Source organism: Pseudomonas sp. JL3, assembly GCF_031570575.1.
In the GTDB taxonomy this organism is placed as follows: Bacteria; Pseudomonadota; Gammaproteobacteria; order Pseudomonadales; family Pseudomonadaceae; genus Aquipseudomonas; species Aquipseudomonas cucumis.
In genome coordinates this window covers 403,701-460,905 of record NZ_JAKWJK010000001.1, presented here as the reverse complement: position 1 = coordinate 460,905, position 57,205 = coordinate 403,701, and the positions used below count along the sequence as shown (strand labels likewise).

At 60.2% G+C, this 57,205-nt stretch carries 52 protein-coding genes and 1 pseudogene (1 of these 53 running past the window's edge); 20 read left to right on the top strand and 33 right to left on the bottom strand.

All coding sequences use genetic code 11. The features are described from left to right. Positions 1–34: 34 nt before the first annotated feature. From MMG91_RS01885 to MMG91_RS01875, 3 genes are all read right to left on the bottom strand, one after another. Positions 35–1,150 (bottom strand): Gfo/Idh/MocA family oxidoreductase, encoded by a 1,116-nt coding sequence (locus tag MMG91_RS01885; protein ID WP_310658543.1) that lies wholly within the window; start codon positions 1,148–1,150, stop codon positions 35–37. 258 nt (positions 1,151–1,408) lie between these two features. After that, on the bottom strand, positions 1,409–2,176 hold the full coding sequence (locus MMG91_RS01880) for an SDR family oxidoreductase (protein ID WP_052964181.1): 768 nt from the start codon (positions 2,174–2,176) through the stop codon (positions 1,409–1,411). Positions 2,177–2,214: 38 nt separating this feature from the next. Then, positions 2,215–3,282, bottom strand: coding sequence for a phosphotransferase family protein (locus tag MMG91_RS01875; protein ID WP_305506426.1), 1,068 nt, complete (start codon positions 3,280–3,282; stop codon positions 2,215–2,217). A 191-nt stretch (positions 3,283–3,473) separates the two neighbouring features. On the opposite strand from MMG91_RS01875, the gene MMG91_RS01870 reads away from it, so the two are divergent. Beyond that, positions 3,474–3,869, top strand: coding sequence for a DUF4280 domain-containing protein (locus tag MMG91_RS01870; RefSeq protein ID WP_007899527.1), 396 nt, complete (start codon positions 3,474–3,476; stop codon positions 3,867–3,869). 16 nt (positions 3,870–3,885) lie between these two features. Here MMG91_RS01870 and MMG91_RS01865 read toward each other — a convergent pair whose 3' ends face one another. The 11 genes from MMG91_RS01865 to tssB all read right to left on the bottom strand — a co-directional run bounded on the left by MMG91_RS01865 (position 3,886) and on the right by tssB (position 16,225). Beyond that, complete coding sequence (locus tag MMG91_RS01865) at positions 3,886–4,428, bottom strand: toxin-antitoxin system YwqK family antitoxin (RefSeq protein ID WP_305412456.1); 543 nt, start codon at positions 4,426–4,428, stop codon at positions 3,886–3,888. Positions 4,429–4,440: 12 nt separating this feature from the next. Continuing rightward, positions 4,441–6,450 (bottom strand): type VI secretion system tip protein TssI/VgrG, encoded by a 2,010-nt coding sequence (gene tssI / locus MMG91_RS01860; RefSeq protein ID WP_310658542.1) that lies wholly within the window; start codon positions 6,448–6,450, stop codon positions 4,441–4,443. Positions 6,451–6,515: 65 nt separating this feature from the next. Beyond that, positions 6,516–7,184: a hypothetical protein gene (locus tag MMG91_RS01855; protein ID WP_305506432.1), complete on the bottom strand. Its 669-nt coding sequence runs from the start codon at positions 7,182–7,184 to the stop codon at positions 6,516–6,518. A 13-nt stretch (positions 7,185–7,197) separates the two neighbouring features. Continuing rightward, positions 7,198–7,746 carry a hypothetical protein gene (locus tag MMG91_RS01850; protein WP_305506434.1) on the bottom strand — a complete coding sequence of 183 codons (549 nt, stop codon included), beginning with the start codon at positions 7,744–7,746 and terminating at the stop codon, positions 7,198–7,200. A gap of 63 nt (positions 7,747–7,809) precedes the next feature. Further along, positions 7,810–10,353, bottom strand: coding sequence for a type VI secretion system ATPase TssH (gene tssH, locus MMG91_RS01845; protein WP_305506436.1), 2,544 nt, complete (start codon positions 10,351–10,353; stop codon positions 7,810–7,812). 2 nt (positions 10,354–10,355) lie between these two features. After that, positions 10,356–11,381 (bottom strand): type VI secretion system baseplate subunit TssG, encoded by a 1,026-nt coding sequence (gene tssG, locus MMG91_RS01840; protein WP_310658541.1) that lies wholly within the window; start codon positions 11,379–11,381, stop codon positions 10,356–10,358. After that, positions 11,345–13,138, bottom strand: a complete 1,794-nt coding sequence (tssF, locus tag MMG91_RS01835) for a type VI secretion system baseplate subunit TssF (RefSeq protein ID WP_310658540.1) — start codon at positions 13,136–13,138, stop codon at positions 11,345–11,347. The genes tssG and tssF overlap by 37 nt, the downstream gene beginning before the upstream one ends. Beyond that, positions 13,122–13,565, bottom strand: coding sequence for a type VI secretion system baseplate subunit TssE (gene tssE, locus MMG91_RS01830; protein WP_310658539.1), 444 nt, complete (start codon positions 13,563–13,565; stop codon positions 13,122–13,124). Before tssE ends, tssF begins: the two co-directional genes overlap by 17 nt. Positions 13,566–13,580: 15 nt before the next feature. Then, positions 13,581–14,084 (bottom strand): Hcp family type VI secretion system effector, encoded by a 504-nt coding sequence (locus MMG91_RS01825; protein ID WP_038984147.1) that lies wholly within the window; start codon positions 14,082–14,084, stop codon positions 13,581–13,583. Between the two features lie 76 nt (positions 14,085–14,160). Then, on the bottom strand, positions 14,161–15,648 hold the full coding sequence (gene tssC / locus MMG91_RS01820; RefSeq protein WP_305449444.1) for a type VI secretion system contractile sheath large subunit: 1,488 nt from the start codon (positions 15,646–15,648) through the stop codon (positions 14,161–14,163). Between the two features lie 28 nt (positions 15,649–15,676). Then, the gene (gene tssB / locus MMG91_RS01815; protein ID WP_310658538.1) at positions 15,677–16,225 is read right to left on the bottom strand and encodes a type VI secretion system contractile sheath small subunit; all 549 of its coding nucleotides are present in this window, start codon (positions 16,223–16,225) and stop codon (positions 15,677–15,679) included. Between the two features lie 228 nt (positions 16,226–16,453). On the opposite strand from tssB, the gene MMG91_RS01810 reads away from it, so the two are divergent. From MMG91_RS01810 to tssA, 5 genes are read left to right on the top strand one after another with little or no spacing between them, the layout of a single operon-like run. After that, complete coding sequence (locus MMG91_RS01810; RefSeq protein ID WP_305506445.1) at positions 16,454–16,903, top strand: type VI secretion protein; 450 nt, start codon at positions 16,454–16,456, stop codon at positions 16,901–16,903. 54 nt (positions 16,904–16,957) lie between these two features. Then, positions 16,958–18,289, top strand: coding sequence for a type VI secretion system baseplate subunit TssK (gene tssK, locus MMG91_RS01805; protein ID WP_310658537.1), 1,332 nt, complete (start codon positions 16,958–16,960; stop codon positions 18,287–18,289). A gap of 18 nt (positions 18,290–18,307) precedes the next feature. Next, on the top strand, positions 18,308–19,075 hold the full coding sequence (locus tag MMG91_RS01800; RefSeq protein WP_310658536.1) for a DotU/TssL family secretion system protein: 768 nt from the start codon (positions 18,308–18,310) through the stop codon (positions 19,073–19,075). After that, positions 19,072–22,893 carry a type VI secretion protein IcmF/TssM N-terminal domain-containing protein gene (locus MMG91_RS01795; protein ID WP_310658535.1) on the top strand — a complete coding sequence of 1,274 codons (3,822 nt, stop codon included), beginning with the start codon at positions 19,072–19,074 and terminating at the stop codon, positions 22,891–22,893. Before MMG91_RS01800 ends, MMG91_RS01795 begins: the two co-directional genes overlap by 4 nt. Continuing rightward, entirely contained in the window at positions 22,890–23,978 is a 1,089-nt protein-coding gene (gene tssA / locus MMG91_RS01790) for a type VI secretion system protein TssA (RefSeq protein WP_310658534.1), read from the top strand. Before MMG91_RS01795 ends, tssA begins: the two co-directional genes overlap by 4 nt. Here tssA and MMG91_RS01785 read toward each other — a convergent pair. Continuing rightward, complete coding sequence (locus MMG91_RS01785) at positions 23,975–24,946, bottom strand: 2-hydroxyacid dehydrogenase (protein ID WP_310658533.1); 972 nt, start codon at positions 24,944–24,946, stop codon at positions 23,975–23,977. The genes tssA and MMG91_RS01785 overlap by 4 nt on opposite strands. Positions 24,947–25,348: 402 nt before the next feature. On the opposite strand from MMG91_RS01785, the gene MMG91_RS01780 reads away from it, so the two are divergent. Both MMG91_RS01780 and MMG91_RS01775 read left to right on the top strand, forming a co-directional pair. After that, positions 25,349–26,629 carry a serine/threonine transporter gene (locus MMG91_RS01780; RefSeq protein WP_305449452.1) on the top strand — a complete coding sequence of 427 codons (1,281 nt, stop codon included), beginning with the start codon at positions 25,349–25,351 and terminating at the stop codon, positions 26,627–26,629. A 173-nt stretch (positions 26,630–26,802) separates the two neighbouring features. After that, positions 26,803–28,479 (top strand): SulP family inorganic anion transporter, encoded by a 1,677-nt coding sequence (locus tag MMG91_RS01775; protein ID WP_310658532.1) that lies wholly within the window; start codon positions 26,803–26,805, stop codon positions 28,477–28,479. A 51-nt stretch (positions 28,480–28,530) separates the two neighbouring features. Here MMG91_RS01775 and acnB read toward each other — a convergent pair whose 3' ends face one another. Further along, entirely contained in the window at positions 28,531–31,131 is a 2,601-nt protein-coding gene (acnB, locus tag MMG91_RS01770) for a bifunctional aconitate hydratase 2/2-methylisocitrate dehydratase (RefSeq protein ID WP_305449787.1), read from the bottom strand. A 407-nt stretch (positions 31,132–31,538) separates the two neighbouring features. Here acnB and MMG91_RS01765 point away from each other — a divergent pair, with 407 nt between their 5' ends. After that, positions 31,539–32,009, top strand: coding sequence for a DUF1289 domain-containing protein (locus tag MMG91_RS01765; protein ID WP_030130429.1), 471 nt, complete (start codon positions 31,539–31,541; stop codon positions 32,007–32,009). A 100-nt stretch (positions 32,010–32,109) separates the two neighbouring features. Here the strand turns inward: MMG91_RS01765 and MMG91_RS01760 are convergent, their stop codons facing one another. Further along, on the bottom strand, positions 32,110–32,973 hold the full coding sequence (locus MMG91_RS01760; protein ID WP_310658531.1) for a universal stress protein: 864 nt from the start codon (positions 32,971–32,973) through the stop codon (positions 32,110–32,112). 160 nt (positions 32,974–33,133) lie between these two features. On the opposite strand from MMG91_RS01760, the gene MMG91_RS01755 reads away from it, so the two are divergent. The 3 genes from MMG91_RS01755 (at position 33,134) to MMG91_RS01745 (ending at position 35,966) form a co-directional block, all read left to right on the top strand. Continuing rightward, entirely contained in the window at positions 33,134–33,742 is a 609-nt protein-coding gene (locus tag MMG91_RS01755; RefSeq protein ID WP_007906324.1) for a tRNA-(ms[2]io[6]A)-hydroxylase, read from the top strand. Between the two features lie 229 nt (positions 33,743–33,971). Then, entirely contained in the window at positions 33,972–34,679 is a 708-nt protein-coding gene (locus tag MMG91_RS01750; protein WP_310658719.1) for a winged helix-turn-helix domain-containing protein, read from the top strand. Continuing rightward, positions 34,680–35,966 carry an ATP-binding protein gene (locus tag MMG91_RS01745; RefSeq protein WP_310658530.1) on the top strand — a complete coding sequence of 429 codons (1,287 nt, stop codon included), beginning with the start codon at positions 34,680–34,682 and terminating at the stop codon, positions 35,964–35,966. A gap of 169 nt (positions 35,967–36,135) precedes the next feature. Here the strand turns inward: MMG91_RS01745 and MMG91_RS01740 are convergent, their stop codons facing one another. From MMG91_RS01740 to MMG91_RS01720, 5 genes are all read right to left on the bottom strand, one after another. Next, positions 36,136–36,924 (bottom strand): MipA/OmpV family protein, encoded by a 789-nt coding sequence (locus MMG91_RS01740; protein ID WP_310658529.1) that lies wholly within the window; start codon positions 36,922–36,924, stop codon positions 36,136–36,138. Between the two features lie 101 nt (positions 36,925–37,025). Further along, a complete protein-coding gene (locus MMG91_RS01735) occupies positions 37,026–37,514 on the bottom strand; it encodes a GFA family protein (RefSeq protein WP_305449458.1) in 489 nt (162 codons plus the stop codon). Positions 37,515–37,620: 106 nt separating this feature from the next. Then, complete coding sequence (locus MMG91_RS01730; RefSeq protein WP_305449459.1) at positions 37,621–38,238, bottom strand: DNA-3-methyladenine glycosylase; 618 nt, start codon at positions 38,236–38,238, stop codon at positions 37,621–37,623. A gap of 74 nt (positions 38,239–38,312) precedes the next feature. Then, positions 38,313–39,125, bottom strand: a complete 813-nt coding sequence (locus tag MMG91_RS01725; protein ID WP_310658528.1) for an isocitrate lyase/phosphoenolpyruvate mutase family protein — start codon at positions 39,123–39,125, stop codon at positions 38,313–38,315. Positions 39,126–39,170: 45 nt separating this feature from the next. Further along, on the bottom strand, positions 39,171–40,253 hold the full coding sequence (locus MMG91_RS01720) for a bifunctional transcriptional activator/DNA repair enzyme AdaA (protein ID WP_305449461.1): 1,083 nt from the start codon (positions 40,251–40,253) through the stop codon (positions 39,171–39,173). A 126-nt stretch (positions 40,254–40,379) separates the two neighbouring features. On the opposite strand from MMG91_RS01720, the gene MMG91_RS01715 reads away from it, so the two are divergent. Continuing rightward, positions 40,380–40,793 (top strand): VOC family protein, encoded by a 414-nt coding sequence (locus MMG91_RS01715; RefSeq protein ID WP_310658527.1) that lies wholly within the window; start codon positions 40,380–40,382, stop codon positions 40,791–40,793. 3 nt (positions 40,794–40,796) lie between these two features. Here the strand turns inward: MMG91_RS01715 and MMG91_RS01710 are convergent, their stop codons facing one another. From MMG91_RS01710 to MMG91_RS01690, 5 genes are all read right to left on the bottom strand, one after another. Continuing rightward, positions 40,797–41,417 carry a LysE family translocator gene (locus MMG91_RS01710; protein ID WP_305506469.1) on the bottom strand — a complete coding sequence of 207 codons (621 nt, stop codon included), beginning with the start codon at positions 41,415–41,417 and terminating at the stop codon, positions 40,797–40,799. Between the two features lie 188 nt (positions 41,418–41,605). After that, a complete protein-coding gene (locus MMG91_RS01705) occupies positions 41,606–42,631 on the bottom strand; it encodes a HAMP domain-containing sensor histidine kinase (RefSeq protein ID WP_310658526.1) in 1,026 nt (341 codons plus the stop codon). Then, positions 42,631–44,100, bottom strand: a complete 1,470-nt coding sequence (locus tag MMG91_RS01700; protein WP_305506473.1) for an ATPase domain-containing protein — start codon at positions 44,098–44,100, stop codon at positions 42,631–42,633. The genes MMG91_RS01705 and MMG91_RS01700 overlap by 1 nt, the downstream gene beginning before the upstream one ends. Then, a complete protein-coding gene (locus MMG91_RS01695; protein WP_305449466.1) occupies positions 44,097–44,570 on the bottom strand; it encodes a hypothetical protein in 474 nt (157 codons plus the stop codon). Before MMG91_RS01695 ends, MMG91_RS01700 begins: the two co-directional genes overlap by 4 nt. Positions 44,571–44,785: 215 nt before the next feature. Continuing rightward, positions 44,786–45,076, bottom strand: a complete 291-nt coding sequence (locus tag MMG91_RS01690) for a hypothetical protein (protein ID WP_310658525.1) — start codon at positions 45,074–45,076, stop codon at positions 44,786–44,788. 226 nt (positions 45,077–45,302) lie between these two features. Here MMG91_RS01690 and MMG91_RS01685 point away from each other — a divergent pair. Further along, positions 45,303–45,476 (top strand): annotated as a pseudogene (locus MMG91_RS01685) (aspartate racemase); the annotation flags it as partial. Positions 45,477–45,589: 113 nt separating this feature from the next. On the opposite strand, the gene MMG91_RS01680 reads toward MMG91_RS01685, so the two are convergent. Beyond that, positions 45,590–45,802 (bottom strand): DUF1059 domain-containing protein, encoded by a 213-nt coding sequence (locus MMG91_RS01680; protein ID WP_008074349.1) that lies wholly within the window; start codon positions 45,800–45,802, stop codon positions 45,590–45,592. A gap of 226 nt (positions 45,803–46,028) precedes the next feature. Here MMG91_RS01680 and MMG91_RS01675 point away from each other — a divergent pair, with 226 nt between their 5' ends. Both MMG91_RS01675 and MMG91_RS01670 read left to right on the top strand, forming a co-directional pair. Continuing rightward, entirely contained in the window at positions 46,029–46,616 is a 588-nt protein-coding gene (locus MMG91_RS01675) for a LysE family translocator (RefSeq protein ID WP_305506475.1), read from the top strand. A gap of 270 nt (positions 46,617–46,886) precedes the next feature. Beyond that, positions 46,887–48,605 (top strand): Ig-like domain-containing protein, encoded by a 1,719-nt coding sequence (locus tag MMG91_RS01670; protein WP_310658524.1) that lies wholly within the window; start codon positions 46,887–46,889, stop codon positions 48,603–48,605. Positions 48,606–48,634: 29 nt separating this feature from the next. Here MMG91_RS01670 and MMG91_RS01665 read toward each other — a convergent pair whose 3' ends face one another. After that, positions 48,635–49,468: an AraC family transcriptional regulator gene (locus tag MMG91_RS01665; protein ID WP_310658523.1), complete on the bottom strand. Its 834-nt coding sequence runs from the start codon at positions 49,466–49,468 to the stop codon at positions 48,635–48,637. Between the two features lie 34 nt (positions 49,469–49,502). Next, positions 49,503–50,006, bottom strand: coding sequence for a VOC family protein (locus tag MMG91_RS01660; RefSeq protein WP_305506479.1), 504 nt, complete (start codon positions 50,004–50,006; stop codon positions 49,503–49,505). Between the two features lie 338 nt (positions 50,007–50,344). Here MMG91_RS01660 and MMG91_RS01655 point away from each other — a divergent pair, with 338 nt between their 5' ends. The 4 genes from MMG91_RS01655 to MMG91_RS01640 all read left to right on the top strand — a co-directional run bounded on the left by MMG91_RS01655 (position 50,345) and on the right by MMG91_RS01640 (position 54,249). Next, positions 50,345–50,800 (top strand): (2Fe-2S)-binding protein, encoded by a 456-nt coding sequence (locus tag MMG91_RS01655; RefSeq protein WP_007906916.1) that lies wholly within the window; start codon positions 50,345–50,347, stop codon positions 50,798–50,800. Between the two features lie 24 nt (positions 50,801–50,824). Continuing rightward, the gene (locus MMG91_RS01650) at positions 50,825–52,993 is read left to right on the top strand and encodes a xanthine dehydrogenase family protein molybdopterin-binding subunit (protein WP_310658522.1); all 2,169 of its coding nucleotides are present in this window, start codon (positions 50,825–50,827) and stop codon (positions 52,991–52,993) included. 1 nt (position 52,994) lies between these two features. Next, a complete protein-coding gene (locus MMG91_RS01645) occupies positions 52,995–53,573 on the top strand; it encodes a hypothetical protein (RefSeq protein ID WP_305449472.1) in 579 nt (192 codons plus the stop codon). Positions 53,574–53,646: 73 nt separating this feature from the next. After that, a complete protein-coding gene (locus MMG91_RS01640) occupies positions 53,647–54,249 on the top strand; it encodes a GGDEF domain-containing protein (RefSeq protein WP_305449473.1) in 603 nt (200 codons plus the stop codon). A 106-nt stretch (positions 54,250–54,355) separates the two neighbouring features. On the opposite strand, the gene fabI is transcribed toward MMG91_RS01640, so the two are convergent. The 3 genes in view from fabI to MMG91_RS01625 are tightly spaced (at most 21 nt apart) and all read right to left on the bottom strand, a layout consistent with a single transcriptional unit that may run on beyond the window. Continuing rightward, a complete protein-coding gene (gene fabI / locus MMG91_RS01635; RefSeq protein WP_007906751.1) occupies positions 54,356–55,150 on the bottom strand; it encodes an enoyl-ACP reductase FabI in 795 nt (264 codons plus the stop codon). 21 nt (positions 55,151–55,171) lie between these two features. Next, entirely contained in the window at positions 55,172–56,782 is a 1,611-nt protein-coding gene (locus tag MMG91_RS01630) for an ABC transporter ATP-binding protein (protein ID WP_310658521.1), read from the bottom strand. 1 nt (position 56,783) lies between these two features. Next, positions 56,784–57,205, bottom strand: the end of a protein-coding gene (locus MMG91_RS01625; protein WP_008074378.1) for an ABC transporter permease. The gene runs 598 nt beyond the window's last position; the window shows 422 of its 1,020 coding nt (coding positions 599–1,020); its start codon lies beyond the right edge, outside the window; its stop codon occupies positions 56,784–56,786.

Below are 57,205 nucleotides of genomic sequence, written 5' to 3'. Positions count from 1 at the left end.
CTGTGCGACTGGCGGGTGTGGCCTGAGTGGCGGGTCAGACTTCTTCGATCCTGACCCACCGCGACTCTTGTGCCGCCAAACGAATCGCTGTCGCCAGGCGTTCGACTTCCCATGCCTGTTCGAAATCTGTCCCGTCCTGACCCAGGCTGGCCAGCGCCATCACCAACTCATGCACTTCAAGGGTCTTGAGTTCGTTGTAACCCAACTGATGCCCCGGCGCCGGGCTGAAGGCGGCGTAACCCGGTAAATCCGGCCCCGCCAGCAACCGTTGGAACCCGCCTTGCCCTTCGCGATAGAGCCGCAGCTCATTCAAGCGTTCCTGATCGAACGCCAGGGTGCCCCGAGTGCCGCTGATTTCAAAACTCAGGTGATTCTTGTAACCGTGTTTGAGCCAACTGCTGCTGAACGTCCCCCGTGCGCCATTGGCGAACCGAAGCAACGCGTGGACCTGATCGTCGACCGCGACCTCGCGTTGCTCCTGGCCACCTGACGTTACGGGGCGTTGTACATGCACGGTCTGGGTATCCGCACACACCGCCTCGACGTCGCCCAGCAGATGACGGGCCATGGCCAGCAAGTGACTGCCCAGGTCCGCCAAGGCACCGCCGGCGTAATCGGCGTCACAGCGCCAGGACCAGGTTGATACGGGGTCGGCCATGAAGTCTTCGCTGAATTCGCCCTGGAAACTGATGATCTGCCCCAACTCGCCGCTTTGGATCAAATCTCGAGCCAGGCCGATGATCGGGTTGTGTTGGTAGTTGTAACCAACCCGCGTTACCACGCCTGCGGCTTTAGCAGCCAGACGCATCGCGCTGGCCTGTTCGAGGTTCACCGCCAGCGGTTTTTCGCAGTACACCGGCTTGCCGGCGGCGAGGGCGGCCATGGCCATGGGGTAGTGCAGATGGTTAGGGGTGGTGATAGCGACCAGGTTGACCTTGGGGTCATTGATCAGTTGTTTCCAGTCGCTATGAGCGGTATCGAAACCCCAGGCGTCGGCGCAATGTCGGGCGCGTTGCGGGTCGGCGTCGGCGAGGGCGGCGAGTTTGAGGTTCAGCGGCAATTCAAAAACGGCGCTGACATTGCGAAAGGCCAAGGCATGGGCGCGGCCCATAAAACCTGTTCCGATGAGTCCGATACCGAGTTCGCGCATAGCCGGGGTCCTTTGGATTTTTATTTTCAGGAGGGCTATTAATGGAATAAATATTCCTTATTTGCAAATGGTGGAATTAAAATTCTTTCTCGTGATCGTTCCCACGCTCTGCGTGGGAATGCCTCAATGGACGCTCTGCGTCCGCTTTGGGACGCGGAGCGTCCCGGGCTGCATTCCCACGCGGAGCGTGGGAACGATCAATTAGGGCAAAAAAAGAAGGCAGCCCTAAGGCTGCCTTTGTTCATCCGGTAAATCGGATCAGGACAAGAACCCCCCATCCACATTCAACGAAACCCCAGTCGTGTAGCTCGACGCATCACTCGCCAGGTACAACACCGCACCGGCCATTTCACTCGGATCCGCCACACGCTTGAGCGGAATCTGCTGCAGCGCCGTTTGCAATATGGCGTCGTTTTTCACCAGAGCCGAAGCAAACTTGGTGTCGGTCAGACCCGGCAGCAAGGCGTTGCAACGGATGCCGAATTGCGCGCATTCCTTGGCGAAGACTTTGGTCATGTTGATCACCGCTGCCTTGGTCACCGAGTAGATGCCCTGGAAGATTCCTGGCGAAATACCATTGATCGAGGCGACGTTGATGATGCTGCCGCCGCCGTGCTCGCGCATCAGCTTGCCGGCTTCCACCGACATGAAGAAATAGCCGCGAATGTTCACGTCGACGGTTTTCTGGAAGGCGCTGAGGTCGGTATCCAGTACGTTGCAGAACTGCGGGTTGGTCGCCGCGTTGTTGACCAGGATGTCCAGGCGCCCGAACTGTTCGCGGATGGCGGCGAAGACTTGGGTGATCTGCTCCATCTCGCCAATGTGGCAGGCTATGGCGGTGGCTTTGCCGCCAGCGGCAATGATTGCGTCGGCAACATGCTGGCAACCGTCGAGCTTGCGACTCGAAACGATGACGTGGGCACCTTGCTGCGCCAGCAGTTTGGCGATGGCTTCACCGATGCCGCGGCTGGCGCCGGAGACGAAAGCGATCTTGCCGTCGAGGTCGAACAACTGAGTCTTGGACATGATTTTTCCTTGTTTTTGGGCCCGGTCAGCGGCCGTGATCAGAGGCTGGATTTCGAGATGACTTGCAGGCTCATCTGCTCCAGCAGTTTGTTCATGTGAATGAACTGCGCGAAGCGTTTGTCCTGGGTCTGACCATGGAAGAAGCGGTAGTAGATCTGCTGCACGATGCCGGCCAGACGAAACAGGCCGTAGGTGTAGTAGAAGTCGAAATTGTCGATCTGGATGCCCGCGCGCTCGGCGTAGTAATCGACAAACTCGCGGCGGGTCAGCATGCCGGGAGCGTGGCTTGGCTGGCGGCGCATCAATTGCACCGGCGCCGGGTCGTCGGCTTCGATCCAGTAGGCGAGGGTGTTGCCCAGGTCCATCAGCGGGTCGCCGAGGGTGGTCAGTTCCCAATCCAGCACGCCGATGATCTGCATCGGGTTGTCGGGGTCGAGGATCACGTTGTCGAAGCGGTAATCGTTATGGACGATGCTCGACGTCGGGTGATCGGCCGGCATCTTGTCGTTGAGCCAGGCCTTGACCGCTTCCCACTTCGGCGCATCCGGGGTCAGGGCTTTTTCGTAGCGATCGCTCCAGCCTTTGATTTGCCGCGCGACATAACCTTCGGGTTTGCCGAGGTCGCCCAGGCCATAGGCCTTGTAGTCGACCTGGTGCAGTTCCACGAACTTGTCGATGAAGCTTTTGCACAGGGCTTCGGTCTTCGCTGAATCAAGGCCCAGTTCCGGCGGCAGTTCGGCGCGCAGGATGATGCCCTTGACCCGTTCCATCACATAAAACTCGGCGCCGATCACTGACTCGTCGGTGCAGTGCACATAGGCTTTGGGGCAATAGGGGAAGCCGTCCCGCAGCTGATTGAGAATGCGGAATTCGCGGCCCATGTCATGGGCGGACTTGGCCTTGTGGCCGAACGGTGGCCGACGCAGGACGAATTCCTGTTCGGGGTATTCCAGCAGGTAAGTCAGGTTCGACGCCCCGCCCGGAAACTGGCTGATTTTCGGCAAGCCGCTCAGGCCCGGAATGTGCGCCTTGAGGTACGGATCGATCAGGCTGGCATCGAGTTCTTCGCCGGAGCGGATACGGGTGGACTGGTCAGTAAGCGCCATGCTTATCCCTTCTGCTTATTTTGGAGGCCAGACATCATTGGCTAATCTAATGGTGCGCCGGGGTGGCCACAAGCGCGGCACGGTCTTATAGGTTAGCGTGTTGCCGGATAATCAGCGTTCCTGATGTGCACGAACAGGCTCGGCGGACTATGGTTTCAGGGGAGCGCCGCTTTCCAGGAAGGAGATTCGACATGGGCTGTCCGCAAGTTTGCGCCACCGCGACCCTGCAATGCAGTTTCGGCGCGGCACCGGCGGTACTCAACGTGCTGCCAGTGAACCGCACACTGACCGGAGGCATGCCGGCGGCGAACATCATGGATCACATTCCGCTGGTGAACGTCATGCCGTTCGGCACGTGCATGAGCATGGCCAACCCGATGGTCGCGGCCGCCACCGCCGCGGCGCTTGGCGTACTGACGCCGATGCCCTGCATCCCGGCCACTGCCACCCCCTGGATTCCCGGCGGCGCGCCGACCCTGCTGCTGGGCGGCATGCCGGCCATCGATGCCAATAGCACCTTGATGTGCAACTGGGCCGGAGTGATCAAAATCGTGATGCCGGGGCAAATGCAGATGCTGATTCCCTGATCGCCCACAACAGAGCTTAGGCCTGCTCGGGATCGCTCCAGCGTCTGAACCACCAGCGCACTCGTGAGATCGGCTTGCCGTCGGCGTCCAATGGTCGTCCGTCGCTGGCGAAGCCCTGTTCCGGCTCCAGCAATTGACCGTTGAGATACCGAGCCTCGACGGCCGGCTTGCCGTTGGGATGAAAGCGTTGATAGCGCCCGTCGCGCACACCGTCGCGGTAAAACTCGACCTCCGCCAGTTGCCCATCGGGAAAATAATTGAACGCCTCGCCATGCAACAGCCCTCGGCGATAAGTCGCCTTGCGCTGCAGACTGCCTTCGGGGGCATAGAAACTGGCAACCCCCTGCAGCTTGTCACGCACAAACGGCAACTGCGCCGAGACCTTGCCATTGGGGTGGTAGAGCAGGGTAGTGCCTTGCAGCTCGCCTCGGTTGTAGTGCAAATCAGCCTGTGCGCGCCCGTCATCCTTGATGTGCAGCGCACCGTCTAGCTGGCCATCGAGCAAGCGCCCTTTGAGCTGTTTATCGTTCTGCTGCAAATCCAGCGGCGTGATGGCCATGGGTTCTCCTCGTCAGTTGACCTGCACCAGACCACCCTTGATGGTCAGCATGCCGCCGCCATCCACGGTCTGCGAGGCAGCGCCCTTGTTGGTCAGGCTGATCCCGGCATCGTTGGTCATTGTCGTGCCGGCCTTGTTCTCCAGTGAGGTGCCGGCCTGATTGCTCAGTGAGGTGCCGGCCTTTTGGCTGATCGAGGTGCTGGCCTCGGCCGCCAGATCCGCGCCGCTCTTGATCGTGAAACTGCCGCCGCTTTGCAGGGTCAGGGTGCCGGTCACTTTGATGGTCAGGTTGCCGTCCACCGTCAGGCTGTAATCACCGGTGACCTTGTGCGTGTAGTTGCCACCGGTGCTGTGGGTCTGGTCTGCGCCCACGGTCACCGTGCGACTGTCCTTCACATCGAGAGTGTCGCTCCCCGTCTGGATGGTCACGCTGCGTTTGCCTTTCTCCAGGGTCACGGTCTCGTCGCCTTCTTTTACCGTGCGGGTGCGGGCGTTCTGCACAGTCAGGGTTTCGTCGTGGCCGACGGTGGCGATTGTGTCGTTGAGCACGTTGATCTTCAGATCTTTCTGCGCCTGGAGAAATACTTCTTCAGCGTCCTTCTTGTCCTCGAATCGCAGCTCGTTGAAACCACCGCCGCCCTTGGACGATTGGGTCTTGATCCCGGATTGGGTCTGATTCGCCGGCAGTGCATAGGGCAGGGCGTTGTCGCCGTTGTAGACGCAACCGGTCACCAGCGGTCGGTCCGGGTCGCCGTCGATAAAGGTCACGATGACTTCCTGGCCGATGCGCGGCACGAACTGCATGCCGAAACCCTTGCCGCTCCAGGGCAACACCACACGGACCCAGCAGGAACTGGCTTCGTCGTTCTTGCCATCGCGATCCCACGGGAACTGCAACTTGATGCGGCCGTACTCGTCGGTCCAGATTTCTTCGCCCGACTTGCCGACGACGACGGCGGTCTGGGTGTGCATTCGTGGCTTCAGCGTGGTTCGTTGCGGGCGGAATGGCGTTGCCTTGGGGATGGCTTCGAAGCGGTTGCGATAACTGTCATGGCTGGCTTCGTGAGTGACCGCCGTCACCACCCAATCGATATTCAACGTTGAGTCATCGTGCCCGGCGAGGGTGAACCAGTGCCCCGGCACCAGCCAGCGGCAGTCACTCTCACCGACAAAACGCTTCTCCTGACTGCGCAACCCGTCGACCCGCTGCTTGGTCAGCGCATCGCCCCGAGCCTTGGCGTTGTAGCCACCCGGATGTTCGTACATCGACCGTGGCCCGGCCACCGCTTCAGCCTGACCGTACAGCGAAGTGGTCGGGGTGGTGAATTCATAATCCGTCGCCCGATACACCCCGGCCACCGCCTGCACACAGACCTGCCCGGAGCGAATGCCATGCAATTCACGCTCGCCCAACTGCTGGCCGAGATAGCTGACCTTCGGCCCGTTGGGGATCGGCACGAACGCGTCGTTGCTGTCGCCCAGCACCAGCGTGTGCTTGCCGTCCTCGTGGGTGAAAAACCAGAAAATCCCTTCTTCTTCCAGCAGCCGCGAAACGAACGCGAAATCGGTTTCGCCGTACTGCACGCAGTATTCGCGCGGGGTGTAAGTGCCGGTGAGTGAGAGCTTGAAGTCGGTGAAGGCGTGGGCCTTGAAAATGGTGGTGACGATGTCTGAAGTGCTGAGGTTCTGGAACACGCGATTGTTGCTGGCCAGGGTCAGCCACCAGAGCCATTGCCGTAGTACAAGCTGATAACGCTCGGCGGTGGCGTCGGCGGGGAGTTGGCGGATTTCGGCGACCAGTGCGTCCAACGGGCGAGTCAGGGCGTCGTTGTGCAGGGTGGCGGTGACGTGGGTGGCGACGGCGGTGGTCAGGGTGAGGGAGGCGCCGTCGTTGAGGCCGTTCAGGATTTGCGAGCCCAGAGCGTTCAGGGTTTCTTCGCCAGACAGCGATTCAGGGTACAGCGCCGACAGTGAGGTGGCGGTGAGGGAAAGGCTGGTGTTGCTGTCGGTGGTGCGGGGCATAAAGTGGCCTTGGTTAAACCATGGGGCAGCGTGACAACGGCAATTGAATCTTCAGCCGATGACCATCAACCGGTGACGTCGAAAAGAATAGGACGATGATCGGGGCCGGACATATCAAACACATGTCCAAGCCCGGTGAGATCAACGGGAGCGACCGTCACATCCACTGACGCCAAGACCCAGTCGAGAATGCCACCTTTATTTTGAGTTTGTTGGCCTCCCCAGCATTCATAGGCAAGCCCCGCAGTGTCGAGTTGCCCGACGTTCTGATAATCCAGGTTCAGGTCGCCCGTTGCTACCCATCTTCCACCCAGCGCTGTGCAGGACTTGAGCTGACTTCTGGTCAGTCCATTCTGTCCGGACTTGAAATGCGCGAGGAAAACATAACCGGTGTAACCCCTCACTCCGTGAGCCTCCACGGCAATCAGGTCCCTGTTCAAGCCAAGCAGGCTGCCCTGGCTGCACACTTGAAGGGCTTCAAAACTTTTGACCAGGACAATGTAGGCATTTGAATAACCGCCGGTGAAGGAATACACGCTGTAATTCTGATAAATGGCTGCGAGGTTCGAGCGGTAGTTGTCGATCTGCGCTGAATGTATTTCGCATAAGAAAACAATATCCGCGTCCCAATAATTGCTGGAGCAGCAATTGTGGATAAAGAAATCGACTTGCGTCTGCTTGTCCAGTGTCGAGGACTTGCCATTTTTTTCAACGTTGAAACTTCCGATTCTCAAGTGCCACCGTCCTTCATTGAGCGTAAATTTTTGCAACTTGAAGGCAACTGCTGCAGGGGGCGAGGTAGGCGCCGTGTTTATCTCCGACGGCTACGTAAGAGTGAAGGACTCTTGTGTTGTCAATGTCGGGGTGTCCGATCAGGGAAAGCTGTTCGATCACATCTCCCCACCGGTGCACCGAGCTGATGATTTTTTTCTCCGCGCATCCCGGGTTAGCATAATTCCCGCTTATTACCGGCAGGGTCGTGGTGCAAGCACAGATTCCCTGTTCATAGTTGTAATTGGTTGCATCAATGGCCAAGCGGGTCGCACAGAACAACCAGTTGGTCACGCCAACTGCACCGGCGACTGCTTTGATGTTTCTCTGTATGTCGGGTGATACAGCTGTGTACCAATACCCTTGCGCGGACCAACAAACAGCGACTACCCCAGGGGTGTATACACCATTATGTTTCAATACTTCCGATAGCGCTTGTGCAACGTCATACGTTTCCTTCTCCGGGCCGGGTAAATTACCAAAGTGGCGAGCAAGTAACGCTTTCGTAGTTCCATCAGGTGCCATGACTAACTCCTTTTATATCGACACATTAAATAGTGACTGTTGAATTTTTCGCGATCAGCTTCGCTACTCCAACACCCACTCCGCCAACTTCCCCGTCACCTGCGTCATCAACACATTCTCGACATCCCTCGCACCCGCCGCACTGCACTTGGCCAACACCGCCTGCACAATCCCGGCATCGAACTCAAACTGCTTCCCGGTCGCAGCCTTATACCGTCCGCGCAACTTCTCCAGTTTCGCCAACACAATCCCTTCCAGCGTCGCCTCATCCAGCGGCCGATACGCCACCACCGTCATACGCGCCAGAAACGCTGGCCGAAACGCTTTTAGCAGGACTTTGTGCAACGTTTCGTTGAACGCATCGGTGCCCAGTTGCGCGACCGGTGTGTCGAGCAGCAACTCAGCCCCGACGTTGCTGGTAGCCAACATCACAGTGTTTTTGAAATCCACCACCAACCCGGTGCCGTCTTCCATGACGCCTTTGTCGAAGACGTTGTAAAAGGCTTCGAGCACATCCGGGTGGGCCTTTTCGATTTCGTCGAGCAACACCACTGAATAGGGTTTGCGCCGCACTGCTTCGGTGAGTACGCCACCGCTGCCGTAACCGACGTAGCCGGGCGGGGCGCCTTTGAGTTGGCTGACGGTGTGGGCTTCCTGGTATTCGGAAAGGTTGATGCTGATCAGGTTGCGTTCGCCACCGTAGAGCGCGTCGGCCAACGCATAAGCGGTTTCGGTTTTGCCCACGCCGGTGGGGCCGACCAGCAGGAATACGCCGACCGGTTTTTGTGGGTCGGTGAGGCCGGCGCGGTAGGCTTGCAGGCGTTGGGCGATGGTGTTCAGCGCGGTGCTTTGGCCCATGACCCGTTGGCCCATGCGCTGGCCGAGGGTGCGGACGGCGTGGGCTTCGTCGGCGAGCATCTTGCCTACGGGTATGCCGGTCCAGCCGGCGATCACGGCGGCCACGGTTTTTGCGTCGACCTGTTCCGGCACCAGCGGATCGTCCTGGCGAATGGCGTCCAGTCCGGCCTCGAGTCGTACCAGTTCGGCGGCCAGATGATCGATGCGGCTGTCGGTGGCTTCGTCCGGTTTGTCGTTGTCGGCGCGCTCGCTCAAGGTGAGTAACTCACGGCGGGTTTCCAGCAGTTCGCGCACGGCAATCCGTTCTTCGTTCCAGCGGATTTCCAGGTCGCGAATGGCTTGCACGTTACTGACGGATTCGGTTTCCAGCAGGGTGATGCGTTCACGGTGATCGAGCCCGGTGGCCTGTTCGCGACGCAGGCGTTCGACTTCATCCTTGAGGCTCTGCTGGCGATGGCGCAGGCTTTCCAGCGGTGGCGGCACGTCGTGCTGGCCGAGGGCGACCCGGGCGCAGGCGGTGTCGAGCACGCTGATGGCTTTGTCCGGCAGCTGGCGCCCGGAGATGTAGCGGTGGGACAACTTCACCGCTTCGTGAATCGCCGCATCCAGCACCTGCACGCCGTGGTGCTGTTCCAGTTTCGCGGCCACGCCACGGAGCATTTCCACGGCAGTGGTTTCGTCCGGCTCCTCGACTTGCACCAACTGAAAACGCCGGGCGAGGGCCGGGTCTTTCTCGAAATATTTTTTGTACTCAAGCCAGGTCGTGGCGGCCAGGGTGCGCAACTCACCACGGGCCAGCGCCGGTTTGAGCAGGTTGGCCGCGTCGCTGCCACCTTCCGCGCCGCCAGCGCCAATCAGGGTGTGGGCTTCGTCGATGAATAGAATGATCGGTTTATCGGCGCTGCGCACCGCGTCAATCACACCTTTGAGCCGCTGTTCGAACTCGCCTTTGACCCCGGCCCCGGCCTGCAACAAACCGAGGTCGAGTACCCGCAGACTGACCTCCTGCAGCGACGGCGGTACATCGCCGGCGGCGATGCGCAGGGCCAGTCCTTCGACCACCGCTGTCTTACCCACGCCCGGCGCGCCCACCAGGATCGGGTTGTTCTGCCGACGCCTGAGCAGGATGTCGATGCACTGGCGAATCTCGCCGTCGCGGCCGACGATGGGGTCGATGCGCCCGGCGTGGGCGTCGGCGGTCAGGTCCTGGGTGAACTGATCGAGCACCGAATCCTGTTTCGGCTGCGGCTTGCCGGCATTGACAGGCCGCGTGCCGCCGACGTGTTCACGTGAGTTTTCGGTCCATTCCAGCAGGTTGCTGCGCAAGGCTTCCCGCGGAATTTTCAACAGCGACGAGGCGCTATTGAGCAGCAGGCTGCGGCGCTCGTCGCGGTCGAGCAAGGCCAACAGCAACAAGCCGGAGCGAATGCTTTCCAGGCCAAGCACGCTGGCCTGAACCACTGCGTCTTCGAGCAGGCCGATGGTGTGCGCCGAGAGCGCCGGGGTGCGGGTGCTGCCGGATTTGAACAGTTCCAGGGCCTTGTTGATTTCCGCCGTCAGGGCATCGCGCTCCAGGCCGAAGCGCGGCAGCAACCAGGCGAAGTCACCGCCCTCGATGTCCAGCAGTTCAAGCAGCAGATGCTCGATTTCGACGTAATGATGACCCCGTTGCAGGCAACGTTGCGCGGCCCGTTCGAGGGCGCGGCGGTTGTCCGGGTTGAGGCGTCCGATCAGGCTGGCCAGTTCCATGTTCAGGTGATCTCCAGCTGACGAAGGCGGGTTTCGATCCGTTGCACGGCGAGGCTGGTCTGGCGTTGCAGGCCGCCGTTCCAACTGAGCAAGGGCGGGGCTTGGCGACCAAGTTTCATTGGGCTGGCACCACGCACCAACAGCACCAGCGTGCAATCCAGATCGGGGCCGAAATACAGCGCGCTGAGGCTGGCCAGTGCTGGATGGGATTCGCCGTCCGGAAGAAATCGTGCCGCCTGCGCCGAGGTCAGCGGGCCGAGGGTCAGGCGGATGCCGGCGTGTTCATCCCAGACTCGGGTGCCGGCCACGGCGCTGCGGCCCAGTTGCAGATTGCGCCCGCCCGGTTGCAGACGGCTGCGACTGGCCGGCGGAATTTCCCGCCAGGCACCTTCATAGGCGCTGAGTGCGACCGGCAGTTCGAAATGCTCGCGCACGATCGCGGCGAAACCGGCGAGGGAGCGACGCCCGTCGGCAAACAGCGCGCTGCACGCCAGCACGGCGGAATCGGGGACGGCCTGACGTTCCTGCAAGGCTTTGGGCAGCAGCCCGGTCAGCGCCCGCAGTTGCGCCTGCACCGGGGACGCGCCGGGGGCGGTGAAGCCGACGGCAATCCGGTGTTTGCGCATCACCTTGTACAGCAGACTGAGCAAGCGATGCTGGAACAAATCGAGGAACTCGGCCGGTGCATGGTCCTTGGCGCGGGCCCGTTGTTGCAGCCATTCCTGATAGGCGTAGGGCAGGGGACCGTCGGGCCCGCCGAGGCCGAACACCGGAGTACTGAGCGTCGGTTGCTGGCCCGCTTCCTGGGTCAGGCTTTCGATTTCGCTGGCGGAAAAAAGCGGCGTCAACGGCCCGCGCAGGCGTAGGGCTTCAGCTTGAGGCGCGGTGCCGCTGCCCAGGGATTCGGCTTGCGGGTGTTCGCGCTCCAGCAACAGCAAGGCCTGCAACAACTCGAACGCCTGCGGATGACGCCGCAGCTTCTGGCTCAGGCTCAGAGGGAGAGTGGCATGCCGGCTTGGGGTTGCCATGTCTTGACCTCCTTGTCTGACTGGACCAGAACCGTGCGCACGAAGCGATTGGCCGTGGCATAGAGTGAAAAGAACTGCGCCAGCACCGCTGAAAACAACACGGCACTGCTGCCGACGAAATGCTGCGGATCGAGTTGCAGCTGAACTTCCAGCCCATTGCGCCAACCGCGCCAGGCGTCTTCGCCGACATGGGCGATCACCCGTTCGCAGCCGAGACTTAACAAACCGTCGATCTGTCGCAGGGCGCTGGCCTCGTCACGCAGGTTGTGCAACTGGAGGATTTCCTTAAGGGCTTCCAGCGCCTGTGGCCCCTCGACCAGCGACAAATGATTGAGGGTCAGTTGCGACACCAGCCGCCAACGGGATTCGCCGTCCAGACGTGGCAGGCTTTGCGGACTGGGTGGGTTGCGCAGACGAGCCCAGGCCACTGGCCCTGGTCGTTCAAAACCCAGTGGCGTCCCGGCCGGCAGGCTCTGGGCCAGATGCCTGTTGGTGCACAGCAGTTCGGCGGTGAGGCTGTATTCGCTGGCCTCGGTCAATGGATCGAGCCGGGTATCCACCAGACTCACCATCAGGTCGGTGCCCAGACGATTCGGGGTCATGCCACTGACCCGTCGTGCGTGCCAATAGCATTGCTTTTTACCGCCGATATGCTGGCTGCCGTAATAGGCGGGAACGCGCAGCACACCCTGACTGGAGCTGGCGCGCATCGCCCGGATGCTGTGGATCTCGACGCTGTTTTCCCGATGACTGTCGGCGACCAGGCGGTACTCGCTGCGGGTGCCGTCCGGGCGCAGGGGCTCCGAGGTTCGCGGAAACAGATTGATCACCGGCGCACAGCCCAAGGCGAAGTCGCTGGCCTGAAGGTGCAGACGGTTGGCCGGGGCGCGGTCGAAGACGATGTACAGGTACAGCGTCTGGCTGTCGCTGGTGGCACCGGCCAACGGGATATCGAAGAAATTGAATTTGTCCGGGAAGGCAAAGTATTCGGCGAGCAGGCGCATGCCCGGATGCACACCGTCCTCGTCCGGCAACAGCACTTCGTCGCTGGCGAAACCGACGATATCTGGCAGCCCCGCCAACATTTTCGGCACGCTACCAACGGGGCCGGCCAGCACCTTCACGGCGTGGGCGCCGAGCAGGTCATACAGACAGGCGTTGATCACCGGGGAGGCGGCCAGGTGCACGCGCAACTGTTTGATCGCCAACTCCGACCACTGGCTTTCGCCGAGGCAACGCAGGCTCAGGCGCAGGGCCGAGCGCGCTTGTGCAACACCGGTCAGGGCCTGGGCTTCGTCGCTGCCCAGCAGCAGCGCTTCATTGATTTCCAGCGGCCACAATCGAACCGCGGCGCTGGTGCGAAAATGGATGCTTTCGCCTTTGCTGGTGGTGACGAACAGCGGCGTGTCCCGTGGCAGCGGGTAGCCGCCGGCGAGGTTGCCTTTGCTCGGATCCGGCTCGAACTGCACGATCGCGCAGGACGGCAACGGTCGCATGGCCAGCGGGTAAAGCTGTTCGAGCAAGGCGTCGCTGAATTCGGCGTAGTCGTCATCGAGCCGCCGTTGCAGGCGTGCTGCGAGCAAGGCGAAACCTTCGAGCAGTCGTTCGACATGCGGGTCGGGGCATTCACCGGGGGACAGTTCCAGGCGTCTGGCGACCTTGGGGTAACGCTCGGCAAAAATGCTTCCGGCGTGCCGCAGCCAGGTCAGTTCGCGCTGGTAGTAATCGAGCAGTTGCGGGTCAATCGAGTCGCTCATGACGCACCTCAAGGCCATCGCTGACCTTCTCGATGACAAATGCCACGGGCCAGTGCTGCTGGCCACTGCGCAACTCGCCCAGTAGCCGAATGCTCAGTTGCTGCGGATGACCGGGGACCGGATTGACCTGAACTTCGCCCAGTTGCAGGCGCGGTTCGAAATGGGTGATGGCCTCGCGGACTTCCCGCGCCAACTGACGACGGTCATCGCTGCGCTGCTGTTGCAAGGCGGTCCAGTCAGCGATGCCGTAGTCGAGAATGCTCGGCGGGGTGGTCAGTGGACGTTGGCCGCGTCGGGTACTGAACAGGCGCAGCAACTCCGTGTGCACCGAGTCGAGCAGCCCCTGGCGATCGAACACCTGCACGGTGTCGACCTCGCTTGCGGCGAGGCGCTCGAACAACGGTGGGAGAATGCCGGTGCCTGCCATGGCCGACGCGTCCGCTTACTTGGCTTTGATGAGTTTGTTGGCGGCCATGTCCCAGGTCGAGGCGGCCGTGCCTTCCTTGGTGCCGTCGTCTTTCTGGGCGGTGAGTTCCCACTTGATCTTGGTGAAGTTCAGCGACAGGGTTTCCACCGGTTTGCCACCGGTACCGCCACTGACGCTGACGTTGGACAGCACGACGTTGGTCAGGGTGTAGATGATGAACGGCATCAACTGACCGCTGCCTTCGGCGGCGTTGCGGCCGATAGTGATTTTGGCTTCCGGGATCGGTTTGCCGGCGCAGCAATATTCGTTGAGGGAGGGCGTCGAGCTGTCGACGAATTTGGTCAAGGTGAATTCGCCGATGTGCGGCTTGCCGGAGGTGCGCTCCGAGTTGCTGACGTCGTTGGTCACCTGCATCGCCACGTTGTGGCTGTAGGACATGACTTCGATCTTGTCCTTGTAACCCTCGAGCAGGCTATCGCCTTTGATGTCGCCGCCGAGGTCGAGAATGATTGCATCCATCGCATGAAACTCCTGAAAGTAATCGTGCCAGATAAGCAGGGGGAATCCCGCCGGGTCGGCCCCGGCGGGAGGCGGGTCAGGCGGCTACCGGTGGCGGCAGGGTCGCGACCAGGCGGATCGACGCGGTCAGCTCTTCAAGCTGGAAGTGTGGCCGCAGGAACACCGTGGCCTTGTAGGCACCCGGTTTGCCGGCCACCTCGGTCACATCCACCCGGGCTTCACGCAACGGGTACTGCGCCTTGATCTCTTGCGGCGCGTTGTCGTTGATCAGCACGTAGTCAGCGATCCAGTTATTGAGGTAGGTCTGCACGTTATCGCGGGTCATGAAACTGCCGACCTTGTCGCGCATGATCACCTTCAGGTAGTGCGCGAAACGCGAGGCCGCGAGCACGTACGGCAGCATCGCCGAAATCCGCGCGTTGGCATTCGCCTCGTTGGTGTTGTAGAGCTTGGACTTGTTGGTGGTCTGGCCGCCGAAGAACACTGCCACGTCACTGTTTTTCTTGTGGCACAGGGCGATGAAACCGAGGTCGTTGAGCTCTTTCTCACGACGGTCGGTGATCGCCACTTCGGTCGGGCATTTGAGCGACAGATCGCCAGAGGTGGTACGGAAGGTATGGGCCGGCAATCCTTCTACTGCACCGCCGCCTTCGGCACCGCGAATCGCCGCGCACCAGCCGTACTTGGCGAAGGCTTCGGTGATCCGTTGCGACAAGGCCCACGCGGCATTGCCCCACAGGTATTTGCCGTGGTCGCTGCCGTTGACGTCTTCGACGTAGTTGATGCCTTCCACCGGTGATGTGTCAGGGCCGTAGGGCAGACGCAGCAGGAAGTGCGGTAGCACCAGCGAGACGTAGCGCGAATCTTCGCTTTCGCGGAACGAGCGCCACTTGATCAGCTCCTGGCTTTCGAACACTTTCGACAGATCACGCGGTACGGCCAGTTCGGTGAAGCTGTTCATGTCGAACAGCCGTGGGCTGGCGGCAGCAATGAATGGCGCGTGAGCGGCCGCCGCGACGTTCGAGAGCTTCTCCAGCAGGCCGATGTCCTGCGGGTGCCGGCCGAAGGTGTAGTCACCCACCAGCAGGCTGAACGGGTGGCCGCCGAAGGTGCCGTATTCCTCTTCGTAGATCTTCTTGAACAGTGCGCTCTGGTCAAACTCGACGGCTTTTTCCAAGTCGTTCTGCAGCTCTTTCTGGGTCACGTTCAGCAACCGCAATTTCAGCCGGGAGCTGGTCTCGGTGTTCTTCACCAACAGGTGCAGGCCGCGCCAGGAAGCTTCGAGTTTTTGCAGGTCCGGGTGGTGCAACACTTCGTTGAGCTGAGCGCTGATCAGCTCGTCGATCTGGCTGATGCGGTCGTTGATCATCGCCACGGTGTCCTTGTCGATGGCCATGCCTTCGTCGAGTACCTGGGTGGCGAATTCCGCGAGCATGTCGCGGGCGTAATCTTGCTGGCTGTCGTCATGGGCCATGCGGCCTTTGGCGATTATTTCATCGAGCAGAGACAAGGTCTGGGCTGTACTGTCGTTGGCTTGGCTCTGGGCGGCGGATGAGGCGGGCATGGCGAATTCTCCCTAAGTGGATGAACGATCAGGCTTGCGGTTCTGCCGGTGCTTCGCTGTCGCCAGCAGGAGCGGGAGCAGCGGTTTCCGGACGGGCAGACTTGATCTCTTGCAGGCCCTCGGTGTTGGCGATGACGTCTCGCAACAGCTTGTCCAGATCATCGTTGCCATCGAGCTTGGTCAGCAGATCGCGCAGACGCTGACGGGCTTCGAACAGACGCCGCAGTGGAGTCACTTGCTCGACCACCTTGACCGGGTCGAAGTCGTCGATGTGTTTGAAGTTGAGCTCGATGTTGAGTTTGCTGTCGTCGCCGCTGAGGGTGTTGTTGACCTGCAAGGTGGCGCGCGGGCCGATCGAGGCGAGCACTTCGTTGAAGTTGTCGCGGTCGATTTCGGTGAAGCGCCGTTCATTCAGTTTCGGGAGTGGCTCCAGAGGCTTGCCGGAGAGGTCGGCGAGAATGCCGACAACCAACGGCAATTCTTTCTTCTCGATGGCGTTGCCGATTTCGACGTCGTAGGTGATTTGCACCCGGGGTGGACGAACCCTGTCGAGCTTGTGCTGAGTACTTTCTGCCATGGTGGCTGACTCCGATGCATGAGGCGGGCGCAATGCATCGGGAGGCCCGTTTCATCGCATTCCCTTACTGGACCGTAGGTTAGAAAGGGAGGGCAGAGGACCTGTCATTCCTTTGACGAACCTTCCACATTCGTCGTGCCGACCGAACTACCCAAGACGCTAGAACAGGTCTATAAAAAAGCAAACAAAAAGCAATTTTGGACCGTGTCGAGAAAAGGAAAACTCATTTTGTACGCACGTTTATTTTCTTTGGTTCTGTTCCTGTCACTCGCCGGGTGTTCGTTGTTCGGGCCTCGCGTCGACCTCGATAACCTGACGCTGGACGTCGCGCCCCGCGCCAACGATGACACCCCGATCGCGGTGGACTTCATCGCGGTGAACGACGCGGACCTGCTCAAGCAGTTGTCGGGCATCACCGCCCGGCAGTGGTTCGCCGAACGCGAGCAGTTTCAGCGCGACTACCGACAGCTGATGACCGTCTGGGGGCTGGAGCTGGTACCCGGTCAATTCATCGACAAACAACCCTTCCCGCTGGGGGGCAAGCGGGCGGCTGGACTTTTAGTCTTCGCCAGCTATAACACTCCCGGAGCACACCGGTTACGGCTGGACGATCAGAGCAACGCCTGGCTCAAGTTCGACAGTCGCGAGATGACGCTGGTCAGCGACCACCCGAACTGAACACAGGGCCAGGCCGCCATTGGCGCGGCTACACGAGACGTCGAAGGGAATCGTATGAGTCTGCTACCTGACGCGGTTTGCTGGCATGAGGGCATGCAGTTGTTGCCCCAGCATTTTCAGTTGCAAGGGCTGCGGGCCGAGGCGCTGGTGGCGCATTTCGCCCAGGCCTGTAATCCGTGGTTCTGGGGTGTGACTCGCGTTGAGTTCGATCCCTCGGCATTGAGCGCCGGGCTCGTACGACTGATCAATTTACAGGCGACCTTGCCGGACGGTTTGCCGGTCAATCTGCAGGCTGGTGTCGGGCCGATGCTGGAGCTCGACGTCAGTGAAGCGATCGACGCCACGGACAACGCCACCGTTACCGTTTACCTGGCGATCAGTCCGCTGTGGCGCGCCGGTCAATTACTGCCGCTCAAGGGCCGATTGCAATCGGTGGTCGGCGACGCGTTGCCGGATCTCACGAGTGGCGAGTACCCGGAATCGATCACAGTCTGGCGTCCGAATCCGCGTTTGTGCACGCAGTTGAACAAGGCGGATTCGGTCTGCTTGCCGTTGCTGAGAATTCGCAAGGAGGGCGGCGGCTTTCTTCAGTTGCCGTACACCCCGCCGACGCCGTGCCTGTTGCTCGAGTCGGTAGTGGGTCGGCGCGTGGCGGCGCTGTGTGCCCGGGCGCGGGAGAAATGCATGTTCCTCGCCGGTCGTTTGCGCCAGGCGCAGCAGGCCGGCAATCAGGACGATGCGCTGGAAATTCGCCGCCAGTTGACGGCGCTCTGGGCGCGGCTGCCGGAAGTCGAAGGCCTGCTGAACAGTCGGGTGGCGACGCCTCAGGCGCTGTATGGCTTGCTGCTCGGGCTGGCTGGCGCCTGGTCGGCGCTCGATCCATTGGCCGGTGTTCCGGCATTCGCTCCTTTGGATTTTCTTGAGTTGCAGCGCGGCTATGAGGCGGTGCTCGACTGGCTGGAAAAGACCCTCGAACTGATCCGCGCCGGTTATCGCAGCCTGGCATTCGAACGCAACGAACAGTTCTTCTCGATTCAATTGCCCGACGACCAGCCGAGCCAACGACTGGTCATCGGTTTGCGCATGCCCAACGGTGCCAGCGAGCAGGCCGCGAGCGAATGGTTGCGCGGGGCGATCATTGCGTCGCAGCCGCACATTGCGATGCTCAGTCGCCAGCGCATGAGCGGCTTGTCCCATCAGGCCATGAGTCGCAATGAACAAGTGGCCTACAGCGTCGGCGACGATACGCGGTTGTTTGTGGTGACGGCCGAAGGCCAATGGTTCGACGGGCAGTTGCCGTTGCTGATTGCCGCGCCGGCTTCCAGGCTGGTCAGCAGTCCATGGCAAGTGGTGTTGTTTGTGGCCCAGGCGAGTGAAAGTGCTTGATCAAGGAAGGAACGTCATATGTCTGAGGGCAATGTCGGGTCGGGTACACGAGGCCTTTACGAAGCGCCGCTGAGCAGTGCTTTTCGCCAGGCCTGGCAGCAATGGTCCCAGGACTGGAACCAGTTGCCCAAGGACAGCGAAGACGAAGCGCTGGTGGAGGCGGTGGTCGAACTGTCCACGCAAATCTCCCAACGACTGTGGCGAACGGCATTCGCCAAAGTCGGCGATGCGGCCACCGAGCAAGTCCAGGCGCTGGTCTATGCCTTTGTCGCGCTGGTCGATGAAACCTTGTTGTTCACGCCGTGGCCGGGCCAGTCAGCCTGGCAGGAAAAACCCTTGGAATCGAGGCTGTACGCCAGCCGTCAGGCCGGTGAGCGGATACCGTTGGCGATCAAGGAACTGCTGGACGAGCAGATCCCCACCACTCGCGATCTGGCCAATGTCTATTTGCAGTGCCTGGTGCTGGGGTTTCAGGGACGTCTGCGCGGTGAACAGAGTCAGGCCCAGCATGAAAAATGGCGCCTGGCGCTGTTCACCTTTGCCTGGCAGCACGAGGCGGATTATGCCGACGTCAGTGCCCGGCTCGAGCAACCTTCGGCGGTGCCGCCGAGGCAATTGCCGGTGCGCCGTTCATTGCCCGACGGTTTTCGCCTGGGCCTGGGGATTCTCGCCATGGTGCTGCTGCTGACCGGGTTGGGGCAGTTGTTCTGGCGTGACATTCGTCTGGAGCTCGAACCGGTCTTGCAGATGACCGATTCCGTGACCGCCTCGGAGCAAGACTCATGAGCACGCTGGGGATTATCGGCCTCATCATCGCCGTGCTGTTGGTGCTGGCGATTGTCGGGGTGGCGGTCTGGTGGTTGCGCACGCAAAGCGGTGCGGCGATTCGCAGTTTTTACCTGGCGGTGCGGCACATGGAGCAGGAGCAGGGCGCCCAGGACCGCTACCAGATTCCATGGCTGCTGATGCTCGGCAACGAAACCCAGGGCACGCAGTTGTGTACTCAGTGGCGGTTGCAGCCCACCGACAAACCGGCCTGGTTCGGTCGCTGGTGGTCGGACCCTGAAGGGGCGGTACTGGTGGTGCCCCAGGCGCTGTTTTTGCCGGATGAAGGCATGCACCTGCAACGGGGCGGCTGGTGGCGCTTGTTGGGATTGATCCTGCGTTTGCGCAGCCAACGTCCGCTGGACGGAGTGATCTGGACGGTGCCGATCAGTCGACTGGGCAACGTCGAGCAAGCCGCGACCCTCGGGTTGGCGGCGCGTCGACGCTTCATCGATTTGTTGCAACGGTTCGGGCTGAGCTTGCCGGTGTACGTGGTCATTACCGGCATGGAAGAGTTACCGGGCTTTCAGGAGCTGATCACTGCGCTGCCGGTCGAGACCCGCGAACGCACGCTGGGTTGGTCCTCGCCCCACGGACCCGATGCGGTCTGGCAGGCGCAATGGAGCGATCAGGCGCTGGATCAGGTTACTCGGGCCTTGGCGGAATCGATCATCGAAATCGGCGCCTTGTCCGGGCAGTTGAGCACTGAGCTGTATGGTTTGCCGGAACGTTTCGAAGCCTTGCGGCGCCATCTGCAAAGCCTGCTGGAGCCGGTTTTCCAGGGCAATGCTCAAGGCGAGGCCCCGCGTTTTCGCGGTATTTATTTCACTGCCAATCAGCCCTCGGAAGACAGCGCCGACGGATTTTCGGCCTATGACACGGGGTTGCAGCAGAGCGCCTTCGCCCGGCAATTGTGGCAGCGGCGGGTGGTCGCCGAGCGCGGTCTGGCCCAGGTGGTGCCGCGTCTGTTACGCCTGCGTCAGCGCTGGCAGCGCGTGACCGGTGGGGTGGCGCTGGTGGTCGCGTTGGTCTGGGGCGCGGGCATGCTGTGGGTCTGGCAGGATTCGGTCAAGGAGGCCCATGAACTGTCGCGCCTGCTGCAGGGGGCGCAGAAAAACTACGCGGCGGTCACCGATGAATCTCATCGGCTGGAGTCGACCCGGCGCAACGTCCAGGGTTTCTGGCGGGTGCTGGAAAAGGCGCCGGGCTGGAGCTTCACCTCAGTGGTGTTTCCGACCTCCTGGTTCTCTTCGCTGGATGCGCAGTTGGCGAGCGAGTTGCGCCTGACCGCCCAGAGCCATTTGATGCTGCCGTTGCGCGACCTGTTGAGCGCGGAGCTGGCGCAACTCAAGACCATCCGCAACACCGAACGACGAGGCAACGTCGAAAGCGAAGATCCGGCCCAATGGCAAAACTACGTCAAGGCCAAGGATCTGGTGGAGCGCGCGTTGAATCTGGAACAGCAGAACCAGTGGTTCAGTCAGGCGCTGAACAACCCCAAGGCGCCCCTTGAAGACCTGGTGTTGCTGAGCAACAACGCGTTGTCGCTGAACCTCAACGTCGGCACTTTGCACCGCGCCGGTTTTTACAACCGGGCATTGTTCGATGCCGATGGCAGCGACTTGCGACCTCTCGACCTGAGCGTCGAGCGCCCGGTGATCGAGGAAAATTTCCTCGGGCTCATGGAGCGCTGGCTGGACCAGTATTTCCTGGCCGACAATTTCGTGCGCCAGGCCGGTTATCTCAAGCTGCATCTGGAGCGGCTGGAAGCCGGCAGTGGTAACTCCCTCACCGAGCTCGAAGATTTGCGAGCGCTGGTCGATGACCTGCAAGCCGTGATCGGCTTGACGAATTCGGCGTGGGGCCGTGGTAAAGGCCAGGACCTGGTGCCTGGCTATCGCGAGTTGCTGGACAACGTGCGCAAAAGCGCCTTGCTCGGACCGCAACTGGAACAACAGTTGGAAATGCAGGCGGCCAAGCTGCAACAGAGCTTTCGCGATCAATGGATCGTCCAGGCCGGCTCCCGGGACAATTTATTGATTCAGCAAGGCAGCGGGCAACTGGTCTTGCAGGAACATGTGGTGCAGCTGAACAACGCGGTACAGGCGTTGTTCAAACGTGACTTTGTGGCCATCGCCTTACACGCGGATCGCTCCGAAGCCCCGAATGGGCAAGGGCAGGGCGTTGATGGCGACGACCTCGACAGTGCGCTGAACTATTTCGCCAGCTATAAGAGTTACGCCGCCGAAGAGCTGCCGCGCATTCCCCCGGCGTATCGCGGAGCCTTGCTGCAAGCGGCCGAAGGCGCGGTAGTCAAGGCCATGTTGTCGAGCCTGCGCGAGCACAATGCTCAGGTCCATGGCGGCGTTTTCAATGTGCAGGCCTCCCAGGCGATTGCCTTGCTGAAAGCCTTTATCGAGGTGCGTCGCAGCGATCTGGCCACGCGTTTTCAAACTGCCTTGAACCGCCGCGCCCTGGCCGAAATCGTCAGCGGCCTCGACGAAATCGTCGCCCAGCCGCTGTTCAGCGGGCGCACTGAAATCAGCCAGTGGGACGGCTCGAAAAACCTCGGCCTGCAACTGTATGGCGCCAACAACGTGCAGGATTTGAAACTGAGCCTCAAGCAGCAATTCAACACCATGCTCGGCATCACCGCGCGACGCACCTCGGCGCTGGAATGGCTGAAAGTCCAGCAACAGAACCTCTCGGCGCTGGATTATGAACGCGTGACGCAGTTCAATGCGCTCAACGACGATCTGCTCAAGTACAAGGAGCAGAACCCCGCCAGTTCGCCGGCGCAGATCGAACAATTGGTCAGTCGCGACTTTATCGAAATGGACGCCACGTCCTGCGGCCAGATCCTGCAAACCGCCAACCTGTCTGCCGGACGCGGAACACTGGCGTTGCGGGCGGTGGATTTGCAACAAACCGCCATGCAACGCTGCCAGTTCCTGCAACAGCAACAGGCGGCGGCAGCGTGGAACGACCTGGCCAATTATTTCAATCAGTACCTGGCGGAACGCTTTCCGTTTGCCAATGGCCTTCAAGCCCCCGACGCTGATCCGGCCAGGGTCCAGCATTTGCTGGAGCTGATCGACAAGCGTTTGCCGGTGGCGCAGGCCGGATTGGTTTTGAGCCAGACCCCAGAACGCCTGGCCGCCGAGGACTTTCTCAATCGTCTGAAGCAAGCCAGCACCTGGCTGGGCCCGATGTTTGTACGCGACAAGAGCGGTGTGCTGGGGCTGGAGATGGACGTGCGCTGGCGCACCGATCGAGAGGAAGAGCGCGGTGCCGATCAGGTGATTGCCTGGGGCTTGAATGCCGGCAATCAACAGCTCAGCTACCCCGGCGAGCCCCAGCAGAACCTGCGCTGGATGGTCGGTCAACCGATTCGGCTGACCTTGCGTTGGGCCCGAAATGGCTACCAGCGCCCGGCCAACGATCCGTTACAGCCGAGCCTGGTAGTGCGGGATCTGGAAGCGGGCTGGGAGTACAGCGGGCCGTGGTCGTTATTGCGCTTGATGCGCTCGCACGTGTCGGTGCAGCGCCAGCCGAACATGGACTACACCGATTTTCCGTTGACCTTGCGCCTGCCCGTGACGACCCAGTCCAGCAGCACCACCGCCGAGCAAACCCTGATGTTTGTGCGCCTGTCGTTGATGACCCAGGGCTCGAAATTGCCGCTGTCCATTCAGCCCTTGCCAACCCGGGCCCCGCGCTCACCGTTCATGGTGACGAGGTCGACCGCGGCTATCGAATCTAATAAGGAGGGCCTGTGAATCAACCTTCTACGCCGTTGCCGGAACTGATCACCCAACTGCTCGAACCGATCAGCGTGGAGTCCCCCTGTGGCCAGGACCTGCGTTATGAGCCTGAGTTCGACCGGTTGCGCGAACTGCGCCGTGAGGACGACACCAGTTTGCCCACGGGGGTGTGGCAGTCGTCGATCAAGCGTGCCCAATGGCCGGAACTGGAAAAACTGACCACCAGCCTGCTGCTCGAACGCAGCAAGGATTTGATGCTTAGCGCCTGGCTGGGTGAGGCCTGGCTGCATCAGGACGGGCTCGAAGGGTTGCCGGGCAGCCTGGCGCTGATTGCCGGCTTATGCGAGCGCTATCCCGAGCACCTGCACCCACAGGCTGAGGACGGCGATCAGTCATGGCGGGTGATACCGCTCGAATGGCTGGCTCGACGCTACGCTGAAGTGCTGCTGACCCGAGTGCCATTGTTCGAGCCGCGCAACAATGAGTTCGATAGTTTCTGTCTGGATGCCTGGCGCCGGTTGCAACTGCAACAGGTACAGGCCAGCGACAGTAAAACGGCCAAGACTTCGGCCGAGAACGCGCGCAACGAACAGAAAAAACTCACCGAACAGATTCGCGCCACGCCGTTGTCATTCTGGTTGCGCAGCCAGGGCACGCTGCTGCTCAGCCAGCAGCACCTGCAACGCCTGGAGGTGTGGAGCGACACTTATCTCGGCAATCAGGCTCCAGGCTTCAAAGCATTGCAGGATGTGATCGAAGCGTTGTTGACGCTGGTTCAGGAGTTCATCGCCATGCATCCACGAAAACCAACCCCGGCGCCTGTCGAAACACCTGCGGTGGTGACAGCAAGCCCGGCCGCCGTGCCGGACGTCGTCCCGGCACCCCATGCGTTCAGCGAGCCGGCGAATCGTGAAGAGGCGTACCGGCAATTGCTGTTGATCGCCGAATACCTGGCGCGCACCGAACCCCACAGCCCGGTGCCCTATTTGATCAAGCGGGGCGTGGAGTGGGGCAACAAACCCCTGAGCGAGCTGCTTGGAGAGCTGATCAGCGCTGATGCCGAATCCCGGCGCCTGTGGACGTTGTTGGGCGTCCTCTAGTGATTGTGCCGGGTGGCTGCCGTCGGCGGCGGTAAAGCAATGGGAGTCAGTACCGGTTGACCGGAAAAAAACGCCGTCAGGTTTTTGCCGACCAGTTCCACGGTGCCTTGGGTGGCCTCCGGGGACAATCCGGCGACATGCGGGGTCAGAATCACGTTGGCCAGTCCCTTGAGGGCGTCCGGCACCTGGGGTTCGTTATCGAAGACATCCAGCGCGGCACCGGCGATCCGTCGCTGTTCCAGCGCGCTGATCAGGTCTGCCGTGACGATCACGCTGGCCCGCGCGATATTAACGATGAACCCCTGGGGGCCCAAGGCGTCGAGCACCTGTCTGTTGATCAAGTGTTGGGTACCGAGCCCGCCGGGTGCGGCGACTATCAGGAAATCCGAGTGGCGCGCCAGTTCGGTCGGCGTCGAGCAGAAGCTATAGGGCACGTCGCTGCGATGCTGGCGGTTGTGATAACTCACGCTCATGTCGAAGCCGTTGGCGGCACGTTTGGCGATAGCGATGCCGACAGCCCCAAGGCCGAGGATGCCCAGGCGTTTGCCGGCCAGGGAAGGGCGCATGATTTTCGGCCACTCGCCCCGACGCACGGCAGCATCGGCCCGGGGAATATCGCGCACCAGTGCCAGCAGCAACGCCATGGCGTGGTCGGCGACGGAAGAGGCATTGACGCCGGCCCCGTTGGTGACGGTGATGCCGCGGTCGGCGGCGGCTTGCAGGTCGACGTGTTCGTAACCGGCGCCGATCACGCAGATGATCTTGAGGTTGGGCAGGGCGGCAATTTCATCGGCGCGCAGGCCCAATGGACCGCGCGTCAGCACCGCATCGATCTGACTGCCCTGTCGGGCAATGGCAGCGGCGCGCTCGGCCGGGGTCGGGGCCAGGATCAGATGAAACCCCTGATGTTCGAGAATCGGCAGGTATTCATTAATGGTTTCAACCAGTACCAGAACAGTTGCGGTCATGCTGGGCTCCTGCGGGCAGCGGAATGTTGGGGGCTCGAACGTCGCTTCAGATTGCTGGCGCCGGAGCGGTTTGGCAATGGCCAGGGGTTTTGGCTCCCGGTGTCGGAGCTGGCGAAGCCTGCGATCCTTCTAATGACAACACTAGATCAGAGCGGGGCAGATGGAGAGGATTTGTCCGCGATGAAATAGCCGGTAGCAGATGTCGAGCCTGCGAAGCTGCTACAAAGTACGTGTTGCGCCTTACCGCATCTGATCCGCATAACCATTCCTCAGCTAAGTCTTTGCTTCTGCTCACTAATCCCGGACAATCGCGCCCCTGTTTCGGCCAGGGCGCTGCCTGTCGGATTTTTCCGACTCGTCCTGACCGGGTGGCAAGTGACCGGAAAGCGGAGATCCGACCGGATGAATGATCAGGCCAATAGCGTCGACGAACGCTATGTAGCGGCAACACCAGCGAGCCTCGCAAGCTGGAATCGCCATGACACCACCTGGATGCTGGGCCTGTTTGGCACGGCAATTGGGGCCGGTACCCTGTTTTTGCCGATCAACGCGGGGCTGGGCGGCTTCTGGCCGCTGCTGATCCTGGCAGTGCTGGCGTTCCCCATGACGTTTTACGCCCACCGTGGCCTGACCCGCTTTGTGTTGTCCGGCCGCGAAGGCGCCGACATCACCGAAGTGGTGGAAGAACATTTCGGCATCAAGGCCGGCGCGTTGATCACATTGCTGTATTTCTTCGCGATCTTCCCGATCCTGCTGATCTACAGCGTGGCCCTGACCAACACGGTGGGCAGTTTCCTCGAACATCAACTGCACATCATGCCGCCACCGCGCGCCGTGTTGTCGTTCGTATTGATTCTCGGCCTGCTGGCAGTGGTGCGTTGCGGTGAGCAGGTGATCGTCAAGGCCATGAGCCTGATGGTCTATCCGTTCATCGTCGCGCTGCTGTTCCTGGCGGTGTTCCTGGTTCCGCACTGGAATGGCGGCATCCTCAGCACCGCGACCACACTGCCTGAGTCGTCGGCGCTGCTGCACACCCTGTGGCTGGCGATTCCGGTGATGGTGTTCTCGTTCAACCACTCGCCGATCATCTCGGCGTTCGCGGTGGACCAGAAGCGTCGCTACGGCGCGCATGCCGAGGAGCGCAGCTCGCAGATCCTGTCCCGCGCCCACATCTTGATGGTGGTGATGGTGCTGTTTTTCGTCTTCAGCTGCGTGCTGACCCTGTCGCCGGCGCAACTGGCGCAAGCCAAGGCGCAGAACCTGTCGATCCTGTCGTACCTGGCCAACCACTTCAGCAACCCGACCATCGCCTTCGCGGCGCCGTTGATTGCCTTCGTGGCCATTTCCAAGTCGTTCCTGGGCCACTACATTGGCGCCAGCGAAGGCTTGAAGGGGCTGATCGTCAAGAGCGGCAAACGCCCGGCACCGAAGACGCTGGACCGCATGACCGCGGCGTTCATGCTGGTGGTCTGCTGGATCGTTGCCACGCTGAACCCGAGCATTCTCGGCATGATCGAAACCCTCGGTGGCCCGATCATCGCCGCGATCCTGTTCCTGATGCCGATGTACGCGATCCGCAAGGTTCCGGCCATGGCGCGTTTTCGTGGTCAGGCCTCTAACGTCTTCGTGACGGCGGTGGGCCTGGTGGCGATTTCGGCGTTGATCTATTCACTGACGGCCTGACCCGTACCCTGTAGAGCGATCCGACTTGCCCGCGAAGAACGATAACGCGGGCAAGCCTCGCTCCTGCGCAGATCAGTGCAACCTGATCCAGAGCACACCATTGCAGGGTATTAACGACTAAGCTGCGGGTTGTATTAGCGCATCATCGTGGAGCGCTTTCTCTGGAGACGCTTATGGCAGGTGCCACTGGCGTAGCGGCGCAACCCCGTGCCGATATACCCAATCGCTGGCTGGACGTATTGGCCGGCTTGTCGATTGCCGGTTTGTTGTTGCCCGAGGCGGTCGCCTATTCCAGCATTGCTGCATTACCGCCACAGGCCGGGGTTATTGCGTTGTTTGCCGGTCTGCTGTGCTACGGGCTATTAGGCACCAGCCGTTTTGCCATCGTTTCCGCGACCTCTTCCTCCGCCGCCGTTCTGGCTGCCTCCACCGCCACGCTGGCCAACGGTGATTCCGCCCTGCGCATGACGCTGGCAATCGGTCTGGTGCTGGTGACCGGTGGGTTCTTTTTGCTGGCCGGGCTGCTCAGACTCGGCAGCGTGACCTCGTTCATTGCCAAACCGGTGTTGCGCGGTTTTGCCTTGGGCCTGGCGATGACCATCATCCTCAAGCAGGTGGCGAGCGCCGTCGATGTGCACTTGAACAGCGGCAATCTGATCCACCTCATGCCGCAGTTGCTGGAGCAGTTGCCACAGTGGAATCGGGTCGGCGCGCTGGTGGCGGCCGTGTCATTGGTGGTGCTGTGGCTGTGCGCGCGGGTCCGGCGGTTGCCCGGAGGTTTGCTGGTGGTGGCACTCGGCATTGCGGCCGGCCAATGGCTGAACTTGCCGGCCTACGGGGTGAAAATGATCGGTGTGATCGACCTGAGCCTTGAAGTGCCTCGGCTGCCGGTGTTGCCGTTTACCGACTGGCTGCGTCTGGGGGAGTTGGCGATTGCCATGGTGATGATTCTGTATGCCGAGTCTTACGGATCGATCACCTCGTTTGCGCTCAAGCACGGTGACCGCGTCTCCTCGAACCGCGATTTGCTGGCCCTCGGTGCGGCCAATCTGCTTTCCGGGCTATTCCATGGCATGCCAGCGGGCGCCGGTTACTCCGCGACGGCGGCCAATGAGGCGGCGGGGGCCGGTTCGCGCATGGCCGGCGCGGTGGCGGCGGGGGTGGTCTTGTTCATCGTATTGACGGTGCTGCCCTACATCGCCCTGACTCCCGAGCCGGTGCTGGCCGCCATCGTCATTCATGCTCTGGCGCGCGGTTTGAGCCTGCAGCCATTGGGGCGCTATTTCATCTGGCGTCGCGACCGTTTGCTGGTGATCTGCGCAGTGGCGGCGGTGCTGGTGTTGGGGGTGCTGGACGGCTTGGTGGTGGCGGTGGTGATCAGCGTGGTGCTGATGCTGAAACAGATGTCTTCGGCGGATATTCAAGTGCTGGGGAAAATGGGCAGCGGTCACGATTACGTCGATCTGCAACGTCATCCTCAAGCCGTGGAAACCCCCGGCATATTGATTGTCAGGCCCAGCGAGCCACTGTTTTTCGCTAACGTGGAACGCATTTTGGGTGGTGCGCTGCACCTGGCCCGGCATTCAGAGTCACCGGTGCATACGATTATTCTCAGTCTCGAAGAGTCGCCCGATCTGGACGGCACCAGCATCGAAGCGCTGCAAGCGTTCTTTTTGCAGGTGCGGGCGCTGAACATGTTGTTGATCCTGGCGCGGCTCAAGGAACAGGCTCAGGCGGTACTCTCGATATTACCCGCACGGGAGCGCGAACAGGTCATTCTCAGCGACCTGAGTGTCGACGTTGCCGTACAACAATCGCTCACGTTGGCCGGGCAGGTGGCGCAGGCATAAAAAAACGCCGCTCATCTTACGATGGGCGGCGTTTTTTATGGCGTTGCAGCGTTAGGCTTGAACGACCGGGATGTTGGCGTTCGCAGCAGCTTCACGGAACTCGGCGATCTGGTCGAAGGACAGGTAGCGGTAAACATCAGCCGCCATGCTGTCGATCTTGCCAGCGTATTCCATGTATTCCTCGACGGTCGGCAGGCGACCCAGGATGGACGCAACGGACGCCAGCTCGGCCGAAGCCAGGTAGACGTTCGCGCCGTCACCCAGACGGTTCGGGAAGTTACGGGTCGACGTCGACACCACGGTGGAGTTCGGCTCTACACGTGCCTGGTTACCCATGCACAGCGAGCAGCCCGGCATTTCCATGCGTGCGCCGGCCTTGCCGTAGATGCCGTAGTAGCCTTCTTCGGTCAGTTGGTGAGCGTCCATTTTGGTCGGTGGCGAGAGCCACAGACGGGTTGGCAGCTGACCTTTGACCTGTTCCAGCAACTTGCCGGCAGCGCGGAAGTGACCGATGTTGGTCATGCACGAACCGATGAACACTTCGTCGATCTTCTCGCCAGCAACGCTGGACAGCAGACGGGCGTCGTCCGGATCGTTTGGCGCGCAGAGCACAGGCTCTTTGATGTCGGCCAGGTCGATTTCGATGATTTCAGCGTATTCGGCGTCAGCGTCGGCTTCCATCAGTTCAGGGTTGGCGATCCAGGCTTCCATCGCTTGAGCACGACGTTCCAGGGTGCGCACATCACCGTAGCCTTCACCGATCATCCAGCGCAGCAGGGTGATGTTCGATTGCAGGTATTCGGTGATCGACTCTTTCGACAGCTTGATGGTGCAACCGGCAGCCGAACGTTCGGCCGAGGCGTCGGACAGCTCGAAAGCCTGTTCGATGCTCAGGTTGTCCAGGCCTTCGATTTCCAGGATGCGGCCGGAGAAGGCGTTCTTCTTGCCTTTCTTCTCGACGGTCAGCAAGCCAGCCTGAATCGCGAAGTAAGGAATGGCGTGAACCAGGTCACGCAGGGTGACGCCCGGTTGCATCTCGCCTTTGAAACGCACCAGGATCGATTCCGGCATGTCCAGCGGCATCACGCCAGTGGCAGCGGCGAATGCGACCAGACCGGAACCGGCCGGGAACGAAATGCCCATCGGGAAACGGGTGTGCGAGTCACCACCGGTACCGACGGTGTCGGGCAGCAGCATGCGGTTCAGCCAGCTGTGGATGATGCCGTCGCCCGGACGCAGGGAAACGCCGCCGCGGGTCATGATGAAGTCAGGCAGGGTGTGGTGGGTGGTCACGTCGATCGGCTTTGGATAAGCCGCGGTGTGGCAGAACGACTGCATCACCAGATCAGCGGAGAAGCCCAGGCACGCCAGGTCTTTCAGTTCATCACGGGTCATTGGACCGGTGGTGTCCTGAGAGCCGACGGTGGTCATCTTAGGTTCGCAGTAGGTGCCTGGACGCACACCGGCTACGCCGCACGCCTTGCCGACCATTTTCTGCGCCAGGGTGAAACCCTTGGTGCTTTCGATCGGAGCATCCGGTTTCTTGAACAGGTCGAACGCTGGCAGACCCAGTTCGGCGCGAGCCTTCTCGGTCAGGCCACGGCCGATGATCAGCGGAATACGACCGCCGGCACGGACTTCGTCCAACAGCACAGGGGTCTTCATTTCGAAGGTGGTGATGACTTCGTCGGTACCGTGCTTGCAGACTTTGCCAGCGTGCGGGTACAGGTCAATCACGTCGCCCATGTTGATGTTGGTGACATCGAATTCGATTGGCAGTGCGCCAGCATCTTCCATGGTGTTGTAGAAGATTGGAGCGATCTTGCTGCCGAAGCAGAAGCCGCCAGCGCGCTTGTTCGGCACGTAAGGAACGTCGTCACCGAAGAACCACAGCACCGAGTTGGTGGCCGATTTACGCGACGAACCGGTACCGACCACGTCACCGACGTAGGCGATCGGGAAGCCGCTGTTGCGCATTTCTTCGATCTGCTTCATCGGACCGATGGAGCCTTGCACGTCCGGCACGATGCCGTCGCGAGCCATTTTCAGCATGGCCAGGGCGTGCAGCGGGATGTCCGGGCGGGACCAGGCATCAGGAGCAGGGGACAGGTCGTCGGTGTTGGTTTCGCCAGTCACCTTGAACACGCGCAGGCTGATCTTGTCGGCCAGTACAGGGCGGTTCTTGAACCACTCGCCGTCGGCCCAGGATTGCAGAACGCCTTTGGCGTGAACGTTGCCGTTCTTGGCTCTTTCAGCCACGTCGTGGAAGGCATCGAACATCAGCAGGGTGTGCTTGAGTTCTTCGGCGGCCACTGGCGCCAGTTCGGCGTCGTCCAGCAGATTGACCAGCGTCACGATGTTGTAGCCGCCCTGCATGGTGCCGAGCAGTTCAACAGCGCGTTTCTTGTCGATCAGAGGGGATTTGGCTTCGCCTTTGGCGAGGGCAGAGAGGAAACCGGCCTTTACATAGGCCGCTTCGTCCACGCCTGGCGGAACGCGATTGGTGATCAGGTCAACGAGGAAGGCTTCTTCGCCAGCCGGGGGATTCTTCAGCAGCTCGACCAGGCCTGCAGTTTGTTCGGCGTTAAGCGGCTGGGGAACGATACCCAGTGCTGCACGCTCTTCGATATGTTTGCGGTAGGCTTCAAGCACAGTTATTACCCTCATCAGTGGTCCCAAATGGGTGTCCGGGACGCTCATCCCGAAATTGCCGTACTCATGCGCTTTGTGGCGTTGTGGGCCGCTTAGCCAGAATTACCGGCAATTCCTTACAGAAGCTGCTTTCAAAGTTTTACGCCTGCAGAACGGGGAGCTGATGAGGGTTGGCGTCAGGTTTTTCACCGCTGAAAAACCCTTCGCCAACACCGCTCTGAAGGAACGACTGTGCTCGTGACGCTTTGAAAACAGCTTCTAACGGACATTGGCGCCTTAAAAGGCTGGCTGATTCTACGGCAAAAAAAAATTAAAGGTAAGTTAGGCCCTTAATTTTGAGGGGTGATGAATGTTAGACAAAGGGCTAACATGCCGACCTGTTCTGCTTTCCCGTGTTTTGCCTACCTATGCCCAATCAGACCATCAAGACCCCCTGCGTCGGCCTCTGCTCCACTGTTTACGGTGATCTGGTGTGCCGTGGCTGCAAGCGTTTCCATCATGAAGTGATTCACTGGAACGGTTACAACGAGGAAGAAAAACGCGCGGTGTGGCTGCGTCTTGAGCAACTGTTGTCGCAGGTGATGGCCAGCAAGATAGAGATTTTCGACCCTGCGTTGCTGCGTCTGCAGCTGGAACAGCGCAAGATCCGCTTTGTGCCCCATCAGTCGGAATATTGCTGGGCTTATCAGCTGATCGCCCGGGGCGCGCGGGTCATCAATAATCTGGAAGCCTACGGGATGGTGCTGCTGCCGGAATTCCGTGACTGGAACCTGCCAGAATTGCGCGATGCCATTGATCGGGAATTTTTCCTGCTGTCTGAGGCGCATTACCAGCGCTACATTGCGCCGGGGTTTCTCAAGGATGCGTTCGGCGGTTAAACCTTAAAAGCTTCGCGAGCAAGCCCGCTCCCACAGGTTTTTCATTGACCTTGTGGGAGCGGGCTTGCCCGCGATGGCGATCTACTTGACGCCGAAAATCTCAATGCTGGGTCACGATCTCCTCCAGATGATCCATGACCGTATCCGGCTTGAGCACCAGCACATCGCTTTCCAGCGTATCCAGCACCGCTTCCGCCGTATTACCGATCAACGCCCCCGACAACCCGGTCCGCGCCACGGTGCCGATTACCGTCACCGACGCCCCCAGTTTATGGGCCATGTACGGAATCAACACATCCGCCGGGCCTTCCTCGATATGCAAGTGGTCATCATCAATATCGAACTCGGCCTGGAACGCCTTGCACTGCTCGCGGTAACTGGCCTCGATGGTTTCTTTTAGCTGAAACGTCGGGTCGGCCGCCGACAGCATGGGCGACGGATGGGCACTGATCACGTGCAAATGGGCCTTGGCCAGGCTGGAGATGTCGTAGCCATGGTCGATGATGCTGGCGTGCAAGGTACGGTGTTCACCGTCGATATTGCCGACATCAATGGCTGCCAGGATCACGCCGCCGGTCCAGGGCTTGGCGGTTTTTACCAAAAGCACCGGAGTAGGGCAGTAGCGCAGCAGCTTCCAGTCCGCCGGGGTCAGCAGGGCCTTTTTCAGTGGGCTGTCGGGGAAATGCTGCTTGACCACCAGCCCGCAACCTTCGGCCTGCTGCACGTCGATAATGGTTTCATGCAGGCTTTCGTTCCAGGCTTGCTCGGTGGTGACGTTGTAACCGTCCTCCAGCAGGGCCGCCTTGAGCACACTGAGCATCGCGCTGTGATCGTGCTTTTTATCGCAGACCAGCAGATGCAGATGGGCCTGGGTCACGCCAGCGATCAGTTTGGCCCGTTTGAGCGCCAGGCTCTCCGAATGCTCGGGTTCGATGACCACCAGAATGCTGCGAATGGCTTGCATGATCGGAATCTCCTGGAAGGTAAAAAACACTGCGTTGGACAACTATAGTTGCTGGTCGGCATTCGGCGACTTGATGCATATCAACGGTCGCGGCTGGTGGTCTGTCGGCAGCCCGGTATAATCGGCGCCCTTCGTTCTGTACCTTTTATCCGTGAGCCCCATGATCCTTCCCGAAATTCACGAGTTCCTCGGCTGCCGCACGCCTGATGGCTGGGTCCAGGCCGCGCTGGCCGATCAGGAAACCTTGCTGATCGACCACAAAAACTGCGAATTCAAGGCGGCCAGCACGGCGTTGAGCCTGATTGCCAAATATCACTCCCACGTCGATCTGATCAACTTGATGTCGCGTCTGGCCCGGGAAGAGCTGGTGCACCACGAGCAGGTCATGCGCCTGATGAAAAAGCGCAAGATCGAGCTGCGTCAGCTGTCCGCCGGGCGCTACGCCTCGGGGCTGCGCAAAGTGGTGCGTAGCCACGAACCGGTGAAGCTGGTGGACACGCTGGTGGTCGGCGCCTTCATCGAAGCCCGCAGCTGCGAGCGTTTCGAGGCGTTGGTGCCGCATCTGGATGAAGAACTGGGCAAGTTCTACTTCGGTCTGCTGAAAAGTGAGGCTCGGCATTTCCAGGGTTACCTGAAACTGGCCTATCAGTACGGTGACGCCAAGGACATTGCCCAGGTGATCGACAAGGTTCGTGACGCCGAGCAGGCGTTGATCGAGTCGCCGGATGTGGAGTTCCGCTTTCACAGTGGTGTCCCAGCCGCCGCATAACCTTGTAGGAGCGAGGCTTGCCCGCGAAGGCGATCTCAAGGACGTTTTCGCCGGCAAGCCGTGCTCCTACAAATGCCTTTTGATCCAGTTTGTAAAAAACTCTTAAAAGAATGAAACATCGCCAAAATCCGGCCCCCGTGGCCGGTTTTTGCTGCCTGTGATAACCGTCCCGCCCGCGATTGACGCCATAATGCCCGCCACTTCACTCAAGGGTTGGCAGACGGTCGTTATGGATAACCTGGGTTTTGGCAAAGTACTGCTGGTGGAAGACGACGAAAAGCTTGCCGGGCTGATCGCGCATTTCCTGTCCCAACACGGCTTCGAGGTCCGGCAGGTGCACCGCGGTGATCTCGCGTTGGCCGCTTTCCTCGACTTCAAACCGAAAATCGTGGTGCTCGACCTGATGCTGCCGGGCCAGAGCGGCCTGCACGTGTGCCGCGAAATTCGCAGCGTCTCCGACACGCCGATTGTCATCCTCACCGCCAAGGAAGACGATCTCGATCACATCCTCGGCCTGGAATCCGGTGCCGACGACTACGTGATCAAACCCATCAAACCACCGGTGCTGTTGGCGCGTTTGCGCGCCTTGCAACGCCGTCAGATGCCAGACAGCAGCGTGTGCAGTTTGCTGGAATTCGGCCATCTGAGCATCGACCGCAGTTGTCGCGAAGTGCGCCTGGCGGGCGAGGGTATCGAACTCACTACCATGGAATTCGAACTGCTGTGGTTGCTGGCCAGCGCCGCCGGCAACACTCTATCCCGTGACGATATCCTCAACCGCATGCGCGGTATTGCCTTCGACGGCCTCAATCGCAGCGTCGACGTCTACATCAGCAAATTGCGCGGCAAGCTCAAGGACAACCCGCGTGAGCCGGTGTGCATCAAGACCATCTGGGGCAAGGGTTACCTGTTCAATCCTTTTGCGTGGGAGCTGTAAATGCTGCGGTTATTTCTCGGGCTGTTTCTGGTGATGACGGTTGGCCTGGTACTGGGCCTGCAAACCGTCGAGCGCACGTTCGATGCGCTTCTCGACGGTCAGATGCAGAGCTACAACCGAGAGGCGGGGCGTGGCCAGGCCTGGTCGCTGGTCGAGCAGTTGCGCGGCCTGGACAGTTCGGCCCGGGAGCGACAACTGGAAACCTTGCGCCCCCATTACGGCTTGGGCCTGACCCTGGTCGAGGCCGATCAACTGTCCCTGACCGATCAGGAGACAGCCGAGTTGGCCCAGGGCCTGCTGGTGATTCGCGACAAGTACACGCAATTCATCTCGCGCATCGACGACGGTTCGCAACTGCTCAGCATCATGCTGCCGGCCGAGCCGAGTCTGATGCCGTTCTATATTGCCGCGGCCTATCTGATGATCGCGGTGATGATCGGTTTCGTGTTGTTATTCTGGGTGCGCCCGCACTGGCGCGATCTGGAGAAACTGCGCCTGGCCGCCGAACGCTTTGGCGATAACGATTTGTCATCGCGCATCCAGCTGTCCAGGCGTTCGAATATTCGCGACCTGGCCGAACACTTCAACCTGATGGCGGCGCGCATCGAAGGCTTGATCGCCAATCAGCGCGAGCTGACCAACGCGGTGTCCCATGAACTGCGCACGCCGATTGCGCGGTTATCGTTCGAACTCGATCAGCTCAAGCAACAACCCGATGCGACCCGGAATCGCGAACTGATTGCCGACATGTACGCCGACCTCGGCGAGCTGGAAGAGATGGTTTCCGAGTTGCTGACGTACGCCAGCCTTGAGCGCGGCGCCACGGTGATCACGCGGGAGAACATTCAGGCCAGCCACTGGCTCGACAGCGTGGTTGGCAGCGTGGCGCTGGAGGCTGAGGCTGCCGGGGTGCAGCTGTTGATTGTTGAATGTCAGGTCGACGAGGTTCGCATCGAACCGCGCTTCATGGCCCGCGCGGTGATCAATTTGTTGCGCAATGCCATTCGCTACGCCGATCAGCGGGTGGAAGTGTCGTTGGTGCGCACCGGCGATCATTACGAAGTGCGGGTCAACGACGACGGGCCGGGCGTGCCGCTGGACGGGCGGGAGAAAATCTTCGAACCGTTCTCGCGCCTGGACGCCAGCCGCGACCGTCGCACCGGTGGTTTCGGCCTGGGCCTGGCGCTGGTGCGACGGGTGTCGCAATCCCATGGCGGGCAAGTGGAAGTGGCGGACTCGCCGTGGGGCGGGGCGTCGTTTCGCATGACTTGGGCGCATGCTGATTAGCTGTGGCGTTCTTGCGGACGCCTTCGCAGGCAAGCCTCGCTCCTACCAGATAGATGATCGTTGATCGTTCCCACGCTCTGCGTGGGAATGCCTCAACAGACGCTCTGCGTCCGCTCTTGGGACGCGGAGCGTCCCGGGCTGCATTCCCACGCAGAGCGTGGGAACGATCCTAGAACGAGTACACCACCTGCCCAGCCAACGACGTCTGCATCCGTCGCGCCACAATCGGGCTGTCCGCCGCATCATTGGCCAAGTACTGAACGGCCAGCACCGTCGAAAAACTCCACTGATCATCGAGCGGCAACGACCACGTCAAATCCGCGCCTCGACTCACCAGCCCGCCATGAGTGTCATGAGCCCGGAACTGACTACGTGAAGCCTGAGCCGCGCTGACGCCATACCAGGTGCGCACGTAATTGCTGTCGCCGAACTGACTGTTGAGGCTGCCCACGAGCTTGCCGTAGTCACCTTCATAAAACGGTGTGCTGATGCTCAGCTTCAGCCGGTTCCAGGCCGAGCCGGTGTCGTGATCGTCATCGTCTTTTTCCAGTGCATGTTCGAAGGTCGCGCCGAGGATGATCGGCCCCATGTTATAGGTCCCGTCCAGCCCCAGCAGCGGGCGCGACTTGATCGAGCCCATGCCGTCGAGCTCATCCGAGCCTTTGAATCCGCTCTTGCGATCCTTGCGCACATCACTGGCGCCGATGTACACGCTCAGGCCGAAATCGTCTTCATCAAACGCCCAGCCCAGACCTTTTTGAGTATCGAGAAAAACTCCATAAGGGCTGATGATCTTTGCCCCCAACAGCGGTGCGACTACGCGTTCATCACTACCGCTATAACGCGGCACGCTGGCGGCACCGGCGCGCAGGCTGTAGCGCCAGTCTTCGGCGTGCAATGAGTCGGAAGAGATAAGCAGGCAGCATGAAGTCAACGACAGATACAACGAACGGAACATGGGAACACCCGAAGGGAAGTTGAATGCGCCCCATGCTATGCGGGTGCCGGCCAGCAATCTTTGACAGCTTTGTCGGGAAACTGTCAAAGACTGTGAATGGCTTAGCGGCTCAAACCCAGGCGCTCATGCCATTGGGCGATGGACTCTTCGGGCCAGACATCGCACTGTCGATCAGCGGGCTGTGTCTGGATTTCCACCCACGATGCTTTCGAACCGAGCATCACGTGCGTGTGCTCGGGTGGCACCGGCAGCGCCGTGTCGATGACCGAGGCGAAGGGGTGAACAAGGTCCGGCCATTCAGGACTGAACACCCACAATCCCGAGCCGCAAACGGAACAGAAATGCCGCTCGGCGGTGCTGCGGCGGGCGCGTTTATCACCTTCGTCCTTGAGCCGCGCATGGTAAATCGAGATGTGCTTGCGACCGTGCACCTTGAGGCTGGCGGCATCGCCAGCGATGTTGATCGCATAACCGCCACCGCCCTGGGTTTTGCGACAGATCGAGCAATAGCAGCGTTGATAAGGGTAGGGGTGGGTGCTGGTCAGGCTGAACGACACTGCGCCGCAATGGCAGGAGCCTTCGAGCTGCATGGGAACCTCCGTTGGATCTTGGGATGGCTCAAGACAGCCTAGACTGTCAGTGTTCCTGGACCGTTGGATTTATGTTGGATGTGCCCGCGATGAACGATAACGCGGTCTACCGGCTGGGCACCCGCCACAAGTACCACGCCGCCACCGTCCGATAAGGGCGCCACGCCAACCCGATTTCAATCATTTGCTTGCGAGTCGGTTGGACCTCCAACCCCTTCAGCCGTCGATAACCTTCGCGCACGCCAAAGTCATCGGCCGGCAAAATGTCCGCCCGCTCCAGGCTGTAGATCAGCAGCATTTCAACCGTCCAGCGCCCGACGCCGCGCAAGGTAATCAAGCGCTCGATCAACGCTTCATCGTCCATGGCCAGGGCCGTGGCGTAATCCGGAACGATGCCGTCCAGAGCCGCCTGAGCGATGCCCTGAATGGTCGCGATCTTGCTGGCGGAAAACCCGCAACCGCGCAGTTGCTCGAAGTCTGTCGCCAGAATCTGCTCAGGCCTGGGGAAGGTGCTCGCCGGAAACAATGCCAGCAGCCGGCCAACAATCGCATCGCCGGCCTTTGCATGCAGTTGCTGATAGGCAATCGCTCGCACCAGCGACTCATAAGGATCGCGGGCCGCATGGGGCTGATGCAGGCAGGGGCCGACGGCGCTGATGTGGCGTTGCCAGTCGGCGTCGACGGCCGAGAGAAATTCGCTGGCCAGTTGATAGGTATCGGGCATGGAGCATCCTGAAGCGCGGGTGACTGCGGGGAGATTAGCTGCCCCCCCGTAGCGCCGCACTCCATTGCTTGCGGTCAAACTTTGCCGGCGGGGGCCAGCAGGGCGTTCACTTGGCCATAAGTGAAGGCCTTGAGGTCGCTGCTATCGAGTTTTCCGGTTTGCAGAAAGCTTTTCGCCAACGATGCCATGGCGCCGTAGAGGAATTCGGCGATGCTCGAGCCGGCGCTCAAACGGCGCACGCCGAGGGCTTGCAGCTCTTCAGGCGAAGGCAGGCCCGCGAGACCTAGTACGTTCACCGGCAGCGTCGTGCCATGGCACAACGCTTCGATCTCATAGGCCGCCGTGACGCCCGCCGCGAACAGCCCGTCGGCACCGGCGGCCTGATACAACGCGGCCCGTTTGAGTGTCTCTGCGACGCGATCTTCGGCCGGTACCAAGCCCTTGAGATACACGTCGGTGCGGGCGTTGATGAATAGCTTCACGTCCCGGTGATCGGCGACCTGACGAGCGATTTCGATCTTGCGGGCCAGCAGTTCGGGCGACGACACGCCGTCCTCGATATTGATCCCCACGGCACCGGCGGCGATGACTGCGTCGATCACTTCCGCGACCCGACCCAGGTCATCGGAATAACCGGCCTCAATGTCCACAGTCAACGGCACCGTGATGACTCGGGCGATGGATTCGACGGTGCAAACGAGACGCTCAAGCGGCAAGGTGTTGCCATCCGGATAACCATGAACCCAAGCCACCGCCGCACTGCTGGTGGCGACGGCCTTGCTGCCCAACTGTTCAACCAGTCGCGCCCCGGTGGCATCGGCAACGTTGGTCAGAATCAGCAGGCCGCTCTGGTGCAATTGGTGGAATTGATTGTCGAGTGTGTCCATCGAATGTCCTTCCTTATGACTTTCTGAAAAGAAATGGCGGAGTGATCAGAATGCGAGTTGTTCAGTGATTTGCACCGCGGCGCTTTCCAGCCTGAGCAGAAACGCCTTGCGCGGTTGTCCTCCACCATAGCCGGTCAACGAGCCGTCTGCCCCGATCACCCGGTGACAGGGCAGGATAATCGCCAAGCGGTTTTGTCCATTGGCCAGGCCCACGGCGCGACTGGCGCCGGGCTTGCCGAGTTGAGCGGCGATGGCGCCATAAGTAGTGGTCTGGCCGTAGGGAATTTTCATCAGCTCGGCCCACACCTGCCGGGCGAAAGCGCTGCCGGGCAGGTGCAGTGGCACGTTGAATTCGGTTCGTTTACCAGCGAAGTATTGCGCCAGTTCTTCCTCGATTTGCTGCAAATGCCCGTTGTGTCCAGGTGCCACGGCGTAGCCATAACGGTTTTGCAATTCTTCGATTTCCTTGGTCAGTGCCGGTCGATCGAGAAACTCCAGCAGCACCAGCCCACGCTGTTCGGCCATGGCGATCATCGGCCCCAGCGGGGTGGTCAGCCGAGTGAACAGCAGTGGCTCGCTGTGGGCGGCGCGGCCGGGCGTGATATGGAACGACTTTTGAAACGCATCGCGAAAACCGCTCAGGGATTCGTAGCCGGAGTCGAACGCGGCGTTGTCGATGGATTCGCCCTGTTTGATACCACCGAGGGCGATACCCAGGCGCCGGCTGCGCAGCCAGGCGTGAAAGGTCATGCCGAAATGCTGCTTGAACCAGCGGCGCAGTTTCAGCGGCTCGATGCCCTCGGCGAGCAACTGGGCATCGCTCCAGCGCAGGTCGGGATCGGCGTCTACGGATTTTAGCAGCCGCTGCACCCAGTCCGGCGCGATGGCCGCGGCGTCCAGCGGCTTGCAGCGCAGGCAGGCCCGATAGCCCGCCGACATCGCCTCGTCGGCATGGGCGAAGAACTCGACGTTTTCCGGCTTCGGTTTACGCGCCGTACAGCCGGGGCGGCAGAAAATGCCAGTGGTTTTGACCGCGGTAAAGAACACCCCCTCGTAGGCGGTGTCGCGTTCGAGCATGGCGCGAACCATCTCGGCGTGGGGCGGAAGCACAGCGTTTTGTAGGTTCATGGGCTGAGCATATGCCGCGTCGCCCGGCGCCTCCACCGGAAAATCGACAGTGAATTTTTGTGGCCCTGAGCTACAGTCATCGGGTCACCGATAATCCTGTAAACGATATTTTCAGGAATCATCCTAATGCAACCGTTTACGATCAAACACATCGATCACATCGTCCTGCGCGTCAAGGATCTCGAACGAAGCACCACTTTTTACGGCGAGGTATTCGGCGCCGAACTGGTCAAGCGCCGCGACGATCTGGGCATGGTGCATTTGCGTGCAGGCACCTCGATGATCGACCTCGTCGACATCCAGGGCGAACTCGGCCGCAAGGGCGGTGCTGGCGCTGGCCACGAACGGCGCAACGTCGATCACTTCTGCCTGCGCATTGAACCGTTCGACGAGGAAGCGCTGGTCAGTCACTTGCAGTCCTTCGGCCTGACGCCCGAGAAAGCCGCCGTGCGTTTTGGCGCCGAAGGCCACGGGTTGTCGATCTATTGCTTCGATCCGGACGGCAACCAGGTCGAACTGAAAGGGCCGTCCCAAGGGTAAAGATCAGGCCCGTTTCGCCATCAACAGCATCGAAGCCGCTGCCGACAACAACCCCGCGCAGCAACGGTTGAATATCCGCTTGCCCCGTGGCTCGGCGAACCAGCGGCGCATGTGCAGGCCCATGTAGGCGTAGGCGCTGATGGCGATCCACTCCAGCAGCAGGAACAACGTGCCGAGCACCATGAATTGCGCGGCTACCGGCTGGGTCGGGTCGACGAACTGCGGCAGGAATGCGGTGAATAGCAAGATAGCTTTGGGATTGCCTGCGGCTACCAGGAACTCCTGCCGCGCCAGAGCGACAATTCCAACTGGAGCGCCGGTCACAAGCTGTTCGGCCTCGGGATTGGCACGCCACAATTGCCAAGCCAGGTACAACAGGTAGGCGGCGCCGATGATCTTGATCGCGTAGAACAGCCATTCCGAGGTTTGCAGCACCACCGACAATCCGGCGGCGGCCAAGGCGATCATTCCGGCAAACGCCAGCAAGCGACCGACGCCGGCCACGCAGGCGCGACGATAGCCATAGCGAGTGGCGTTGCTGACCGACAACAGATTGTTCGGGCCGGGGGCCATGTTCAGGGCGAAGCAGGCCGGCAGAAATAGCGAGAGGGTAGCGAGGTCCATAACGACGTCTCCAGTAACGAGAGCCGTATTTTTATCATGAGTGACGAGGGGCTTGACCCATACAGCGGTGGATGCGAATCGCCGTACACCTTGCGTTGGCTAATGAGTGTCCCCTAAAAAAACGGCCTTGGTTAAGGCCGTTTTTGAATACGAATGGCCGTTTTCGACCAACTAACATCAAAGAGGCGTCAATGGCTCGCCAACGGTAACGTCACCACGAACTCGCTTCCCTTGCCATTACCCTCGCTTTTGCCGGTCACGCTGCCACCGTGGGCTTGAACCAACTCACGCACTACCGTCAGACCTATGCCCAGGCCTGCGCCGTTGAAGCCGACCGCGTGAGCATCCTGGACAAAGGACTCGAAGATAAACGGCAGCGCCGTGGCAGAAATACCGATGCCGTTATCGCAAATACTCATTCGCAGCAGATCGGCTTCAGTGGCCACCGAAAGCGTGACCGTACCATCTACCTGTGTATATTTGGCCGCATTGCCCAGCAGATTGCCGAGGATCTGAGTGAGCCGCACTGGGTCACCGTTCACCACCAGCGCACCTTCGGGCAACTTGGCCGTGAAATGCAAATGGTGAGCCGCCATTACCGGGCTACACGCATCGATGGCCTCCTGGATGATTTGCGCCATGTCCACGATGCGGCAATTGAGGTGAAACTTGCCGGTGCTGGCCCTGGACACATCGAGCAAGTCTTCCACCAATCGAGACATGTGCTGTACCTGACCTTCGATTAACCTCTGCATACGCGGTAGTTCTTCACTGGGCACTCGCACCAGGCGCCCGGCGATCATGCTGATGGGCGTCAGCGGGTTGCGCAGCTCGTGGGCTATCTGGGCGAGGGCGTTGCGTTGTTGCGTCAACGTTTGTTCGGCGGAGGCTTGCAAATGTTGCGCGCTAAGGGCGGCGATCACCAATTGCTCGTTGGCCTCGCGCATCTCTAGAAACAGGCGTTGTTCTTCCTGCGTGCGTTTTGGCTTTGCAGCATCGGACTGCGCCAGGAGGATCGCCAAGACTAATTGCTGATTGGCCTCGATCAGTTGCTCGATCTGCTGGTTATCGGCGAGCTGGGTGTTGGCATTACTCAGCTCCTTTTTCAGTGCCGACAACACCGCGCGCGCCTCGACGGTTTTTTGGCCGAGCAAGAACAGTTCGCGAGCGGCAGTGGCCTTCGCTTGCTCGTTCTTGCCATCGGCGTCATCCATTATTTTTGCTCATCCGTTGTCTTGTTGAAACGCTGCCGGGTTGGCCGCCCACCGAGTAAACCTTCCTGTTCCGGCAACATCTCGCCGATCTGTAAACCGTTGTCGTCGATGCGGTACAGGCGCAGTTCATCGGAGTGAGTGCTGGCCCGGACCTTGACCACGGCCATGATGCGCAACAAGCGACTCTGCACTTCAATATAGCGCTGAACGATGATTGCGTCGGTGAGAAACGCCGTACCGTAAGGGCTGAAACGCAGGTCGGTGTAGCGGTCTTCCAGCTCCGAGGTCATGAGTACACTGACTCCGGCGCTGGTCAGCGCAGTGACCATGCGCGACAGTGATTCGCGGAAGTCCTCGCGGAAGGTCGGCGCCAGCGCCAGTTCGAAGCCCGACAGTGAGTCGATCACTACGCGGGTGGCTTTCAGCCGGGTGATCTCGCTCAACAGCAACTGCACGATCTCGTCGATGGACAGGTCCGGAGCTCGGCTGTCCACCAGACCGACCTGTCCGCTCTGGATCAGATCCGCGAGGGTGGTGTTTTGAGAGTGATTGGGCCGTTGTTCGAACACCGCGATCACCCCGGTTTCGCCATTGCGCGCGCCCTCGGCCAGGAAGCTCGCCGCCAGAATGCTTTTGCCCGAGCCCGACGGCCCGGCTACCAGCAAGGAATAGCCCCGAGGCAGGCCGCCGCCGAGCATCTCGTCGAGCTGAGCAACGCCCATTTTCAGGCGCTTGATGGGGAACTCCAACGGCGCTTCAGCCGGGTTGGGTGCCGCTGGCGCAAAGACCTTGATCCCCGACGTCGCGATGCGGAAGGTATGCAGCCCTGGCAGTGTCGGCTGGCCACGCATCTTCATGATTTCCATCTTGCGCACCATGGAGTTGCGCTGAACGCTCTGGCGCAGCCAGATCAGGCCATCGGCCACGGTGAAAATCGGGTTGGTATCGGTTTCGGTGAAATACTCGCCGATCAGGAAAGTCGTCGCCTGCCAGGTGGTCATCAACATGCCCAGTTGCTGAACGAACTGTGGCAGGTTGTTGTTCGGGTTGTCCTGGGTCTGACTCGCCAGCACTACAGAACGAAAGGAGTCGACGAACACCAGCGCCGGAGAGTGCGCCTCGACCTCGCTGACGATGCGCCGCAACACTTCGTCCAGATTACCGGCCAGGGTGTCATCGGCCAGGTTGACGTAGCGAATCGACTGGTTAATCGCTTCGTTGTCGAAAAAGTCGAATTGCTGCTGATAACGCAGCATCTTCAGCGGCGGCTCGCCCAGTACGGTGAAGAACAGCGCCGGACGTTCGGGCGTCGCCAGGGCAAACATCATCTGGTGCGCGAGGGTGGTTTTGCCGCAACCTGGTGGGCCTGCGATCAGGTTGAACGAAAACTCCGGCAATCCTCCGCCCAGCACCTCGTCCAGTCCTGGCACACCGGTGGCCAGACGGTTGATAGTCACTTTGGTGCTCATGGCGAATTTTCCTGCGAAGGGGTGTCGCTCAAAGAAGGTTCCCACACACCACGAAGCAAACGTGCGGTGAGCGAGGGCCCGATCAGCGTGGTCAGCAGCTCGTAGAAGGTGGTCAGCAATACTTCACCGAAAAACAACGCATCGGCTTCGCTTTGTTCCACGAGTACGGACTTGAGGGCCGTCAGATCCAGGGAGGCCTGCACACTGTCATAAGTGCCGGCCAGGCGAGGATGATTGGCGGCGCACAGATGAAGGCTGCGGCGATAAAGCGCGGCAACCCCTTGCTGGCCAATGATGGGCGTGAGGGCAGTGTCCATATTCTGCAATATTGAAGTGATCGCTTGTGCAGTTGTTGCAATGTCAGCGTTGGGGCCAACGCGGTGCGTCAGAGAAGCTAGGATCTGACGGCTCTCTTCGCTTAGCGTGGACATGGCTAACTGATATCTGATGGACAGGGCTTGATAGTACACCCTTGAGCGAACCTATCGAGGTTTTATCGGCTGCGGCAGTAGATTCAACCGGTCGTGAGCGGCCTGTCCTGAGCGGTTCAGGGGGCTTTGAAGATTGAAAGAAAAACAGGGGACAGACCACGATTGCTAAAAACAGGGGACAGACCACGATTGCTCGGCATTTGCCTTAAATCGTCGCCTGTCCCTTCTAAGGTAGGATCAACTGGAAAGACGCGCTATTGGATCTGCACAATGACCGGACCTTCCGTCACGATCGGCGGGTTCGCCTGGATATTGGAGGCATTTTTCTGAATCCAGTCGCGTGCGACTTTCAAGCTCGCATCGCTGCCGGCCTTGTCCGTGCAAACAGTCACCGACGTACCGCCATCACCCGTATTCAGCAGTGTGTAGCTTACCAGGCCAGGCACTGTCCGCAGGGTAGCTTCGACGTCAGCCTTGCGCTGTTCTAAAAGATCGAAAAGCTGCTTTGCACCAGCACCCAAGTAGGTTCTTATAACTGCATACATGGTCGTCTCCTTTGGGAGTTACCGTCTTGATGCCAATCCAGATCCGTTGATGGTCGCCATTACTAAGGTTTCAGTTCGTCCCGGTTTATTCAGCTTAGCCAAACGCCGGCGACAAGCGAAATGCAACGACCATCGGCCACTTTTGGCCGAAAGGAAAAACAGGGGACAGACTACGATTGCCAGGCATTCGCCTTAAATCGTGGTCTGTCCCTTTTTTCTTTTTTTCTTGGGGGCGGGGGTTCTGATCCTGGAGTGTACGGAATTGCCCCTGGTGCTCGACCATTGCGAGGCGTTTGAAATCAATGGGCACACCGTGGCGCTTGTCGACCCGACGACAATCCTGGCGCTGAAGTGCATAGAGTTGGCAGAAAGAAACCCATCAAGCCAACGAGTTTTCTGAAGCGCTCAAGTGAATTGAGCAAGCGCCGACACCTGACATCAACCAAGGTCTCCCATCCATCCCGATTCCCCGTAGGAGCAGCCTTCGGCAGCTCCTACGGAGGGATCTCCTTATCAAGCGGGACGCGGTGCTTCAACTGGCGGGGTGCCGTCGTGAAACATTGTCTTCAGTTGAGCACGCAGTTCCGGTGAATCGGTGTGCTTGTGAACACTGACCGCATGCTGTGCAGCGGCCTCGAGCAGTTCGTTTTCAGAGTCTGCGGACAGCGCGACCGAGCATTTGGAATCGCTTGGAAACTCGCGGCAGTCGATGTATTTACGCGCCATGATCTTCTCCTCCCTACGACGAAGGCAGGCTGGGGCCTGCGTGAACGATCACTCGACGCGATACCCCCTACATCCAACACGATTGCATGCCGCTTCGAGTGTGCCGACTCTTGAAGTATAGGCCCCGACAGGCTTGCAATAACGCAGAGGGGAGTTTTCTTCAATACGGCGTTCAGGCGGCTCTTTACCGTGAAGCCTGGTTCAACTGAATTGAAGTAGGTGTGCGATGAGTCTGATTCTTTCCATGGCCGCGTTTGCGCTGGCGGCTTCCATTACCCCTGGACCGGTGAACATCGTGGCGTTGAGCTCTGGCGCGCAGTTCGGCTTTCGCGCCAGTCAGCGGCATGTGGCCGGGGCGACTTTGGGTTTCGTGCTGTTGTTGGTGTTGATGGGGCTGGGATTGCATGAGGTGTTGCAGCATTGGCCGGTGCTGACGCGGGTGGTGCAGTGGGCCGGCGTGGCGTTTCTGTTGTTCATGGCTTTCAAATTGGCCACTGATAACGGTCAGCTCGATGCCAAGGAGTCGGGACGGGCGCCGTCGATGCTGTATGGCGCGGTCATGCAATGGCTCAACCCGAAAGCCTGGCTGGCGTGTGTGGCGGGGATGGGCGCATTTGTCGCCGATGGCGAAGCGCGGCTGGTGTGGCAGTTTGCGGCGGTGTATCTGGTGATCTGCTACTTGTCGGTAGGTTGCTGGGTGTATGCCGGGACGTTTTTGCGCGGCTACCTGAGCAATCCGGCGGGGATGCGCCTGTTCAATCGGGGCATGGCGTTGTTGCTGGCGGTGAGTGCGGGGTATTTGTTGTTGCCGTAGGTTTGCGATGGTGGTTCCCGGCACCACTCTTATTGCCAATGCTTTCCCTGTGGGAGATTCTATGGTTGAGGGGAAGCCTTTATGGTGGCCATGCGCAGGGCGCTTTCGGGAACGATCAAGATCGCAGCCTGACATGCCCCAGGTGTGTGACTGATCTTTCAATTTCCTCTGCCCGACCATTCATCGCTACTGTCAGATCTGACAGTAGCGAATTCGCCGTCCCGCAGGTTTGATGAGACGAACCCTTCATCACATCGCGAGCCCTGCGCCATGAACAATCCAGCCTCCGCGTCCATCGGCATTTTCGCCCTGACCCCCCCCTTCATTCCACTGCAAACGTCCCCCATCACTCATCCGACCGCTGATGTCGGATTGTCCATCGTCAATTACTACCAGGATCCGTTGGGCCTTGTGGTGCTGTTCGGGCCATGGCTGGGGCAGGTGAAGTATGAAGTCGTTGATCTGTTGCTGAATGGCAGCCCAACGCCGGTCGACAGCGAGATCGTCATGGACGACACCAAAGCGGTCGAGCTGCGCCTGCCATTGGGGTTGCTGACGGATGGCGTCAATACGTTTCAATGCAGGGTCAAGCGCCAATCGGGCAACGAGGATTCGGCAGAGCTTAAGGTGTTGTACAGCGTCAATGCGCCAGCCGGTGAAGATCCGGTTGCGGGCGTGGGGCATTCGCGGTTGAGCATCGACGTCAACCCGAAAAGCGTTGGCCCCGGCGAGGTGGCAAAGGGTGTGATCCTAGAAATGGATTATCCGCACAAACGGCTGTATGACACGCTGACCATTGATTGCGGCGGTCAGATCATCAAGCACCAGATCGTCCCGACACCGCAGGATCCCAACCCCGAGACGAAGCCGGTCGTCCTCACGCTCTTCGCTAATGATTTCGCCAACGATCCGAACAACCCCCAGTTCCCGATCAGGTACAACGTGGTCAGCCAGGTGGGCAACCTTTCGGGTACGTCGCCGCAGGGCCAGTTCACTCCGCATGATCACTGGTCGGAGCTCTGCCTGATTGACGTTCATCTCGACCGAAACGAACTGGAGATGGCGATCCTTCGCGAGATCCTGAGTGAGAACAATGACAACCCGAGCATTGTCGATCTGGGCAAGCTGAACGGCGGGCCGTTGTGGGCGTTGATCCATCTGATCGCATCGCTCTGGCAGCCGGGGGATGAGATCCATGTGACATTCACCGCCGTGGACGGCAACGGCACCGTGGTGGCCACCTATGAGGTGACACTGACGATCGGGCCGGTGCCGGGGCAAATGTCGGTGGATATTCCCAACGTTAAGATCATTGCCGACAGTAAAGTGCATGTCGTTTATGAGCAGATCAGGGGTGGGAAGGTCATTGGGGTTTCCAAAGAGGCTCAGGCGCAGGTGGTGGGTACAGCTTTGCCTGAGCTGGTAATGGATGTATCTCCTGTTTTCTTGTCAGGCACACGGTATTACGTGAACCCTTTTCCACCTCAGTATCCTGAATACTTGTGGCCGTCCAACCCTCGAGTTGGTAGCTATGTCGATCGAAAGGCTACTGGGGGAGTAGGCAATATCGTTTATCTCTCCAGCGATGAGAATTTCGCGTCGGTAGATCAGCGCGGGAGGGTTTTTGCCAGGGCGAACGGTGCCGCCACTATCACGGCCAAGGATGCCGCGAATCAGACCAAGAGCTTTACCGTGACTACGTCCGGCCAAGTACAACGGGTGGTCTTTAACTGGGAACTAAGAAGCTGGCGGGAAGCCACTCAAATTGCCGCTGTTGACGGTGGAAGATTGTTTTCTCAATCCGAACTTCAAAATAACTACCTTAGCTTTACTCCGGCGGCTTATCAGATTCCAGGCAAGGTTCATGGCTCGTGGACATCAACTTCTGCCGGTACTCTCGGCTATTGGAATGTTAGGTGGGACGGCACTACCTTCACACACCTCGACAGACCAGACTTTACTTCCATATTCGTCTATATGACGCCGTGATCGGCGGTGAGGGAGCTGGTTTGTTGCGGTCACCCGCGATACTGCCCCGGCGTCGCCGCCAGATGCTGTTTGAACGCCCGCTGAAAATGCGCCTGATCGGCAAACCCGGCTTCCAGCGCCACGTCGGCGATCAACCTGCCGCTGCGCAGTTGATCCCGGGCGAACTGGATGCGTCGGTTGATCAGGAACGCATGGGGCGTCATGCCGTAATGCTGCTTGAACGCGCGGATCAGGTAGGACGGCGACAGTTGGGCCGCCTCGCAAATGTCTTCGAGCTTGAGCGGGTGCGTGCAGTTGTCGCGGATGTAGTCGGCGGCGCGTTCCAGCTTGAAATTGGGTTCGCGCAGCGGTTGATCGATGGGATTGAGCCGCTGTTGCACCTCGGTGAAAAACTCCACCGCCGCGCTGTGCTTGTACAGCACGTCTTGCTGCTGATCGACCAATATCTCGTACAAACTCTTCAGTCCGGTAAACAGCTCGACGTCACGATTGTGGGTGGTGGAGAACCGACGAAACGCCGAGTCCTCGCTGAAGCCGAGCTGATGCTGCAAATCGGTCAGCCAGGGCGTCTCGACGTACAGCATCAGGTACGACCACGGCTGGTCGTCGATCGGATTGCAGGCATGCACATCGCCGGGGTTCATCAGCACCACGGTGCCGGCGCTGACCTGAAACTCCGATTGCTCGTGGATATAGGTGCTGTGCCCGGCGGTGATCGCCCCAATAGAAAAATGCGCGTGGGAATGCCGGCTGTAGCAGACCTCGCGACCGTCGGCGATGGAGCGGGCTTCGATGAAGGGCAGGGCGTCGTCGCGCCAGAAGCGCGGGGCTTTGTCTGTATCTTTGGCGACGCTGTGCTTCATCTCGGTGTCCTCGGCGGGTCAGCTTTGGAGTGTATTAGCTCTCGCCATCAAAGGCTCGTTGCAGCGTGGCGATGTCGAGTTTTTTCATTTGCAGCATCGCTGCCATGGCGCGCTGGGACTTGGCTGTGTCGGGGTCTTTCATCATGTCCATCAGAACCACCGGCACGACCTGCCACGACACGCCGAATTTATCCTTGAGCCAGCCGCATTGCTGGGCTTCAACGGGACCGCCCGCAGACAGGCGCCCCCAGAAGTGGTCGACTTCTTCCTGAGTGTGGCAATTGACCTGGAATGAGATCGCCTCATTGAACTTGAAAACCGGGCCACCGTTAAGGCCTGTGAAGCTCTGCCCATCGAGCTCGAAACTGACGGTCATCACCGAACCTTCCGGGCGGCCATGGATTTCCTGACCGGCCTTGCCGTAATGGGTGATGCCGGCGATTTTTGAATGATCGAAGATTGCGCAGTAAAACTTCGCGGCTTCCTCGGCCTGATCGTCGAACCACAGGCAAGGCGTGAGTTTTTGAACGCGGTGCATGGCGGTGCTCCTCTGCGGGTTAATCACTCTGGATTATCAGCGTAGTCAGCCTGTAGTGGTCCGGTTGTGCCATAGATCGACAAGTCGGGAGAATGGGAAGCGACCGGTGGTCGATGAACATGGCTTGTGGGTCAAATTGCGCTTAGCTGTAGGGAGGCGCGCGTAACCCGCCGACCTTGTAGGAGCGAAGCTTGCTCGCGAAGGCGTCATTGCTGTCACACCGCGTTATCGTTCTTCGCGGGCAAGTCGGATCGCCGCACCGCTCGCTCCTGCACAAAAATGATGGCGTCGCGGCAGAGGCGCCCCTTCAGAACACCGTGAGTCTGAGGAAACCCGCAATGCTGACCCTTAACATCAATGGCAAGGACCAGGAACTGGATGTCCCGGCGGACATGCCGTTGCTCTGGGTGCTGCGCGATGTCGCGCACCTGACGGGCACCAAATTCGGTTGCGGCATGGCCCAGTGCGGCGCCTGCACCGTGCACGTCGACGGCGCGCCGCTGCGCTCCTGCATCACACCCGCCACGGCGGTGGCCCACGGGCAGAAAATTCTCACCATCGAAGGCTTGTCCGCCGATGGCTCGCACCCGGTTCAGCAAGCCTGGGCCGAACTCGACGTGGTGCAGTGCGGTTATTGCCAGTCGGGGCAGATCATGTCGGCGGCCGCGTTGCTGGCGAAGATCCCCAAGCCCACCGACAGTGACATCGACCAGGCGCTGTCCGGCAACATCTGCCGCTGCGGCACCTACCCAAGAATCCGCGCCGCGGTCAAACGCGCCGCCGAGATCGGTTGATACCACGTCGAAGGGAGCTGACCCATGAACAGAATCAACCCTGTCTCGCGTCGCGATTTTCTCAAGGGCAGTGCAGTGTTGGTCGGTGGTCTGGTGGTGGCGTTTGTCATTCCGGGGGCCAATCGCTTTGCCTTGGGCGCCGAGAATCAAGGAAACGTCTTCGCCCCCAATGCCTTTTTACGCATTGGCAATGACAACAGCATCACCGTGCTGCTCGGCCATTCGGAAATGGGCCAGGGCATCTGGACCGGCCTGACCATGTTGATCGCCGAAGAGCTGGACGCCGACTGGTCGAAAATCCGTGTCGAACACGCGCCAGCCTCGGCTGCTGATTATGGCCTGCCGGGATTTGGCGGGATGCAGATTACCGGCGGTTCGACGTCGACCTGGATGGAGTTCGACCGCTATCGCCAGGCAGGGGCGGCGGCGCGCTTGATGCTGATTGAGGCGGCGGCCAAGCGATTCGATGTGGCGCCTTCGCAGATCCGCACCGAATCGGGCGTGGTCATCGCCGGCGACAAACGCGCCACTTACGGCGAACTCGCGGATGACGCCGGCAAGCTGCCGGTGCCTGATCCGGCCTCGATCAAGTTCAAGGAAGCCAAGGACTGGAAGGTCATCGGCAAACCCACCAAGCGCCTCGACACCCCGGAGAAAATCAACGGACAGGCGAAGTTCGGCATGGACGTGCAATTCGATGGGCTGATGACGGCGATGGTCGCTCGCCCACCGGTGTTCGGTGGCAGCGTCAAATCCTTCGAAGGCGCCGAGGCACTGGCGGTGCCGGGCGTGCACAAAGTGGTGCAGGTGCCCACGGGGGTCGCGGTGATTGCCGATCATTATTGGGCGGCGAAGCTGGGGCGCGATGCGCTGAGGGTCGAATGGGACCTGGGGCCGAACGCCGGGCTCGACAGCCAACAGCTGCTGGAGAGCTTCCGTAAGCTCGCCGCCACCCCCGGCACTTCCGCCAGTCAGGCTGGAGATACGGCAGCGACGCTGGGCAAAGCAGCGAAGACGATTGAGGCCGAATACAGCGTGCCGTACCTGGCTCACGCGCCGATGGAACCGCTCAATTGCACGGTGAAAATCTCCAAGGATAAATGCGAAATCTGGACCGGCACGCAGTTTCAGACGCTGGATCAGATGATCGCGGGGAAGATCAGCGGGCTCAAACCCGAACAGGTCGAGATCCACACCCAATTCCTCGGCGGCGGCTTCGGGCGTCGGGCCAATCCGACCTCGGATTTTGTCAGCGAAGCCGTGTACGTCGCCAAGGCAGCGGGCGGGCCGGTGAAAACTGTTTGGGCCCGAGAGGATGACATTCGCGGCGGTTACTACCGTTCGGCATTCCTGCATCAGGCACGCATTGGGCTGAGTGCCGACGGAATGCCAATGGCCTGGAAGCATGTGCTGGTCGGGCAGTCGATCCTGACGGGCACCTCGTTCGCGGCGACCATGGTCAAGGACGGCGTCGACAAAACCTCCGTCGAAGGCGTGGCAGACAGCCCTTACCTTGTGGGGTTGGCCAATCACCAGGTCGAACTGCATTCACCGCAAACCGGCATCAGCGTGCTGTGGCTGCGTTCGGTGGGGCACACCCACACGGCATTCGTCATGGAATCGCTGATCGATGAACTGGCAGACGCCGCCGGCAAGGATCCGGTGGAATACCGACGCGCCTTGCTCAAGGCGCATCCACGGCATTTGGGCGTGCTGAATCTGGCGGTAGAGAAAGCCAACTGGAAAGCACCGTTGCCGGACGGCCATGCCTTGGGCGTGGCGGTGCACGAGTCCTTCGGTAGTTATGTCGCCCAGGTGGCCGAGGTGTCCCAGGACAACCTGGCGATTCGAGTGCACCGGGTGGTGTGTGCCGTGGATTGCGGCATTGCGGTCAACCCGCAGGGGATCGCCGCGCAGATGGAATCGGGCATCACCTTCGGTCTCGGATTTACCTTGCACAGCAAACTGACGTTCAAGAACGGTCAGGTGGAACAGTCCAATTATCACGACTATCAGGTCCTGCGCCTGAACGAGATGCCGGTGGTCGAGGTGCATATCGTCCCCAGCAGCGACAAACCCGGCGGCATCGGCGAGGTCGGTGTGCCGCCCGTGGCGCCGGCAGTAGCGAACGCGGTGTTTGCCCTGACCGGGCAGCGTCTGCGGGAACTGCCGTTGCAACTGTCGGGGGTGTGAGATGAGACGACATGTGTTTCTTGGCGCGGTGATGCTGATCGGCCTGAGTGGCTATGCCTCGGATCTGTTCGCTGACGATAAAGAGGCAGTGAAGGCGTTCGACACGGTGCAGAAAGTGTTCCAGAGCCCGCGTTGTCAGAACTGTCATATCCCCGGCGATTCGCCATTGCAGTTCGACGCGGGTATTCCTCACGCAATGAATGTGGTTCGCGGCCTGGACGGCAAAGGCGCGGCTGGTTTGCCTTGCGCTACCTGTCATGCCGAAAGCAATCCGCCGGCCAGTTATGGCCCCAACGCGCCACCCGGAGCACCGCATTGGAGCCTGCCGCCGGCTACGCACAAAATGGCCTGGATAGGCCTGCCGGCCGACAAGTTGTGCGCGATGATCAAGGACCGATCCAGCAATGGCGATCGTGATTTTGCGGCGTTGATCAAACATGTCAGCGAGGACAAACTGGTGCTTTGGGGCTGGCGTCCGGGTGAGGGGCGGGCGCCGGTGCCGGTGCCCCACGATATTTTCGTCACCCAGTTCAAACTCTGGGCCGACGCTGGAGGGCCGTGTCCGTTGGCAGGAAGCTGACCAGCGGCGCTCTTATAGGGAGTCATACCGGGTATGAGCGACTCTAACGTTCATATCCATCAAGGAGTGAGTGATGCTAACCCCAGGTAAACCGGTCAAACCCGGCGCTGGCGCAGATTTGCGCACGCCGAACGTCCTCGACAGCGCAGATCGCGATGTACTGCGCGACATGGCGCGCAAGGCTGAGCAAGAGCTGATGGGCGTGCAGATGGCGAGCATGGATGAGTTGACGCTGCTCTCCAATCGTCACGGCTTCCAGGCTTTGGCTCAGTTAGGGCTGGAGGCCTGCCTGCAGTTGGGCAAACCCGCGACGCTGCTTTTTTTCGATCTTGATGACTTCAAGCGCATCAACCAGTTGTACGGTCGCGCCGAGGGCGACGATGCCCTGAAAACCTTTGCCGACGTACTGCGCATCGCCTTTCGTGAAAGCGATGTGATCGGCCGGCTGGGCAGCGATGAGTTTGCCGCCTTGTTGACAGGCGCCAGCGCGGTGGAGGTTGGCGCGGTCAGAGCGCGACTCGAAGAAATACTCGATGAACGCAATGCCACCGTGCATCGTGGCTATGACATTCGCTTCAGCATCGGGCAGATCGAGTTTGATCCTCGGCGACATCAGACAGCGGAAGGCTTGTTGGCCTTGGTCGATGAGGCGATGCGCGACGCCCGTCATTGTTGAATGGCAAAATCTGTGTCCGGCGCGGACTACTGTGGGAGCGGGCTGCAAGATTGCAGGCATAAAAAACCCGCCTGAAGAGGCGGGTTTCTTCATGGCTAACCGAAGATCACTCTTCGATGTTGCCCATGGCGGTGGTGTTGAAGCCGCCGTCTACGTACATGATTTCGCCGCTGATGCCGGACGCCAGGTCCGAGCACAGGAAGGCGCCGGCGTTGCCGACTTCGTCGATGGTGACGTTACGACGCAGCGGGGTTTGCGCTTCGTTGGCGGCCAGCATCTTACGGAAGTTCTTGATGCCGGAAGCGGCGAGGGTGCGGATCGGGCCAGCCGATACGCAGTTCACGCGGGTGCCGTCCGGGCCCAGGGAGCCTGCCAGGTAACGTACGCCAGCTTCCAGCGAAGCCTTGGCCATGCCCATCACGTTGTAGTTCGGCATGGTGCGCTCGGCGCCCAGGTACGACAGGGTCAGCAGGCTGCCATTGCGGCCTTTCATCATTTCGCGGCCAGCCTTGGCCAGGGCCACGAAGCTGTAGGCGCTGATGTCGTGAGCAATGCGGAAACCTTCACGGGTGGTGGCTTCGGTGAAGTCGCCGTCCAGTTGGTCGCCCGGGGCGAAGCCGACGGAGTGCACGATGCAGTCCAGGCCGTCCCACTTCTTGCTCAGTGCTTCGAAGACCTTGGCGATTTCTTCATCGCTGGCCACGTCGCACGGGAAGCACAGCTCAGGGCTCGAACCCCAGCCTTGTGCGAATTCTTCGACACGACCCTTGAGTTTGTCGTTCTGATAAGTGAAGGCAAGCTCAGCGCCCTCGCGATGCATGGCGGCAGCGATGCCGGATGCGATGGACAGCTTGCTGGCGACACCGACGATCAGTACGCGCTTACCGGCGAGAAAACCCATGTGTTGCTCCTCTTTTCAGGTTTATTGCGCAGTGGCTGGTGCCAGAAAAGCGGCTTCCAGCAACTGCTGTGTATACGGATGTTTGGGAGCGGCAAAGATACTTTGCGCGTCTCCCTGTTCGACCACTTGGCCATGCTTGACCACCATCAGCTGGTGGCTCAGCGCTTTGACGACAGCCAGGTCATGGCTGATAAACAGATACGTCAGGTTGTACTTGGTTTGCAGTGAACGTAGCAGCTCCACCACTTGGCGTTGCACGGTGCGGTCGAGGGCCGAAGTCGGCTCGTCCAGCAGAATCAACGCCGGTTTTAGCACTAATGCCCGGGCAATGGCGATTCTCTGCCGTTGCCCACCGGAAAATTCGTGGGGGTAGCGGTGCCGGGTTTCCGGATCCAGACCCACCTCCTTGAGTGCCGCAATAATCGCTTGTTCCTGTTCTGCCTCAGTGCCCATTTTGTGGATCCGCAGGCCTTCGCCGACGATCTGGCTCACGCACATCCGTGGGCTCAGGCTGCCGAACGGGTCCTGGAACACCACCTGCATTTCCCGCCGCAGCGGCCGAATCTGTTGCTGCGTCAGGCAGTCTAGCTGCTTGCCTTCAAAACGGATGGCACCTTTGCTACCGATCAGCCGCAAAATCGCCAGGCCGAGCGTCGACTTGCCGGAACCGCTTTCTCCCACAATCCCCAGGGTCTGGCCCTGGGGCAGGCTGAAATTGATGCCGTCGACCGCTTTGATATGGTCCACGGTCTTTTTCAGAAAGCCTTTCTTGATCGGGAACCAGACTTTCAGGTCCTCGACCTGCAACAATGGCGGGCCAATCACATTGGTCGCCGGTTTGCCGCTGGGCTCCGCTGCCAGCAGTTCCCGCGTGTACGGATGCTGCGGCGCGCGGAACAATTCTTCGCACGATGCCTGTTCGACGATGCGACCGCGCTGCATGACACATACGCGATGCGCAATTCTTCGCACAAGGTTCAAATCGTGACTGATCAGTAACAACGCCATACCCAGACGGGCCTGCAATTCCTTGAGCAGTTCGAGAATTTTCAGTTGAACGGTCACGTCCAGCGCCGTGGTCGGTTCGTCGGCGATCAACAATTCCGGTTCGTTGGCCAGGGCCATCGCGATCATCACCCGCTGACGCTGGCCGCCGGACAATTCGTGGGGCAGGGCCTTGAGACGCTTCTCAGGCTCAGGGATACCGACCATCTCCAGCAGTTCCAGCGTGCGTTTGGTCGCGACTTTGCCGGTCAGGCCTTTGTGGATGCCCAGGATTTCGTTGATCTGTTTTTCGATCGAATGCAGCGGATTGAGCGAGGTCATCGGCTCCTGGAAGATCATCGCGATCCGGTTGCCGCGGATGTGGCGGATGGTTTTCTCTTTCAGTTCCAGCAGGTTCCGGTCGGAATAAGTGATGGTCCCGGACGGGTGTCGGGCCAGCGGGTAGGGTAGCAGCCGCAGGATGGAGTGGGCGGTCACCGATTTGCCGGAGCCGCTTTCCCCCACCAGCGCCAGGGTTTCGCCGCGCTTGATGTCGAAGCTGACGCCCTCGACCACCCGCTGCACGCGTTCACCGACGACAAATTCGACGGCCAGGTCGCGCACTGCGATCAGATTGTCCTGATTCATTTCACTTCCTCGGGTCGAAGGCATCACGAGCGGACTCGCCGATGAACACCAGCAAACTCAACATCAGCGCCAGCACTGCAAACGCACTCATACCGAGCCACGGCGCTTGCAGGTTGGATTTGCCCTGGGCCACCAGTTCACCCAGGGATGGCGCGCCCGGCGGCAGGCCGAAGCCGAGGAAATCCAGGGCGGTCAGGGTGCCGATGGCGCCGGTCAGGATGAACGGCATGAAGGTCATGGTCGAGACCATGGCGTTGGGCAGGATGTGGCGGAACATGATCGCACCATTCTGCATGCCCAGCGCCCGGGCTGCGCGCACGTATTCCAGATTCCGACCGCGCAGGAACTCGGCACGCACCACATCCACCAGGCTCATCCACGAGAACAGCAGCATGATCCCCAGCAGCCACCAGAAGTTCGGCT

Coding starts and splice junctions, on each gene's coding strand:
- tssH (WP_305506436.1), bottom strand. CDS start 10,353: ATGGAACTGGCCAGCCTGATCGGACGCCTCAACCCGGACAACCGCCGC.
- MMG91_RS01725 (WP_310658528.1), bottom strand. CDS start 39,125: ATGGACACACTCGACAATCAATTCCACCAATTGCACCAGAGCGGCCTG.
- tssB (WP_310658538.1), bottom strand. CDS start 16,225: ATGGCAGAAAGTACTCAGCACAAGCTCGACAGGGTTCGTCCACCCCGG.
- MMG91_RS01865 (WP_305412456.1), bottom strand. CDS start 4,428: ATGGCCATCACGCCGCTGGATTTGCAGCAGAACGATAAACAGCTCAAA.
- MMG91_RS01785 (WP_310658533.1), bottom strand. CDS start 24,946: ATGACCGCAACTGTTCTGGTACTGGTTGAAACCATTAATGAATACCTG.
- MMG91_RS01645 (WP_305449472.1), top strand. CDS start 52,995: ATGAGACGACATGTGTTTCTTGGCGCGGTGATGCTGATCGGCCTGAGT.
- MMG91_RS01680 (WP_008074349.1), bottom strand. CDS start 45,802: ATGGCGCGTAAATACATCGACTGCCGCGAGTTTCCAAGCGATTCCAAA.
- tssC (WP_305449444.1), bottom strand. CDS start 15,648: ATGCCCGCCTCATCCGCCGCCCAGAGCCAAGCCAACGACAGTACAGCC.
- MMG91_RS01760 (WP_310658531.1), bottom strand. CDS start 32,973: ATGCAAGCCATTCGCAGCATTCTGGTGGTCATCGAACCCGAGCATTCG.
- MMG91_RS01655 (WP_007906916.1), top strand. CDS start 50,345: ATGCTGACCCTTAACATCAATGGCAAGGACCAGGAACTGGATGTCCCG.
- tssI (WP_310658542.1), bottom strand. CDS start 6,450: ATGCCCCGCACCACCGACAGCAACACCAGCCTTTCCCTCACCGCCACC.
- tssG (WP_310658541.1), bottom strand. CDS start 11,381: ATGGCAACCCCAAGCCGGCATGCCACTCTCCCTCTGAGCCTGAGCCAG.
- MMG91_RS01670 (WP_310658524.1), top strand. CDS start 46,887: ATGAACAATCCAGCCTCCGCGTCCATCGGCATTTTCGCCCTGACCCCC.
- MMG91_RS01765 (WP_030130429.1), top strand. CDS start 31,539: ATGCCCAATCAGACCATCAAGACCCCCTGCGTCGGCCTCTGCTCCACT.
- MMG91_RS01870 (WP_007899527.1), top strand. CDS start 3,474: ATGGGCTGTCCGCAAGTTTGCGCCACCGCGACCCTGCAATGCAGTTTC.
- MMG91_RS01875 (WP_305506426.1), bottom strand. CDS start 3,282: ATGGCGCTTACTGACCAGTCCACCCGTATCCGCTCCGGCGAAGAACTC.
- MMG91_RS01735 (WP_305449458.1), bottom strand. CDS start 37,514: ATGCAGCTCGAAGGCTCCTGCCATTGCGGCGCAGTGTCGTTCAGCCTG.
- MMG91_RS01755 (WP_007906324.1), top strand. CDS start 33,134: ATGATCCTTCCCGAAATTCACGAGTTCCTCGGCTGCCGCACGCCTGAT.
- MMG91_RS01690 (WP_310658525.1), bottom strand. CDS start 45,076: ATGTATGCAGTTATAAGAACCTACTTGGGTGCTGGTGCAAAGCAGCTT.
- MMG91_RS01705 (WP_310658526.1), bottom strand. CDS start 42,631: ATGGATGACGCCGATGGCAAGAACGAGCAAGCGAAGGCCACTGCCGCT.
- MMG91_RS01850 (WP_305506434.1), bottom strand. CDS start 7,746: ATGGCACCTGATGGAACTACGAAAGCGTTACTTGCTCGCCACTTTGGT.
- fabI (WP_007906751.1), bottom strand. CDS start 55,150: ATGGGTTTTCTCGCCGGTAAGCGCGTACTGATCGTCGGTGTCGCCAGC.
- MMG91_RS01780 (WP_305449452.1), top strand. CDS start 25,349: ATGAATGATCAGGCCAATAGCGTCGACGAACGCTATGTAGCGGCAACA.
- MMG91_RS01775 (WP_310658532.1), top strand. CDS start 26,803: ATGGCAGGTGCCACTGGCGTAGCGGCGCAACCCCGTGCCGATATACCC.
- MMG91_RS01660 (WP_305506479.1), bottom strand. CDS start 50,006: ATGCACCGCGTTCAAAAACTCACGCCTTGCCTGTGGTTCGACGATCAG.
- tssF (WP_310658540.1), bottom strand. CDS start 13,138: ATGAGCGACTCGATTGACCCGCAACTGCTCGATTACTACCAGCGCGAA.
- MMG91_RS01750 (WP_310658719.1), top strand. CDS start 33,972: ATGGATAACCTGGGTTTTGGCAAAGTACTGCTGGTGGAAGACGACGAA.
- MMG91_RS01710 (WP_305506469.1), bottom strand. CDS start 41,417: ATGGACCTCGCTACCCTCTCGCTATTTCTGCCGGCCTGCTTCGCCCTG.
- MMG91_RS01880 (WP_052964181.1), bottom strand. CDS start 2,176: ATGTCCAAGACTCAGTTGTTCGACCTCGACGGCAAGATCGCTTTCGTC.
- MMG91_RS01715 (WP_310658527.1), top strand. CDS start 40,380: ATGCAACCGTTTACGATCAAACACATCGATCACATCGTCCTGCGCGTC.
- MMG91_RS01630 (WP_310658521.1), bottom strand. CDS start 56,782: ATGAATCAGGACAATCTGATCGCAGTGCGCGACCTGGCCGTCGAATTT.
- MMG91_RS01825 (WP_038984147.1), bottom strand. CDS start 14,084: ATGGATGCAATCATTCTCGACCTCGGCGGCGACATCAAAGGCGATAGC.
- MMG91_RS01800 (WP_310658536.1), top strand. CDS start 18,308: ATGTCTGAGGGCAATGTCGGGTCGGGTACACGAGGCCTTTACGAAGCG.
- MMG91_RS01650 (WP_310658522.1), top strand. CDS start 50,825: ATGAACAGAATCAACCCTGTCTCGCGTCGCGATTTTCTCAAGGGCAGT.
- tssK (WP_310658537.1), top strand. CDS start 16,958: ATGAGTCTGCTACCTGACGCGGTTTGCTGGCATGAGGGCATGCAGTTG.
- MMG91_RS01885 (WP_310658543.1), bottom strand. CDS start 1,150: ATGCGCGAACTCGGTATCGGACTCATCGGAACAGGTTTTATGGGCCGC.
- MMG91_RS01795 (WP_310658535.1), top strand. CDS start 19,072: ATGAGCACGCTGGGGATTATCGGCCTCATCATCGCCGTGCTGTTGGTG.
- MMG91_RS01720 (WP_305449461.1), bottom strand. CDS start 40,253: ATGAACCTACAAAACGCTGTGCTTCCGCCCCACGCCGAGATGGTTCGC.
- MMG91_RS01745 (WP_310658530.1), top strand. CDS start 34,680: ATGCTGCGGTTATTTCTCGGGCTGTTTCTGGTGATGACGGTTGGCCTG.
- MMG91_RS01700 (WP_305506473.1), bottom strand. CDS start 44,100: ATGAGCACCAAAGTGACTATCAACCGTCTGGCCACCGGTGTGCCAGGA.
- MMG91_RS01665 (WP_310658523.1), bottom strand. CDS start 49,468: ATGAAGCACAGCGTCGCCAAAGATACAGACAAAGCCCCGCGCTTCTGG.
- MMG91_RS01730 (WP_305449459.1), bottom strand. CDS start 38,238: ATGCCCGATACCTATCAACTGGCCAGCGAATTTCTCTCGGCCGTCGAC.
- tssE (WP_310658539.1), bottom strand. CDS start 13,565: ATGGCAGGCACCGGCATTCTCCCACCGTTGTTCGAGCGCCTCGCCGCA.
- MMG91_RS01675 (WP_305506475.1), top strand. CDS start 46,029: ATGAGTCTGATTCTTTCCATGGCCGCGTTTGCGCTGGCGGCTTCCATT.
- MMG91_RS01740 (WP_310658529.1), bottom strand. CDS start 36,924: ATGTTCCGTTCGTTGTATCTGTCGTTGACTTCATGCTGCCTGCTTATC.
- MMG91_RS01640 (WP_305449473.1), top strand. CDS start 53,647: ATGCTAACCCCAGGTAAACCGGTCAAACCCGGCGCTGGCGCAGATTTG.